We start from the raw sequence: 57671 nt of genomic DNA, 5'->3' as shown, positions 1-57671 counted from the left end.
AAGAAGACATGGTAATTGGCGTAGAATTATCGTACAGGTGAAGAGTGCATGGGCGACGAGCGCTGGTTCGTTCCAGAGTGCACCGATCTTCTCTGGATCGACGCCGCGCACGGCCTGTGCGCCGCGACGTGGCGCAGCCAGCGCCGCTCCTGTCACCGATCGTAGCGCGACGTGGTCCGCGTGTTACCGATCGTAGCGCGACGTGGTCCGCGTGTTACCGATCGTTGCGTGACGCCGCCGAGCGAGGCCACCGGCGCGCTCTGCCAGGGGTGAAATGTGGTTTCTCTCGACCCCTCGTGTGGTACCCGGATCGGGGAGATCAGCAGACGGCGCGTGCGCTGCGCAGCGGCCATTTCGACGCGTGGCGGCGCGCCAGCTCCAGCCTGCACCCGATCGCCCGGATGCGGCCTGTCGCGCACGATGGCAACGCGTTGAACGCAAGCATCGTGACAACGGCGATCGCGACCACGAGGAAGCTGATCGAAACGCCTTTCACCGGGAATGTACATGCCGTCGCGCTGCGCGGTGTTTCTGACGGAAAGACACGCAGCACGACCTGTCCGACCATGACCATGCCGAGCCCCTTAGACTCAGCGAGGCCCACCATGTCCTTTCGACCGAAGTACTCCAAGCTCACCGCAGCCGCCCTCCTCCCCCTGCTCGTCGCGTGCGGCTCGAGCGATGACACGGGCGACACCGGCGCCGGCGATCCGACCGGCGGCGCTTCGTCGGCCGGCAGCACGTCGCCGACGGGCGGCGCCGGTGGGGGTGGGACCGGTGGCGCAGGCACGGGGACGGGCGGTTCGAGCGCCAGCGGCTCGGGCCCGGGGACTGGGGGCGGTCCGGTCGTCGGTGATGGCTACCCCGAGCACACCGGCGCCGACTGTGAGGTAACTGCCGGTGAACTGAAGAAGAATGACAATCTGCCCAACCCCTTCGTCATGAACGACGGAACCGCCATCACCACCAAGGCAGCATGGAAGTGCCGGCGAGCGGAGATCAAGACGGAGATTGAGAAGTACGAGATTGGCCCCAAGCCTGAGCCCCCGATGGTTGAGGCCAGCGTGTCCGGCGACACGCTGAACGTAGTCGTCACGACAGCTGCAGGCTCGATCACGCTCACCTCCGCCATCGGAGGGTCGGGCAGCTGCGTCGCCATCGGGATGAACGGGAACGCGGGCCTGATCAGCGGCTGCACCCAGATCCCCTTCATGCACGATCAAGTGGTGGGCTACGACGGGGGCGGCGGCTCGCACGATCAAAACAACCCCTTCTACAAAGTGTACCCCGAGCTGTGGGGCAAAATCGGGAAGTACAACGCCTGGTCATGGGGTATCAGCCGCCTCATCGACGGTATCGAGCAGGTGAAGGATGAGCTGAATGTCGACCCGACCAAGATCGGCCTGCAGGGCTGCTCCTACGCCGGGAAAATGGCCCTGTTCGGCGGTGCGTTCGATGAACGGGTGGCGCTCACCGTTGCCCAGGAGTCGGGAGGGGGTGGCATCACCTCCTGGAGGACGTCTCAAAACTTCACGACCCGTACGGGGACGAACATCGAGAAGATCGACAACACCAACGGCTCCTGGTTCCTGGGCAGCATGAAGCAGCTCGACCCCTACAGCTTGCCCCACGACCACCATGAGCTCATCGCCATGATTGCCCCCCGCGCCATCATCGCCCTGGGCAACCAGGACTTTGAATGGTTGGGTGATGAATCCGGATGGAAATCGATCAACGCCGCCAAGGAGGTCTGGAAGGCCATGGGAGCGCCAGAGAACATCGGCTTCGATTTCACGAGCAACCACGGCCACTGCGTGGCCCCGGAAGCTCAACAGGATAGCGTCAAGGCATTCGTGGACAGGTTCCTCAAAGGAATGGACGCACAGACCGAGATCGTCATCCAGCCGCAAGAGGGCAACTTCGATCTGGACTTCACCGACGTGATCGACTGGGAGACCCCCACCCTGCAGTAAGGCGAGTCCTCTGCTGGCTCGTCGATCGGGAGACCGAGCTCGATTGGCGCCCAAGGCAGACGCGTCGGCTTTGGCTACCGACGCCGCGAAAAACCCGAGACCGCAAGGACTCGGGTTTCTCTTATTCGCGGCGAAAGCTCGCCTCGTGCGGTGGCCAGGCGACCGCTTCGGCGGGAGCGGTCACTCGAGGCGCGGCGCCGTCCATTTCATCCACCGGGTCAGGTCGGCCCTCGCCCCGTCGCTCTTGACCACGTTGGTCTCGCCGGAGCCGCCTCCGACGAGGAACTTCTTCACGTAGGCCTCGAGGAGCGCCCTCTGCGCGGCGGGGAACTGGCAGTGTTCATGGCCGCCGAGCTGCCAGTAAGCCATCTTGTCGGGCACGCCGAGCCCCTCCCAGATCGCGTGGGCGATGGACCCAGCCGTGAAGGTGCTGTCGATGCCGAGCCAGTCGATCCTGTTGTCGAGGACGAGCAACGCGCGCGGAGCGACGAGGCCCATGACCATGTGATGATCGAAGGGGAGGTTATTCACCCTGCTGCCGAAGGTCGAGCCGAAATTCTGGCGGAACCACGGCTGCTCATTGGCCGCGTTGGACAGGGTCTGCACGTTCTGCCCAGAGTTGGCGGCTGCCTGCGAGACGCGCCAGCTCGCCGAGCCTCCGGCGCCCGACTCCTGAGGGATCGTCAGCACGATGCGCTCGTCGAACGCGCCTGCAGTGAGGGCGCCCTTTCCATCCCGCGAGCAACCCGTCACGGCGATGCGCCTCGGGTCGATGTTGGCTGACGGGGTCTTCTCCAGCGCGTCGATGATCCGGCTGATACCCCAGGCCCACGCTATCATCGAGCTGGCCGAGTGGCTCCTGCCGTAGAGGTCGTAGAACTTGCCCGTCCCACGCGAGCCGCCCCCGCTCTGGGCGCCGATCTCGTTGTTGTTGTAGATGGCCGTCGCGACGCCGTTGGCGCTGAACACGCTGGAGTCGAGGGTGATCGCGCCGAAGCCGGAGAGGCTGATGAGCAGCGGAATCGGACCGGAAGGCGCCCCGGAAGGCCGGTTGATGTCGAGGCCGAAGGAGGTGCTCTTCGACCCCTCGCTGACGTTGACCGTCAGCTTCTTCCCCGAGAACGAACCCGTGACCTTGTCCTTGGACACCACGGGCTTCGCGCCGGACTCGTACTCCTCGACCTGCGCCTTGATCTCGGCGCGTCGACATGCCCAGTCCGATTTCCTCGCGATGCGCGAGCCGCTCGTCATCAGGAACGGATCCTGATGCGCCTCGTGAGCCGGGAGAGACGACGCGGCAGGCAAGGCCGGCCTGGGGCAGCTCGCGCCGCTGTCCTCGACGGGGCCGGAGCCGCCCGTCCCGCCGCCGCCGGAACCGCCGCCGCCGCCGGAACCACCGGAGCCGCCGCTGCCGCCGCCGCCGCCCGCCCCGCCGCTGCCGCCCGTCCCCGAGCTGCTGCTCGACGATGAGCTGCTGCTCGACGATGAGCTGCTGCTCGACGAGGTCGAGCTGCTGCTGCTGCTCGATGAGGTCGAAGCGCCCGTGCCGGCCGTGCCACCGCTGCCGGTGACCGATGCGATCGAAGGCCGCCCGGTGCCGGTCCCGCAGAACCCCCACGTCGTCGAGCCGCCCGGAGCCAGCGCGCCGTTATGGCTCACGTTCCTGGCGGTGAACCGCCCGTTCGAGTCCGTTACGGTCACGTTCCACGGGGTGCCCTTCGACGAGCCATTGAGCGCGACGTCCACGCTCCAGCCGGTGGTCCCCGGGGTGCGGTTCTTGTTCGTTACCGTCACGTCCGCGCAGTAGCCGTTTCCCCAGTCCGACCGAAGGATGAGAGCCGCCGACATCGAGTTGTCGGCGCTGTCCAAGGCGGAGTCTAGATGGTCGAGATCCTCGTCCTCGAGAGGCTCAACGCTGCATCCGAGCACACTGAATGCGAGTGAAGCGGACATGTAGCCAAGCAAGCGAGTGATACGCATTAAGGTTCTCCATGATCGGACCGGTCGGGTCGCAGGCTTCTGCTCAAGGCAGAGTTGTGAACCAGCGTGACGCCCGCGATCTGCCCCGATCCATTGGTTAGAGTTCAAGATGAACGGCCAGCGTGCTCCCGATCACGGTTGCTCCCGCGGGCCTGTGCCGACGACATGCCTGGCCTACACGATGTGGGTCGGAGAGATGCTCACCTGCGGATACCCCGCGCGAGGAGGCCGAGCATCTTAGAAAGCAAGAGCAGCTCGGACGCGCAGCCGCCAAAAGCAAGTTATCCCGACAGGAGCCCCGCTCGGAGTCGGCCCCTGAACGTCCGGCGACCGACAGCGGCGCCCGGCCGGGAACGGTCCGGGGCGCCAAGGGGGATTGGAACATTCATACAAATTCGTGGCGAAAGTCAAGACTCTTTTCTTTGTCGAGGTGGTTTTGCAGCAGCTCGCGTGTAGTTCGCGTGCAGCTGGCCGTGCAGCGTACAGTCACGTTGCGCGCGCTGGCTCGGACATAGAAACTTAAGCGGTTCGTTCACTCTCCTGGAAAAGCGACGCTCTACCGATAATCGACACCGCCGGCCGATCGGGGTCACCCTGCCTTGCGGTAAAACTCCACGAAGAACCGGACTGGTCCGTGGAGGTCGACGTGGTGCAGCACCTCTGGCACGACGATCCCCGGGGACTCCGGATCCAGCAGCATCTCGCGACCGCCGAGCCCGTCGATGCGATAGCGGAGCTGCCCCGAGACGACGTGGATCACGCCCCACACACCGGGCTTTGTCGTGTGGTTCTTTCTCAGGCCGCCCGGGATCGTGCCCTCGTCGAACTCGGCCGTGCGACTGTACGCGACCATTCCGTCGGGCATCTCCAGCCGATCGCAACGCACGCAGTCGAGCTCGGTCCCGAGCATGGACGCACGGCCCTCGGGCGTGAGCACCCAGGGGCGCACCATGAAGGGCGGGGTGTGCCGGACGTGCTGGCCGTGACCGCAGCTCAGCTCGGCCACCCAGTCGTTCGCGTCGTCCCGATGGTAGCCCGTGATCGCTCGGTGCATGGCGTCGAGCTACCCGATCCGAGGACGGGTGTCACGCCGGCTTCCGCCGGCCTGTTGGGCGCTCCGCCGAGAGCCACCGGCGATGGCTCGGAGATCGCAAGATTCTCCAAGAACGGCGCGCGGCGCGGTGTCTAGGATGAGCGTCGACCAGAGAAGGTCGCCCCAACGTGAGGTTTTCCCATGGCCGAGATCGTTCTCCACCACTATCCCCAGTCGCTCTTCGCCGAGAAGATCCGCAGGATCCTGGCATACAAGAAGATCGCGTGGCGCTCGGTCGAACAGCCGATGATGGCGCCGAAGCCGGAGCTGACGCCGCTCACCGGCGGTTACCGGCGGATCCCGGTCCTGCAGATCGGCGCGGACGTCTACTGCGACACGGCGTGCATCGCGCGGCGCCTGGAGCAGCTACGGCCGGAGCCCGCCTGCATCCCGCCCGGGGAGGCCGGGCTGGCCGGGCTGCTCGAGGACTGGGCGGACCACCGGTTGATGCAGCAGATCGTGCCGCCGGTGATCGTCGACCTGTTTCCTTTCCTGCCGCCCGGCATCCTCGCGGATCGCGCGGCGATGTCGCCGGCGTTGAGCAAAGACGCGATCTTCGGGGCGGCGCCGCACGCCCTGAGCCAGGCGCTGCTGTCGCTCGATCGCCTGGACGGCCAGCTCCGCGACCGGCCTTTCCTGCTGGGCGACGCGTTCTCGATCGCGGACGCGGCGTGCTTCCACCCGCTGTGGTTCATGAAACAGAGCGCGAGGCTGTTCGCGGAGGTCGAGGCGCGGCCGGCGCTCGCGGCGTGGCTCGCGCGCATCGAGGCCTTCGGCCCGGGCGACGCTCGACCGATGAGCGCCGCCGAGGCGCTCGCGATCGCCCGGGCGTCCGAGCCGGCCGACGTCGCAGGCGGGGAGATCGCGGCAGGAGAGGGCCTCCGGCCGGGAGATGCGGTGGCGATCGCGGCCGACGATTACGGTCCAGAGGAGAGCCGGGGCGTCGTCGTGCGGCTCTCGGCCTCCGAGATCACCGTCCGGCGCCACGATCCGGCCGTGGGGGAGATCGCGTTGCACTTCCCGCGCGCGGGGTATCGCATCACGAAGCAGTGAGCCGCGCCGTCCGAAAATCAAGCCCCTCGCGGCCTCCGTCCCATCATACAGCCACGCTGCATACCTGGTTGATCAAGCGCCCTCTGTGATCCGCCCTCGCAGAAAAACGACGCTGTGTCGGGATTTGTCCGCGCAGCGAAGGCGTATCCTTCACGCCACGATCGTGCGGGCGTCGGCTCGGCGCACGAGGGGCTCGAGTTCAGGGCACCCGCGTGGAAGACTGCGGCCGCTTCACGCGTCCCGAGCGATCGGGGGGCGGCCGAAAGGAGCGGGTCATGCGTCCTCGTGCTTCGTGGCTTGGGTCGACGATCTCCATCGCGAGCAGCCTCGCCGTGCTGGCGAGCTGCTCTGCGTCCGGCGAGCGCACCACGGGCACCCCCGGCGGCGGTGGCTCGGGCGCCGGGGACAACACCGGCACCGGCGGCGAGCTCGGCGGCGGCGGCGGCGGCATCGGTATCGGCGACAACGGCGGCACGTTCCGTTGTGGTGACGGGATCCTGACCTCGGACGAAGCCTGCGACGACAGCAACCGCGCGGGAGGCGACGGTTGCCCCGGAGATTGCCTCTCGGTCGAGCTGGGCTGGTCCTGCCCCAGGCCCGGCGCTGCCTGCACCCGCGCCGCCCGCTGCGGGGACGGTGCCGTGGTGTTTCCGGAGCTCTGCGACGACGCCAATACCGAGCCGGGCGACGGCTGCTCGCCGACCTGCAAGGTGGAGGTGGGCTACAAATGCGACGGCAGCCCGAGCGCCTGCACCGAGACGACCTGCGGCGATACCGCCCAGGAGGGGGCCGAGAGCTGCGAAGACGGCAACACGTTGCCCTTCGATGGCTGCTCCTCGACGTGCCAGGCCGAGCCCGATTGCGCCGCGGGCTCCTGCGCCTCCCGCTGCGGAGACGGCCTCGTGCTCGCGGAGGACTGCGACGACGGCAACAACATCGACGGTGACGGGTGCTCGGGGGCCTGCGCGACAGAGCCCGGGTATCGCTGCGCCGTGCCCCAGCCTTCGGGATCCATGGCTGTCCCGGTGGTGTTCCGCGACTTCCGGGCGGCCCACCCCGACTTCGAGCCGAAGGGTCCCGGCCGCAGCGTGCCGGTCTTCGGCATGGTCGCGAACCGGCTCGACGCCGAGAAGAAGCCTGGGTACATGGCGGTCGCGAACAGCCTGGTCACGAGCGCGCAGAGCTTCGCCGACTGGTACCACGACGTGCCCGGCACCAACAGCACAACGGTCGCCACCCTCACGCTGTGGGACACCGGGGATGGCCGCTTCGTGAACCGCTGGGGCGCGGAAGGCGAGCCGTGGACCCTGCTGTCCCCGGAGAGCGCGCACTATTGCGGCAACGTCGGTAACGAGGAGGACGGGGAGCCCTGTACCTCGACGACCGAGAACACCGCGGCCTGCGGCGATCTCGATAGCCCCGAGTTCCACAGCTGCGAGGCGCGCGGCGGGGTCTACTGGGCGAGGTACGTGGACGCCACCTACGACGGGAACCCGCTGTTCTTTCCGGTCGACGGCGATCGATTCACCCCGGCGGCCGAGCGCGTCCCTGCCGATATCTTCCCGAGCTACGGGGACGGGAGCTGGTTGAAAGAGGACGGCACCCCGGACCACAACTTCCATTTCACGAGCGAGATCCGCTACTGGTTCCAGTACACGGCGGGCGAGGAGTACGTGCTCGACTTCACCGGCGACGACGACGTGTGGGTGTTCATCAACGATCGCCTCGCGGTCGACGTGGGCGGCATCCACAGCGCCGTCACCGGGCACCTCGTCATCGGCGCCAATGGGGCAGGCAGGGTGACCTACGCCGGAGGAGAGGACGACAACATCCCGGCGCGGACCGTCGACCTCGGCCTGGTGGACGGCGGCGTCTATCAGATCGCCGTGTTCCACGCCGAGCGCCAGACCGCGGCGTCGACGTTCAAGCTCACGCTGCAGGGCTTCGCGACGGCGCGCAGCGAGTGCACCGCGATCTGCGGCGATGGCGTCGTCGGCCTGGGGGAGCAGTGCGACGACGGCGTGAACGACGGCGGCTACGGCGAGTGCGGACCGAGCTGCCAGCTCGGCGAGTTCTGCGGCGATGGCACCGTGCAGGATGTCGAGGAGTGCGACGACGGCAACAACCTCGACGGCGACGCCTGCGGCAGCGGCTGCCGCAACCTCGTCCCCCGCTGAGCCGGCGGAGGCGCGCCCCTCGCCATGCCCGCTCAAGACGAGGCCCCCAAGCCGCGTCCTGCTTGCGTTCTGGAGAACTCCCTATGTTGCGTCCCTGGTCCTGTCTCGCACTCTCATCCCTTCTCGCTCTCTCTTGTTCATTCGCCTCGTTCGCCTGTTCGAGCGAGCAGGGCGCCGATGATCCGGCCGCGCCCGCAGGAGGCGGCTCGCTCGCCGCGTCCGGCGGGCCATCGAGCGGCACGACGGGGAGCGGCGGCACGGCGTCGCACGGCGGCTCGGGAGGCGCAGGCACCGGCGGAAGCGTCGGCGTGTCTGGCGGCACCGGCGGGAGCTCGGGGACCGGCGGCAGCGGCGGCTCAGGCGCCGGTGGTTCAGGCGCCGGTGGTTCAGGCGCCGGTGGTTCAGACGGCGGCAGCGGTGCCTCCGACTGCAACAGCGTGACGGGTGGGGCGCTCATCGAGGTGAACCGGGATGGATCGGGGGATTTCACCTCGGTTCAGGCCGCGATCAACAGCGTCGCCAGGTCGAACACGACGCCCACCATCCTTCGCATCGCCCCCGGGACCTACTCCGAGAAGCTCGTCGTCGACCGTCCCCACGTGACGCTCTGCGGCCAGACAGGTCAGGCGGAGACGACCGTGCTCACCTACGGCGATAGCGCGAACACCTCGAATGGCGCAGGGGGCACGCTGGGCACCTCGGGGAGCTTCAGCGTCAATATCTCGGCGAGCGACGTCTCGGCCGAGAACCTCACCTTCGCCAACAGCACGGGCCCAGGCGTGCAGGCCGTGGCTCTCCTCGTCTCCGGCAGTCGCGTGCAGCTCCGTCACTGCCGGGCCATCGGGTACCAGGACACGCTCTATGTGAAGAGCGGATCGCAGTACTTCAGGGATTGCTACATCGAGGGCACCGTCGACTTCATCTTCGGAGGCGCCACGGCCGTGTTCGAGGACTGTACGGTCCATAACGTCGCGAGCGGGACGGCGATCACAGCGCCGAGCACGGACGCATCGATTCCTTTCGGAATCGTGTTCCTCGGAGGAAAGGCCACGGCGGTCGGATCGATCCGGTCCGGTTCGATCGCCCTCGGTCGCAACTGGAGACCCTACGGGGCGGCCACCTACCTCGGGACCGAGCTCGGCGCGCACATCTCGCCCGTCGGCTGGGTCCGCATGAGCGAAAACACGCTCGCGACAGCGCGCTTCGCCGAGTACATGACCACGGGACCTGGCGCGAAGCCGAGCGAGCGGGCCCGCGAGTCCAAGCAGCTCAGCGCGGCCGAGGCTGCAAGCTATACGGTCGAGAACATGCTCGCGCCCTGGAAACCCACGTTTGCGGACTGAGCGCGCCTCTCGTCAGCCCTTGTCGCTCGAGACCCACGACGTCGGCCTTTGAGTCGCCGGGAGCGCCACGAGGCAGGGGATGAGCCCCCGGTCCGAGCCTCCCCCGCTGAGCCGGCGAAGGCGCGCGCGCCTCCCCGCGAGCTCGCGGCAAGGCCGGCGTGCGGGCGGGCTCGGTCGCCTCGAGGACCCTCGTTCGCCGACAGCGTGGGCAGCTATCCCACGCAGCGCGGACGGCTCCGTTGCGCTACGACTGCGGGATGTTCGGTCCCGGGCATCCTCAGAACCGTCCTCCGCCGCCGCCTTACTATCCTCCCCATCCGCCGCCTTACTACCCTCCTCCGCCACCCCCTCCGCGGCGTCCGAAGCCGGGCGTGTCGCCGCTCGTGATCGTGCTCGCCGTCGTGGGCGGGTTGTTCGCGCTCGGCGTGGGCGCCCTCGTCGTGATCGGCGGCGCGGTGTACCTGGTGGCGAGCGCGGAGCCGGAGCAAGCGGTCGGCGAGCCCGCGCTCTCCGACGTGTCGACCACGGGCGGCGTCTCGCCGGTGCTACCCGTGCCGCCCGCGCCGACGAGCACCCCGCTCCGCCCGGACCTCGAAGCCGATGAGGCGGCGGGCGCTGACCCGTCCAGCGGCGACCCCGCCCCGGGCGATGTCGCGGCGCCCTCCGGCGACGACGGGACGGGCGAAGCGCCGACGCCCTCGCTGGCCGCGGGGCGGGCGCCCACCGCTCCGAGCGAGGGCTCCTCGAACGGAGGCCCCAGCAGCGGTGGCGCGACGGGCGGGGCGTCCTGGTGGTGCACGGCGAGCGCCTCCGTGCGCGTCTGCGGCTTTGCGGGCGCCTGCAACTATCAGATGGTGTTCGGCAACGGCGGAGGGAAGGACCGCTTCCTCGCCTCGCAGCAAGCCAAGCGGTCGTGCGAGGCGAGCGCGCGCGCGAAGGGCGCCTCGGCCATCTGCGTCGTGCAGTGCAGCCCGCGCTGAGCGGCGCGGAGCTGCGCGTCGCTCGTTTACGGCTCAGAGCTCGGTGAACAGGCCCCAGAACGCAGCGGGCGCGAGCGCGTCCTGGCGATCGTGGCCCTGTCCGCTGGTCTCGCACCAGATCACCGGGTACCCCTCGTCGCAGCCCTGATAGCGCACGCACGGCGCCGGCTCTTCGGCCACCGGTTCGAGCTCGGCGTCGCAGTGATTGGCCTCGAGCAGGCGATCGCGCTCGACCACGCTGCCGCTGATGTCGTTGTCCATATCGTTCATGTCGTGCACGAAGATGCGCGCGACCTGTCCGACGCAGTCGCGGGGGTTCACCGCGCCGCCCGCCACCGACCCGGCGGCGCGCAGCCTGTCGCCGCGGCGGCACTCGAGCGTGTTGATGAGCCACGCGCCGCTGCTGTAACCGGCCGCGAAGACGCGCGACGCGTCGGCGCAGTGATCCTGGAGCACGGCGTCCAGCATCCGATCGAAGAAAGCGACGTCGGGGCCGTTCGCGGACGTGTCCCAGCAGGTGTTGCTCGACACGCCGACGCCGCGCACCAGGATGGCGTCGTCCCCTGTCTGGCGCTGCATCGGCACATTGTTGTCGCCCGAGCTGCAGCCATGAAAGAGAAACACCACCGGGTAGGCTCGCGTCGGGTCGTAGTTCGCGGGCAGCCATACCCACCACTTGCGATCGACCGACTCGATGTTCAGGTCGGGCTGCGCGACCCACTGATCGAGCGCCTGCGAGGCGTCCTCGCCGCAGCCGGCGCTCGGCGTCGGGCTCGCGCCGCCGGATCCACCGCCGCCGCCGCTGCTGCTGCCTGTCGAGCTCGCCTGTGCGCTCCCGCTGCCGGACGTGTTGCCGCTGCCTGTGCTGCTCGACGACGCACCGGAAGCCGCGCCGCCTGCGCCGCCGCCGCCCCCGTCCTGGGAGATCGCGCCGCCCGCGCCTCCGCCGCCCGCGCCGGGGCTGTCGCTGCTGCACGCGACCACGAGAGAGAGCGAGGCGATCAGGGCTGGCAGGGGGCGCTGGTTCATGGCGGGCTCACTATCTGCCAGCGGTCCCGTGCTGTCATCTGCGATCGCGTCCTGCACGCGAGTTGCGTCGTTCCCCGGATTCGCGGCGTCGGGCGGCGCTGTGCTCTAGCGTCCCGCGGGCGGCGCGGCGCGGCGGAACGCGCGCATGTGGAAGCGGCGTTGCTCGTCGGGATAGATGTGCTCCTGCCCGACAGGGCACGCGCGGCGCGACAGGCACCCTCCGTTCATGCACGCCCCGGCAGGCTGGGCGTCGAGGTGGCCCAGGCAGGCGGCGACATCGTAGCTGCGGGGCGAGAACGCGGAGACGGGGCAGGCGCCCAGACAGGGCTTGTCGGCGCAGGACGCGCAGGGGCTCGGCCGGTCCTCGCGCGGCGGGGGCGACAGCCGCTCGGCGAAGACGAGGGCGGCGCGGTACCCGTGCCAGAGGCCGAACCGCGGGTGGATGAGGATGCCGAGGGGCGACGGGTACACCGGCTCGGCCCGCTGCGCCCAGCGCTGGAAAGGCCAGTACGGAGGGCCGGTGAAGGGAAACAGCGCGGCCGCGCCGAGCTCCGCGGCGAGCGCGGAGACCACCGCGAAGGTCCAGTCGTCGAGCGCGAGATCGGGGGCCTGCTCGCGAGCGCGGGAGAAGGCGCGCCACATGGACGGGCCGGCATTGCCGAGCAGGACGAGCGTCCCCGCGGCGAGGCCTCCGGCCGCGGGGACGCCGTCGGCGTCGAGGGGGTGGAAGCCGCCGCGCAGCGGGATACCCGCGCGGTCGCAGCGCGCCGAGAGATCTGGCCAGCCGATGGGCACCGGGGCCCGCTTAGGGCGCCCGGAGCGGCGCGGCAAGCGAGCTCTGGCCCCGGCGCCCGCGCGAAGGCTTCCGTCGCGGGCACGAAGGCTTCTGTCGCGGGCACGGCTGCTTCCGGAGAGGGCACGAAGTCAGGGCGCGCCCTCCTCCCCGGATAAGGCGTTCTGTTCTAGAGTGGCGCCGTGGCGCGGAGGCTCGATTGCCAGCTCGGGACGAAGACGCCGTCCCCCAACGCCCGCGCGGCGCGCGCGTCCAGCCGCGCCGCGCGGGCGCCCGCGAGCACGCCATGAGCCCTCCGCGCCCGCTGGTCACGCTCCACTTCGCCCAGACGCTCGACGGCCGCATCGCGACCCCCAACAAGCGCGTCGAGATCAGCACGCCCGCGGGGCTCGAGCACGCCCACCGGGCGCGCGCGGAGCACGACGCGGTGCTCGTCGGGATCCGCACCGTCGTGATTGACGATCCCCTGCTGACGGTGCGCCTGTGCGAGGGCCCGCAGCCGATGCGCGTCGTGCTGGCGAGCGCCCTCGGCGTGCCGGAGGGGGCGCGCCTGCTGCGGTCGTCCAGCCGAGGGCAGCCGGCCGGCGGGCGCGTGCTCGTCATCGGCGCGGCAGGCCGCGCGCTGGACGCTGCGCGCGCGCGGCTCGAGGAGCGCGGCGCGGAGGTGGTCGTCGTGCCCGCGGACGACCACGACCGCGTCTCGCTGCCGCACGCCCTCGCCGAGCTCCACGCGCGCGGCGTGCGGCGGCTGCTCGTCGAGGGGGGCGGCGCCGTGCTCACCTCGTTCCTGCGCGCGCGGCTCGCCGACCGCGCGGAGGTCGAGATCGCGCCGCGCCTGCTCGGCGATACGGCCATCCCCGCGGTCGGCGCCCTGGGAGAGGCGTCGCTCGTCTCGGCGATCGACCTGCGGGAGACGGCGCTTGAGCTCCTGGGGAGCAACCTGCTCCTGCGAGGGAAAGTTGCCTATCCCGACTGACGATCCGGCGCCGCCGGAGAGGCCGGCGCCGCCGGAGAGGCCCGCGCCGCTCACGGCGCCCGCGCCGCCCGCCCGGGAGCTCTGGTTCGTCCGGCCCGGCCTCGTCGAGGTGCGCCGGGGCGCCCCGGCGCGCGAGCCCCGGGCCGGCGAGGTCGTGGCGCGAGCGGTCGCCTCGGGCGTCAGCCAGGGGACCGAGCTCCTGCTCTTCCGGGGAGAGGGGCCGACGCCGTTCGATCCCTCGCTCGACGCGCCGGGCGCGCCGACCTACCCGCGCCGTTACGGCTATGCGTGGGTGGGCGAGGTCGTCGCCCGCGGCGAGGGCGCGGCGCTCGGGCTGGGCGACCGCGTCTTCGCGCTCGCGCCGCACGGCGATCTGCACCTGCTCGGGCCGGGCGCGGCGCGCGCGCTGCCCCGCTCGATCCCGGGCGAGCGCGCGGTGCTGGCCGCGAACCTCGAGACGGCGATCACGTGCGTGTGGGACGCGGGGGTGGGCCTCGGGGACGCCGTGGTGGTGCTCGGGGGCGGCGTCGTCGGGCTGCTCGTCGTGGCGCTCGCGCGGCGCGCCGGGGCAACGGTGCGGCTGATCGAGCCGAGCGAGCGGCGGCGCCTCGCCGGCCTCGCGCTCGGCGCTGCCGCGGCGATCCGGCCGGAGGACGACCGGCCGTGCGGCGACGCGGACGTCGTGATCGCCGCGACGGGCGATCCGGGCGAGCTCGACCGCGCGATCGCGCACGCGGCGCGTGAGGCGACGGTGACGGTCGCGTCGTTCTACGGGGCGCGGACGAGCCCGGTCGCGCTCGGCGCCGAGTTCCACCGCCGGCGGCTGCGCCTGCGCGCGAGCCAGGTCTCGACGATCCCGCCCGAGCGCGCGCCCCGCTGGGATCACGCGCGGCGCTTCGCGCTGGTGCGCGCCCTCCTGGAGGACGCCGCCCTCGACGCGCTGCTGGACCCGCCCGTCCCGTTCGACGCCGCGCCGTCGGTGTACGCCGAGCTCGCCGCCGCGCCCGGGGCGAGGCTGCAGACGGTCTTCCAGTACGGCGCGCGATCGGGTACGCGAGAGGCAACCTAGAGGTCTGCCATGTTCCTCCTCGGCGTCAGCGATCACGTGATGATCGCGCACAGCTTCTCCGATCCGTTCTTCGGTCCGGCGACCCGGATGCACGGCGCGACGTACGCCATCGAGGTCGAGATCCGCGCGACGGCGCTCGGCCCGCACCACGTGGTCATGGACATCGGCGCGCTGCACGCGTCGCTGCGCCGGGCGCTCGACACGATCGACTACAAGAACCTCGACGAGCACCAGGCCTTCCCCGGGCGCACCTCGACGACCGAGCGCGTGGCCGAGCACGTGGCCGGCCTCCTCGCTGCGGACATCGCGAAGCTGCCCGCCGACGAGGCGCCGCACCCGGGCGCGACGCTGCGGGTGCTCGTCCGCGAGTCGCCGTCGGCGTACGCGGGCTTCGAGCGCGACCTGTAGCGCCCGCCGCCGGGCGAGCGCCGCGGGGGCGCGCAGCGAGGGCAGGCGTCGGGCGAGCGACGCCGCGCGGCCAGGGCAGGCGTCGGGCGAGCGACGCCGCGCGGCGCGTTGCTGCGCGGCGCGAGGGGGGTATATCAGGTCGAGCTGCTCTCCGGACCCATGCGCATCGCCTGGATCGTCTACGGCGCCCTCGACCAGACCACGGGCGGGTACATCTACGATCGGCTCGTCGTCGAGCGGCTCCGGTCGCGGGGCGACGTCGTGGAGGTCGTGTCCCTCGACCCGGCGCCGCGGTCGCGCGCGCTGGCCGGGCTCGCGCTCGCGCTGCGCCTCGCCCGGATCGACCCGGCCGTCGTGGTCGGCGACGAGCTCTGCTTCCCGGAGCTCGGGCCGGCGTTCGCGGCGCTGCCGCGGCGGATCGCGCGCGTGCTCCTCGTGCACCACCTGAGCGCGTGGGAGCTCCCGCCCGGCGCGCGGCGCGCGGCGCTCTCGCTCGCCGAGGGGGCGGTGATCCGGCTCTCCGACGCGCACCTCGCGACGAGCGCGACGACCGCGGCGCGGCTCCGGCGCGAGCACGGGCTCGACCGGGTCGACGTGGCGATGCCGGGCGCGGACCGGCTCCCCTTGCGCCCCCGCGCCGCGCGCGACGGCGGCCCGCTGCGGCTCACCTTCGTGGGGAGCTTCATCCCGCGCAAGGGGCTGCTGGAGCTGCTCGCGGCGTTCGAGCGGGTCGGGAGCGCGCGCGCCACGCTGCGCCTCATCGGCGATGCGGCGCGCGATCCGGCCTATGCCGAGCGGGTGCGCCGGGCGATCGCCGGCTCCGCGTACCTGCGGGCGCGCGTGGCGGTGCCCGGCGCGCTCGACGACGAGGCGCTCGCGGCCGCGCTCGCCGAGACGGACGCGCTGGTCCTGCCCTCGTTGCTGGAGGGCTACGGCATGGTGCTCACCGAGGCGGTCCGCGCCGGCGTCCCGGTGCTCGCCGCCCGCGCCGGCGCGATCGCCGAGGTCGTGCAGGACGGCGCCGAGGCGCTGCTCTGGGACGACGGCGAGGGGCTCGTGCGGGCGCTCTCCCGCTTCATCGAGGACGGGGCGTTGCGGGCGAGCATGGGCCGCGCGGCGCTGCTCCGGGCTGCGGCGCTGCCCACCTGGGACGGCGCCGCGGTCGCGGTGCGCGCGGTGCTCGCGCGGGTGGCGCGGGTGCCCAACGCCCGCTGAGCCGTCATTCCGCGACGCCGACGGGATCGCGCAGGAAGCACCGCTTGGCGCGGACGAAGGCGTCGAACCGGGCCTCCTGCAGGCCGTCCGCGTCGGCGGTCGGGTCCTTCACGATGCACGCCGCCACGGAGAGCTCCCCTTCGTAAGGGTCCTTTTCGCGCGTCGTCTTGTGGCTCAGCTGGCAAACACCGTTGAGCGCGTCGTCGCCCAGGTTGGCGGACACGTTCCAGGCGTCCTGGCTCATGTCGTGGGATGCGCGGAGGGTGATTCCCCAGAACCCCTTCTTCTCGCGGATGGGACTGTTGAGGATCATCACCTCGAACTCATCGCCTTTCACCCCACAATCGGTGTACCAGCTGCGCTGATTGTCCTCGTCGAACGCGACCGCGGTCTCGCCGTTGTTGCCCGTATCAAGGAAGAACTGCTTCGCCCCGAGGGTGAGCACGGCTCTCCCCGCGACCAGCGGCGGCTCGAAGTCGCTGCCGCACCCGAGCGGCGCGAGCAACAACGCGGTGGCGAGCAGTGTTCTGAGCATGGGTGTCCTCAGTCGTGAGGATCATGCGTGGCCGATCCACAAGTCAATCATCAAATCGACCAATTCACGCGTTCGATCGCGGTAATTTATGTGAGCCCATGGGAATGATGAGGGTCGGGAGTGTGAAAATCCGTCTTCCCGTCGACCCTCATCCCTTTTCGTGAGCCTTTTGAACGATAATCAACTCAAGTGCGGCAATTTTGTCCTGTTCGCGGGAATGGACTCACCTGTGTGCTTCGTTGCATCGGCTCGAATTGCCCTGACCTGTTGCGGTACTCTCGTGCTCTCGTTTTGCGCGCTTGCGCGCTTGCACACTTGCGCGCTTGCACGATCGATTCCTGGTCAGACGTCTGGCTGTCCGTGGCGTCGGCCGGCCGCTCGAGGTGGTTGCGTGACTCAACCGCAGCAGCCGGGACAATCTCGTTTTCTGTAGTCCCCCGGCGAGCTGACCCAAGTCCTGGAGGGCCGCTGGAGAGGTGAGCCCCCCGCGCGTCCCGCGTCCCCCGCGAGCAGCGCCGCCGCCTCCTCCCGGAGCCGCCGCGTGAGCCCCGCGTCATCGTCCCCCCCGCCCACCACCACCGCCGCCGCCTCCCGCGCCTCGCCGAGCCGCACCCGCACGTCGACGTCGTCGAAGCCCGGCAGCGCCACCTGGAGGAGCGGCGCCAGCGTGCTGATCCCGCGGCGCTCGGCCCACCGTGTGACGGCCAGCCGCTTCGCCCGCGGCGAGTGCACCCCCGAGACGACCGCCACCGCGACGCGCCCCCCCGCCGCCGCCGCCGCGCGCAGCAGCGTGCCGGCGCTCGGGTGCCACGCCCCGAGCAGCGCCTCGCCCGCGCCCGCGAACGCCGGATCCGCCTCGATGCGACCCGCCGGGAAGTGCAGCAGCGCACCCCCGCCGCGCAGGTGCCGCAGCGCGCGGCGCACCCCGGCCGTCCGCGCCGCGAGCTCGCGCCGGCCGCCGCCCGCGTCGATCGGCACGAAGAGCAGCCGCTGGCTCACGTGGGGCAGCGCCCGCAGAAACGGCCGCTCGGCCGCGACGATCATGAGATCCCCCCGGCCGAGCGCCGCCATCAGCGCGAGCGCGTCGTAGGCCCCGGGGTGATTCGAGACCACCAGCAGCGCCCTCCGCGACGGCGGCGCCGCGTCGGCCGCCCACCGCGCGCCGAAGCCGGAGAGCGCCTCCCGCGCCGCCACGTGGAGCCCCGCCTCGCCGGTGCGCCGATCGAACCGCGCCAGCACCCGCCCGAGCGGCAACGACGGCACCGCGAAGGCCGCGCACCCCGCGCGGCGCACCCACGCCGGCGCCCCGCCGAGGCCGAGCGCCGCCACCATCTCCTCGCCGGACAGCCTCGCGAGCTCTCTCTCCAGCGGCTCCGCCATGTCCGCGTCTCTACCTGCGCCGACGCCGCCACGCCAGCGCCGCGCTCCCCTCCCGGCCGACCGCGAGGCGCCGCGAGCCGCACCGCCACGAACGCCTCGACCCGCGCCCGCCGGCGCCGGTGTCGGACGGCGACGCACGCGCCTGCCTCGAGGGGGCCAGCGCTACAAGCGCGCGTCCTTCATGGCCTGTCGGGTTTGCGCCGGGGCGCGCCGGCTCTGTATGAAGAGAGCATGAATGCCACGCTCCCTGCCATGGATGACTCCATCCGCCGCGGCGCCGAGCCCGCGCGCCCGCGGCGCACGCTCGCGGACCTCCCGGGGCCGAGGGGGCTGCCCGTGATCGGCAATCTGCTCGCGATCCACCCCGACCGCTGGCACCTCGAGTTCGAGCGATGGTGGCGCGTCCATGGAGACCTGTTCGTCGTGCGGTTGGGCCGCCGGTCGATCCTCGTCGTGGCCGACGGCGAGCTCGTGCGCGACGTGCTCCAGCGCCGCCCCGCGGTGTTCCGGCGGGTGCGCACCATCGAGGACGTGTCACGCGAGGCGGACATGGTCGGGCTGTTCTCGGCGGACGGGGACGCGTGGCGGAAGCAGCGGCAGCTCATCCACCCGACGTTCCACGCGCGGCACGTCGAGAGCTTCTTCCCGAGCATCTGCGAGATCACGGGCAGGCTGCGCGACCTCTGGGCGCAGGCGGCCGACGAGCGCGCCGCGCGCGACGTCCTCGGCGATCTCATGCGCTACTCGGTCGACGTCACCTCGTCGGTCGCCTTCGGCCGCGATCTCGACACGCTCGCCCGCGGGCCGGACGCGCTCCAGGAGCACCTCCAGCGCGTCTTTCTCGGCCTGAACCGGCGGATCCTCGCGCCGCTGCCCTACTGGCGCTACCTGGGCCTCCCCGCCGACCGCGCCTACGACCGCGCCCTGGTCGCGGTGAAGCGGTTCATCCTCGAGCTCGTGACCGCCGCGCGGCGCGAGATGGAGGACGGCACGGACCGGCCCGCCCGCCCGCGGACCCTCCTGGAGCTCATGATCGCGGCGCGCGACGGCGAGGACCCGAAGGCGCGCCTCTCGGACGCCGAGGTCTACGCGAACGTGCTCACGATGCTGCTCGCGGGCGAGGACACCACGGCGAGCACCCTCGCGTGGATCCTCTATTACCTGGGCTCGCGCCCCGACGTGCAGGCGCGCGCCCGCGAGGAGGCGGATCGCGTCCTCGGCGGCGCCCTGATCCCGACGCTCGAGCAGAGCAAGCGCCTGGAGTACACGAGCGCCGTCACGCACGAGACGCTGCGCCTGCGCTCCGCGGCGCCGCTGCTCTACCTCGAGGCGAACCACGACACCGCGGTGGGCGACGTGGCGGTGCCCGCCGGCGCGGGCGTCATGGCGCTCACGCGCGCGGCGGGGCGTAAGCCCGAGTATTTCGGCGATCCGGAGTCGTTTCGCCCCGAGCGCTGGCTCGCGGGCGCGCCCGCGACGCTGCCGCACGAGCCGAGGATGGCGCTCGCCTTCGGCGGCGGGCCGCGCATCTGCCCGGGTCGCTCGATGGCGCTCCTGGAGTGCGCGGTGACGGTCGGCATGGTGCTCCGGAGCTTCACGGTGCACCTCGCGGATCACACCGCGCCGGTGCGGGAGCGGATGGCGTTCGCGATGCAGCCGGAGGGGCTGCGCATCCGGTTCATCAGGCGCGCGGGCGCGTGAGGGCGCAGGCGCCCGCGATCCGGCTCACCGCACCTTGGCGAGGGCCGCGTCGTAGTCGGGCTCCTGCGCGATCTCCGGGACGAGCTCCGCGTGGACGACCTTGTTCTGCTCGTCGAGCACGAGGACCGAGCGCGCGAGCAGGCCGGCGAGCGGCCCGTCCACCAGCTTGACCCCGTACTTCTCGCCGAAATCGCCCCGGAAGGTCGAGAGGCCCTCCGCGTTCTTGATGCCTTCGGCCGCGCAGAAGCGGCCGTGCGCGAACGGCAGGTCCGCCGAGATGTTGAGCACCGTCACGCCCGGGAGCTTCTCGGCGCGCTCGTGGAACGTGCGCACGGACTTCGCGCAGACCCCCGTGTCGACGCTCGGGAAGATGTTGAGGATCTTTTTGCCGGAATAGGACGAGAGCTTTCCTTCCGAGAGGTCGCTCTTCACGAGCGTGAAATCGGGGGCAATCGCGCCGACGGACGGCAGCTCGCCGGCGGTGTGGACGGGGCTTCCCTTGAACTTGGTCTGGGCCATGGTCGCATCCTCCTCTGTGCAGCTGTGCGGCAGCGGCGGTCGTAGGCGCGCGGAGGGCGGATGCCAAGCAGATCCACCCAGGCCGCCGGCTTCGAGGCGCCGGTCGACCTGCCGCGTGGGCGATGCGCTGTCGGACGGTCTTGCCGGCGCGAGCTGCCGCTCGCATCCGCCGGCGCGAGCTGTCGGTCGCGCCGGCGCGAGCCGTCGCTCGCGCCGGACGCTCAGCCGAGGGGCGAGCGGCTGACCAGGGGGAACGGCTCGACCTCGGCGTCGTCGGGGTTCATCGAATCCCTGCTGTACCCCATCTCCTCTTCGGCCGTGGTGACGATGAAGGGGCCCCCGAGCTCCTCGGAATCCATCGTGTCTTCGTACTCCTCGGAGGGGTCGCCCCTGCCCGATGTCGCGGAGGCGAGGTACTGCTCGGCGATCTGCTCGGCGAACTCGTCCACCCCCTGCGTGGGGCCGTCCCCCGGGTCGGGGATGAACGCGTCGCGATCGTCCGAGCGACTCGCGCTGTTGCGCGCTGCCTCCACGATATCCTGGCCGTGGCTCCTGCGGGTGGCCCGCTGGGAGCCGTCTTGCTTGGTCTGCATGATGGATAATCTCCTCGCTCGGCGGCACTCCCACGCGCTTTCCGCTGCGCCGCCCGTCCGGTGTTCTGAGATGGAGAGATGCACCGCGTGTACCAAGGCTGGAACGCCATCCTGATCACGCTTTGGCGAGGAAATCGGATCGGTGTTCACGCGCCGTGACGCGCGCGCTGTACCGGACGTGCCGCGGGTGTAGCGGGGTGCCACAGCCGATGAGAGGCGCCGGTGACACGACGCCCGGTGCCGTACCGCGGTGGCACGGCGCGTCGAGCTGCTGCGGGGTGCTGGAGAAAAGGCTGATCTCGTGGCCAGGCTGCTCTTTGCAGAGCAGAGAGCGACGAGCCGCGGCGCGGCTGGGGGCGCAGGGGAGGATCGATGTCCCTGCGCCTCGTCGCCCTGCTCTTACCAGTCGAGCTCTTCGCTGATGGCGTCGGAGAGCTGCTGGGCCATCTGCTGGTTCTTCTTCGCGCTCGGGTGCCAGTCGCAGCCGAGCCCGTCCGTCTCCTTGGCGTGCGGGGGGAACTCGAGGAAGCGCACCCGATCGTCGCCGCTTTCGGTCCGGTCCTCCACCACCTGGCCGATGTAGTCGCGCGCCCTGCTGAGCGCCTCGGCGCCCTCCGGGTAATCGTCGCTGAGCATGGGGCCGATGGTGCAGAAGATGAACGCCTCCGGATAGTTCTCCCGGACCGTCTCGACGAGGCCTGCATAGGCGTTCGTGAACGGCGCGCGGAACTGGGCGTCGCCCGGGACGTTGATGCTGAAGTCGTTCGTGCCCAGGTTGATCACGACGACCTGCGGCGCCCAGGACGAGAAGTCCCATGCGGGCTCCGGCTCGTCGGCGATCGCCCGGCCGTAGATCTCGGGCATGGTGTCGGCCGCTTCATCGTCGTAGTTCCGGTAAACGCCTCTGCCGGACCAGGCGACGATCGTTGTGTCGGCCCCGAGCATCCGGCCCGTCAGGGCGCTGTAGGCGAGGTAGTTGTTCTCGGTGTCGCTCGTGAAGGGGCAGGTCTCGTCCGCGCCGTCGATGCCGTAACCGGCGGAGATCGAGTCGCCGATCACCTCGATCCGGCGCTCGGGCGCGGGCGGGACCGGCAGGAGCGCCTCGCCCTGCTCCGGGACGAACTCGACGAACTGCGTCACCCCGACAAGCGGCTCGGTCCGGCGGTGGAGCAGGAGATCGTGCTCGCCGTCGGGCAGCCCTTCGGCGACCGTGTAGAGCTCTTCGTCTTCGTTGACCTTGAGGACGCCCTTCGACTCGCCGTCGATCACCACCTGGAAGAAGTTGGATTGGGCCGCGGTCGACGCGTCGTTGAAGCGGACGCTGATTGACGTCCCCGAGAACCGCGTGGCGATCGCGCTGCCAGCCCAGGAGAAGCGGGGGCCTTCGGGTTTCGTCGTGTCGAAGCGCCCGATGAAGCGGATGGTGTCCCCGGAGGGGTTTCCCCCGCCGGTCCCGGTCGTGCTCGACGTCGTCGCGCCTGCGCCTGCGCCGCCCTCGCCTGCGCCGCCCTCGCCGGTGCCGCCGTCGCCGCCTGCGCCCGAGGCGCTGGTCGAGGTCGATGCGGCTGCGCCTGCGCCTGCGCCCGTCGTCCCGTTCGGATCGTCGTCCCCGCACCCGGCCAGCGCCGACAAGGCGATGCAGGAGGCGAAAGCGAGCTTCGGGAGGCTTGAGTAAGCTGCTGTCTTCATGCGGCGGAGGATGCTGCAAGTCCGTGGCGCACACAACACCAATCTTTCCCTGCGAACCGGGTCAGACTCCGCGATGCGGGCGTGGAGACGCCGAGATCGGTTGATGTCCTCCGCGCCGCCGGAGCGCAGGCTCGCCCGGCGGGGGAGTCGATTGCGCGCCCCGCGCGGCGGGCGTTCGGAGGAGGGGGAGTGTCTATCGCGGCGGCGCGCCGCGGAGGCGCTCAGTTCCAGGTCCGGTTCTGGCGCTCGTGCTCGGATCGACCGCTGTCCTCGGCGGAGGAGCGGCCCTGGCCTTGCGAGGCGCGCACGTCGTCGCGCTCGTGGATGCGGGTCGAGTACCCCTGCGGGAGCTCGTCGCCCATGAAGCGGCCGAACCCGGGCCGGCGCTCCGGGCGGTTGTACGGTTCGCCCTGGCCGCGGCGCTCCTGGCCGCGGCCGTGGCCTTCGCGCTCGTCGCTGCGGCCCTGGTAGCCGCGGTCCCCGTCGCGATCGCGGCGACCGTCGCCGCTGAGCCCGCCGCGCTCTGCCTCCCAGCCCCGGCCGCCGGAGCGCTGGTGCTCGTCGCGGCCGCGCTCGCCGCCGCTGAGCCCGCGCTCGTCGCCCCAGCCGTGATGGCCGGGGTTCTGGCGCTCGTTGCCGCCTCGATACCCGCGGTCCTGGCCATCGCCGCGCCCGTAGCCGTCGCCGCGGCTCTGGCCCCCGCGACCCTGGTAGTCGTCGCGGCCTTGATAGCCGCGGCTCTGGTAGTCGTCGCGGCCCTGATAGCCGCGGCTCTGGTAGTCGTCGCGACCCTGGTAGCCGCGGCTCTGGTAGTCGTCGCGACCCTGGTAGCCGCGGCTCTGGTAGTCGCCGTGGCCCTGGTAGCCGCGGCTCTGGTAGTCGTCGCGGCCCTGGTAGCCGCGGCTCTGGCCCTCGTGGCCGCGGCCCTGGTATTCCTCCTCTCGCCCGTAGCCGCGGTGCTGGTTCTCCTCGCGGCCGTAATCGTCGCGCCCTCGCTGAGCCGATCCGAACCCTCTGCGCTCGTCCTCCGCGCCCCGTCCGCTGAAGTGATCGCCGCGCCCGCCGCTCCGCTCCCACGACGGGCTGTCCTTTCCGTACGCGCGGTTCTCCTCCTGCGCCCGGTAGCCGCGTCCGCCGAAGCCTCCTTGCTCCTGTCCGCGCCCGCCGAACCCGCCGCGGTCCTCCGGTCCGCGCTGGCCGCCTGCCTGCCACGGACCCCTGCCTTCGCCGCGCCCTGGCTGTCCGTACTGCGGCTGTCCGTACCGCGGCTCCTGGCCCAGCTCGCCCTGCCGGCTGCCACCGCTCTGGTTCGCGTAGTTGCCTCGGCTGTACGAGCCTCGCTCGAACGCGTCGCGCTCCTCCTCGTGGCCGCGGAGGCCGCGTGGATCGTCGCTCTCTGGAAAGCGCCCCTGATCTTCCCGGCGACGCCAGTCATCGCGCATCCCCTCGTCACGAAAGCCCCGGTCATCGTAGCGATCTCGTGCCATGTCGCTCTCCCTATGGGTGCTGGTGTACAACTCTCGAGGCTCACCCAGGCGGACACCCCGTGAGCCGCGGGTCCATTTGCACAGCAACCGACGTGCCCGGAGGAGCGGGGGAGGAGCGCCGGCCCCCCGAGAGATGGCCTCACCGGGCTCGATACGGCGCTGTCGAGCGCCGATGCGCCAATGCGCCACACGCTGGGGCAAGCTGTCACGCACGCGCGGCCGGGCCCGTCCAGGACGAGCTCGCCACGCTGGCGTGACAGCCAGGTTCGGCTTCGATGGATCGATGCGGGGCGCCGCGGACAGCGGCGCTCACCCGGTGCTCAGTACCGCGTCTCGCAGGGGTGCTGATCGGCGAACGCCTTCACGGCGGTCTTGTGGGACGACCAGGGGAAGTTCCCATCGGTGATCGACCAGGAGAGCGCGCCCGCATAGCCGATGTTGTAGAGGTCGCTCACGAACTTGTCGTAGCCCACGTCCATGTCGGCCATGTTGATGGGGAACTCGCCCATGACGACCGGCTTGTCCGTGAGCCCGTACTCGGAGAGGGGCTTGTTGTACGGGAAGTAGTCGTTGACCCAGCCGTACATGTGGACCTGGTAGAAGTCGACGTCCGACTTCGTCCACGCCTGACCCCACTTGATCGCGGCGCTGCCGACGCTCACGGGCGCGCCGGTCTCGCCCCTCAGCACGGCGGCCGATTCCTTGGCGAGCGCCTCCATCTGCTGGTGCGTGACGAGGTCGAACTTGCTGGAGTCCCCCTCGAACGGCGGGTCGCCGCCGTGGAGGCTCGGCCCGGTCATCGCCCACTCGGGCTCGTTGATGACGTCCCAGGCCAGCATGCGGCTGCGGTGTGGGCTCGACGCGACCGTCTGGGCGATGGGCCGGACGACGTTCTCGATGAGCCGGGCGCGCCGGCCCGCGTCCGCGACGATGGGCCCCATGCTCCAGACCGACAGGCCGTCCGGCGGGTTGTGCGACGTCTTGTGGAAGCCGTCGAAGGAGAACAGCGTGAACATCACGTTGATCTGCGCCTGGTCCGCGAGCTCGAGCGCCGCCAGGATGTCCTGCTTCGAGGTGCCGCCGAGCCCGGTCGGATTGCCCTGCCCGTCGAAGGCGATCTGGTCCCCGTAGAAGCGGGGGTAGATCCACCAGCGGACCACGTCGACGCCGCTTTCGCGCATGTCCTGGAGATCGGCGAGCACCTGGCTCCGCTTGCCCGAGATGCCCGCCTGGCTCCACCGGGACTGACCGCCGAAGTCGGCGCCGAAGTCGCGCCAGGCGTAGTTGACGCCGTACATGAAGCGGAGGCGGCAGGCGATCTCGACCCCTGCATCGAACGGACAGGCGTCCTCGTCGGTGCAGGCGCTGGGCTCTCCGCCGCTGCTGGTGCTGCTGCCCACGGGGTCGCCGCTGCCCGTGCTCGCGGGCCCGCCCGTGGGCGAGCCGGCGCCCGTGCCGGTGGGCGAGCCGGCGCCCGTGCCTGTCGGCCCGGTCGTGCCCCAGGAGCCGCTGCCGGTAGGGCCGCTGTCCGCTGGGTCGCCGCCCGCGCCGCCCTCGCCGCCGTAGCCCGTTCCGTCGCCACAGCCCAGTCCAGCCGTGGTGAGCTGGAGAACCCCAACAAGAGAAAGCCAGTTGCGCATGGGCCGATTATCGCCAGAAACGCGCGGGCGAGCCAGCCCGATCTCTTAATCGGTTCAGTGACTCGGCGCGCAACGTTCTGCCATGGCTACAAGATGATTGTCACAGCGGTCCTGGCGAGATCATCGTCTCTCCTGCAAGGCAGCCAGGGTATTTCGCCTTACCGGGAGGGCCCACGCGGCCTGGGGTGAATCCCCATGTACGCGGCGGCGCTCTTCGCCGAGGGGTCGTCCGGATAGCGTTCGACGAGGTCTTCCGCGAGGCTGCGGGCCTGGCCGGTCCGGTCCGTGCGCACGAGCGCCCGCACGCGGAGCAGGCCGCGCTCGGCGACGCGGGGGCTGTCGCCGAAGTCGCGCGACGCGGCGTCGTCGAGCCGGAGCACCTCCTCGGGGTCGCTCGTCAACGCGGCGCGCATACGCTCGATGACACGGGCCTCTGGGTCCGTGTCCGGCGGTGGCTCCGACTCTTCTGCTGCGGCGCTCACGGTGGCAGCGACGGCGGGCGGCGCGGGAACGACGGATGACTCATCGCGTCGCTCCGGCCTCGTGTCTGCAGTGGACTCGGCGCTCGACGGCCGCGCCTTCAGGGCGGGGGGCTCGTCGCGGTCCAGGAAGAGGAACGCCGCCGCGGCGAGCGCGGCGAGGGGGAGGCCGATGAGCAGCGCACGGCGAGTGCCGGACGGGCGGGGTGCGTCCACGGCGGCCACCGTAGCGCGGAGGGGCGGTCGGCGGTAGCGATCGGAGTGAGGAGAAGGGCTTGCACAGCACGAGGCGTCGCGCCCGCTCGCCGTGCAGCGCGTTGCTTCACGCTGGCGTCGCGGCACTGCGCTTGCTGAGCACGCGGGTGAGAGGAGGTTCCCATGGCGGAACAGCAGCGCCAGCAGGCGGGTCAGAGCGTGCCGGTCTCCAGGTCGCAGCAAGGCAAGCAGAGCAGCCGCGCGACGGGCCGGCGGGCACTTCAGGGGGCAGGCGGTCAATCCACCGGAATGCAGCGGCAGCGAGCGGGCGGGCAGATAGGTCGTTACGGCGGCGGGCGGCAGGCTCAGCCCCTTCGCGAGGGTGCCCCTCGGGACGCACGGCGCCCCGAGGGCGCGCCTTCCTGGAGAATGCGATGATGACCGACTTCATTGTTCGAAACTGGTGGGCGCCCGTCCTCCGCGGCGTGTTCGCGGTGCTCTTCGGCGCGTTCACGCTCGCCGTGCCGCGGATCAGCCTGAAGGCGCTCATTCTGGTCTTCGGCGTCTATGCCGTCGCCGAGGGCGTGACGAGCATCATCGGCGCCGTCCGGGGTGGTGACGAGCGGCGGCGCTGGTGGGTGCTGCTCCTCGAGGGAATCGTGGGCGTCGGCATCGGGCTCATCGCGCTGCTCTTGCCGGGTATCACCGCCGTCGCGCTCGTCTTCTGGATCGGCGCGTGGGCGATCCTCCGGGGCGCGCTCGAGATAGGCCTGGCCATCCGGCTCCGCGATCACATCGAGGGCGAGTGGCTGCTCGGCCTCGCGGGGGTGCTCTCCATCGCGCTCGGGGTGCTCATGTTCGCGTCGCCCGGCGTCGGCGCGCTCGTGATGATCGTGTGGATCGGGGCGTATGCGCTCGTGTTCGGCGTGTTCCTGATCGCGCTGGGGATCCGGCTTCGCGGGCTCGACGCCGCCAGGTTGCGCCAGGGCCCTGGTCCGATCCACGGGACCTGAGGGGGAGGGAACCGCCCTCATCGAGCGTGCTCGCCGGCCGGTCGACCTCGATGTCGCCCTCCAGGTCGAACGCCCTCCCGGTCGCACCAGGTCAGCTCGTAGAGCCTTCGTGACCGCTCAGAAATCCACCACGGCGTCGTAGGCCGGCTTCGGGTCGTGGTTGACGTCGAAGAGCAGGGGGAAGTCCTTGCGCCCCGAGCTGAACTCGGACAGCCAGGTGTTGTCGTCCGCTATGCCCCAGAAGGTGACGCCCGTGATCACGCTCTTGTACTCCCGGAACAGCTCGAAGAACTCCCGATAGCGCGCGGCCTGCTTGGCCTTCAGGTCGTCGGTGAAGGTCGCGGTCGTGTAGAACGTGCTCTGGTTGTACGTCATGCCGGGGATGTACAACGAGAGATCGAGCTCCGTGACCTGCACCTCCAGGCCGAGCGACGAATAGAGCTTGATCGCCTCTTCCAGGTTGGCCACGTGCTGGTAATATGCCTGGTTCGTGGCCACCGTGGAGGGCTCGATGTTGAAGTGAGCTTGCAGCCCGACGCCGTGGACTGGCACGCCCTGAGCGAGCAAGCCCTTGAGCATGTTGTAGATGCCCTGCTGCTTGGCGGGGATGTAGTTGTAGAAGTCGTTGTAGAACAGCTTGGCGTCCGGGTCGGCGGCGTGCGCGGACTTGAAGGCCTCCGCGATATAGCTCTCGCCGATGATCTCGTGCCAGCGGCTCTTCTGGCCATCCGCCAGGTTGCCCGTGCGGTACGTACCGTCCTCCATCATGGCCTCGTTCACGACGTCCCACGCGTAGACCTTGCCCCGGAAGTGACGCATCACGTTGCTGATGTGGCTGTTCATGCGTGCCAGCAAGGTCTGCTTCGAGACGGTGCCGCCTGAGCCGTTCGAGAACAACCAAGCGGGGTTCTGGCTGTGCCAGACCAGGGCGTGTCCGCGGATCTTCATCCCGTTCGCGACCGCGAAATTCACGATGCCATCCGCCGGGCCGTAGGAGAAGCTGCCTTCGGTCCTCTGCAGCGACTCGAACTTCATTTCGTTCTCGGCGGTGATGCTGTTGAAGTGCGTCTTCAGCAGCGCGGCGTGCGTCATGTACGACTGCGAATCCACCGCTGCCCCGATCGGGAAGTAGCTCGCGTACTTCTCCGCCAGGTTCTTGGGGTCGTCCTCCGCGCCCCCCGTGCCTCCGGAAGCAGCGTCGGGCGTGCCACCGCTTCCACCCTCGTTCATCTGACCACCGCTGCTGGTACCGGCCGGCGCCCCACCGCTGCCTCCAGCGTCGCTTCCGCCCGCGCCACCCACGGAGCTCGCCGAGGTTCCTCCCGTTTGAACGGTGCTCGCGGTGGCGCCGGTGGCGCCGGTGCCGCCGGTGGCGTCGTCCGGGGCGGCATCGTCCGGACCCGACGTTGACGAGTCGCAAGACAGGAGCAAGCAGGTGAGCAGCCCAATCGAAATCAAACTCTTGTGCATCGGTGCCATCCCTCGAGCGCGCACCCTACCGAACTCGGGGTCGCCAGGCGAGTGCGGCCTTCCTCGTTATCCGTCGAGCAGCTCGTGCAGTCAGCGCACGAGCCCGCCAGGTACAGTGAACCTGTACTCGCTCGGCGCCCGCGTGCGCGTCGATGCGCAAGGTGGACCGCAATTTCCGCTGCTGCGGCGCTCGTTCGTCTTCGAGAAGCCCGCGCTGCTCCTCGACGAGGTGCTCCCGGTCACGTGGGCGCTCCACGTTGGCCCGAGCGTTTCGTTTTGATGATCAGACGGCCGCGATCCGGAGATTGCACGAAGTGTGAGCCGTGGTGAAGCGCTGACCCTGACGGAGCTCCCCGCCGCCGCGCTGACCGAGAGCCGGGCGGCGGCGGGGCGAATCGCCGCGCTCGTGGCGCAGCACTCGAAGTTCGTGTGGCGCTCGCTGGTGCGGCTCGGCGTGCCGCGCGCCGACGCGGAGGACGCGGTGCAGCAGGTCTTCCTCGTGGCGACCCGGAAGCTCGCGGTCATCGAGACCGGCCGTGAGTCCGCGTTCCTGTTCTGCACGGCGCAGCGGATCGCCTGGCACGCGCGGAGGACGCAGCGGCGGCGCCGGGAGGTCCTCGAGGACAAGCCCCACGATCGCGTGGATCCGGCGCCGGATCCCGAGGAGATGGTGGATCGCGGTCGCGCCCGCGCCGCGCTCGACGCCATCCTCGAGAGCATGCCCCTCGATCTGCGCGCCGTCTTCGTGCTGTTCGAGCTGGAGCAGATGACGATGGCGGCCATCGCCGTGATGCTCGAGCTCCCACCGGGCACGGTCGCCTCCCGCCTCCGCCGCGCGCGCGAGCACTTCCAGGCCGCCGTGAGGCGGCTCGAGGCGCGGGGCCATTCCCGAGATGAGTGCGATGAGTGATCCCGAGCGCCTCCTGGACCAGAAGGAGAGACCGCTGCAAACGACGCTCCTCCGCGCGGCGCTCGACGAGAGCCCGCCGAGCGGCCTGACCCGGCGCACGCTCATCGCGCTCGGCGTCACACCCACCGGTCGATCAGGCCGGCTTCAGGGCGAAGCCTCGAACAGGCACCGCGTGATCGGGATGGCGACGTCCGCCCACACGTACAGGTAGTATCTCGTGCCCGGGACGAGCTCCTCGGGGCTCCCGTCGGCGGGATAGCCCTGCTTCGTATCCGGTGGGACCTCGCCGTAGAGGATACCGCTCTTCACAGGCTCGCCGCTCGAGGGCACGTCGAGCCGCCAGATCGTCCCCTCGGGCAGGTCGAGGTTGGGCGGGGCGCCCGGGTTCTCGGCGTCCGCCGATAAGACATAGACGTAGCGGGCGTCGCCGCCGGTCCAGGTGATCTTGCCTGCGGCGTCCACGCCTTCCCCCGCCGCGCACGCGCTCGGCGTATAAAGGCTCTGCTGGTAGAGGGGCCCGCCGAACGGGGTCTGGTCCGCGAAATCCTCCTTCGTGAATCCGCGGCGCTGGAGCTCGCCCTCGAAGAACGCGACCATGCGCGCCGGATCGGTGGTGGGCAGGCCGGCGACGTCGCGGGAGAAGCCGTTGTTCTTGTCCGCCGGATAGGCGCCGAGCGCATCCGAGGAGACCCAGCCGGCGACCAGCGCGAGGCCCGCCGGATAGAAGCTGTCGGTCCAGACCGGCCCGGCCTCGATGTACCAGTTCGACGGCCCCGCGGCCGGCGCGGCCTCCTCCGAGTGACAGCACACGCACCCGCACGCCTCGGTCTGCTCCGTGACCCAGGCGAACTCGCCGAGCCATTGCGGGTCGGAGAGGCGTGGATCATCGCTCGGCGTCTTGTACTCCGAGGGAGGAGCGGGCCAGTACGGGCGCTGCGTGAGGACCGGCTCGCACGACGCGTAGTCGGTGAACAGGCGGCCGGGCTCGGTGCAGCCCGAGATCGCGCCGAACGTGCAGACCTTGCCGTCGCTCTGCCCGGCCGGCTCGCCGGCCATCGGGTCGACGCAGGCCTGCTCGGGCCATTGAAAGACGGCGCCGCCCGTGCCCACGCCGCCGGGCTCATCGGTCGCTGCCTCGGGTGCCCCCGATGTGGGCTTTCCCTCGGTCTCTTGACAGGCCCCCAGCCCTCCGAGGGCCGAGACGAGGAGCGCTGCGCCCAGCATCACGTGCGGTGAATGGAGGAGCTCTTGCTTCACGGTCGAATCTCCTGAACGTGGCCTTCGAACGAAGGGCGATTGTGGTTTAGATCACTATTCCGCGCGGCGCGCACTCAGATGTGTATCGTTTGTTCATGAATGTGCAATGATTGTCTAATCTTTTGCGAGGAACAAAGTGTTCTAGATCACATTACGGAGGTCGAAGGCGCGGCTCAGGGTGCTGGCAAGCTCGGCAATCACGGCGGTCCGAGGTGACGGACCGGCCGGCGTGAGCTCTCCACCCTTGACGCTCTCCATCCCCGACGCTCGACAGACCCTCCGCCGAGGCGCAGCGGCCCGCCGGCCCGACAGCCCCTCACCGGAACGCGCCGATACCGAACGAGAGACAGGGCTCTCCGTCGCGCACCGAGATCGCCGCGAGCTGCTTCTCGGGAGGGTACATGTACCCGAACAGCATGCACATCTCGTTGTCGCCGAGGCCGAAGGTGAGATCGTGGTCTGACGTGTTCCGGAACCTGCACGCGTACCGGAGGGAGTCGCCCTCCTCGAGCGCGATCGCCGGCCGGTAGACCTCGATGTCGCCCTCCAGGTCGAACGCCCCGCCCTCGTAGATGCGCGCCTCACCGCCGTCCTCGCGGACGACATCCACGTCGAAGGCCTCGGCGTAACGGTGCGTGTGGGGCATGAGGGAGACGATGTTTCCGCCGAACGTCGAGCACGCGGCGCCGACGGTCCGGGTGGCGCGCGGCGGGACGAGGAAGTCGTTGACGCTCATGACGAACGGCACGAGCTCTTCCGTGCGCTCCGACAGAGGCATGGTGAAGAAGTCGTAGGCGATCTCGACGAGCGCGGGCTCGGCCGACGCGTTGAGCAGGTGGACGCTCGTCGCGATCTCGCGGGACGTGTCGAGGGTGAAGCCCATCCCCTCCGGGAAGACGAGCGTCTCGTCGCCGACGACCTGGGTGGAGCTCGCGAAGAGGACGTCCGGGATGACCGCCGGCAGCGCGCCAAAGGGGTCGTCGGCGCCAGGATGGCAGTCCGGGTACGGGTTCGGCCCGAGCGATGGATTGACCGGCTTGGCGATGACGTTGCTGTGGTGCAGCCCGGCCGTCGTGTAGACGCGCGCCGCGTGGACGGTCTCGTTCACGAGGGCAGGGAAGGGCCATGAGAGGCAGAAGGTCGCCTCCTCGCCGGGCGCGAGGGTCCGCGGCGGCGCGATGATCCTGAAGCCGCTGCGCGGCGGCTCCGGCAGCGTGAGCCGGGTGGGCGGCTCGCCGAAGGCGACGACGTTGTCCCGGTCGATGCGCTCTTCAGGCTCGTAGCGGGCAGCAGGGTGGACACACCGCCCGCGAAAGAGCGCCTCGCCGGGAGCGCACGCCGCGGGCGGCGAGGGCTCGATCCCGGCGCAGGCCGGGAGGAGCAGAATCCAGAGGAGATTGTTCGAACGTGCTCTGTCCCTCGGGACGGAGCGGAGCTGGGGAGTTCGCATCACGGATCACCTGCGACCGGCGGCGCCTCACCGGAAGCCTCGAGTGTGGATCTCCCCTGCCGGAGGACAGGGACAGCACGCGGCCAGGGCGGATCCCGCGGCCCCCGTGACGCTCCCGGCACAACCGAGGACAGCGCGCGCCGGTGCTGCCCAGTCGCCGCGACCGCCGTCCCGCCGGGCGGCGTCAGCGCGACGGCCTCTCCGCCGGCGCGGCGGCCGCTCTGCCGGGGCCGGGCGACCCCAGCGCCTCCCGCCGGTCTGGAACGCCGGGTTGTCGCCACGGCGCCGCGGGGCCGCCCACGTGAACACCCTGTTCACCCGGCTCGACGCTGTGCGCAACAAGGGCGTGACGTGGGCGTCGCGGATCGTCTAGCATCCGCCCGCGAGGGGCATCACGCCCCACGATCCCCTGCATCGCCCGACGACCACGCAGCGTGGTCCCAGCTCGTGGAGAGACCGCATTGAGCGAGCAAGCAATCGAGCCCGCCCTCCCCGTCACCGCTTTCGAGAGGCGCTTCAAGCACCCGCCGGGGCTCGTGATCCTCTTCTTCGCGGAGATGTGGGAGCGCTTTTCCTATTACGGCATGCGCGGCCTCCTCAAGCTGTATATGGCGAACTACCTGTTCGTCACGGCGCGCGAGGCGTACCAGGGGTGCCGACAGCACGCGCCGCCGTGCGAGCTCGTCCATGGCGATCCGGCCTCGGTGTTCGGCTGGGAGTTCATCCGGGGCCTGCTCCCGAGCGCGCCAGGCGAGCAGGCGTCCGTGCTCTACGGGCTGTATACGGGCCTCGTCTACCTCACGCCGTTCTTCGGCGGCATCCTCGCCGACCGGGTGTGGGGCCAGCGCAAGACGGTGGTGATCGGCGGCGTCCTGATGGCCGTCGGACACTTCGTGATGGCGCTGGAGAACTCGTTCTTCCTCGCGCTGCTCCTGCTCATCCTCGGTAACGGCGCGTTCAAGCCCAACATCTCGACCCAGGTCGGCAGCCTGTACCCGAAGGGGGATCCTCGCCGCGACGGCGCCTTCACCATCTTCTACATGGGCATCAACCTCGGCGCCTTCATCAGCAACCTGGCGTGCGGCACGCTGGCCGCCGTCTACGGCTGGCACTACGGCTTCGCCGCCGCGGGCGTCGGGATGTGCCTTGGGCTCGTCGTCTACCTGATGGGGCAGAAGTACCTCGCCAAGGACAACCTGATGAAGGCGGCCGAGGGCACCGGCGAGGAGAAGCAGCCGCTCACGAGCGACGAGTGGAAGCGCGTCGGCGCGCTCGTGGCGCTCTGCGCCCTCAACATCGTCTTCTGGGCGGTCTACGAGCAGCAGGGCAACACGATGCAGAGCTGGGCTGACGAGAAGACGATATGGCCCAGCGTCCTCGGCTTCCAGCTCCCCTCGACGTGGTTCCAGTCGTGGAACCCGCTCTGCATCATCCTGTTCGCCCCGCTCCTCGACATCTTCTGGCGCTGGCAGGCGAGGCGGGGCACCGAGCCGACCAGCGTGTCCAAGATGGCGATCGGCTGCACCCTCCTCGGGGTGTCGTTCATCGTGATGATCCTCGGCGCGCAGGCCGTCGGCGACGGCAAGGGCAGCCTGTTCTGGCCGCTCTTCTGCACGCTGCTCCTCACCATCGGCGAGCTTTACCTGTCGCCCATCGGCCTGTCGCTCGTGACCAAGGTCTCGCCGGTGCGGATCGTCTCGATGATGATGGGCATGTGGTTCGTCTCGAGCTTCTTCGGCAACACGCTGAGCGGCTTCCTCGGCATCTTCTATGAGCGCTGGTCGAAGGACATGTTCTTCCTGATGCTCACCGTCCTCGGCATCGGCGCCGGCGCCGCGATGTTCGCGTTCAACAAGCCGCTCCGCCGGGTCATCGGCAATCAGTGAACCGGGCGGATCCCGGCGCGGCGGCGCCCCCGAGACGGGGGGCGCCGCCCGCGTCAGGGCGCCCGGGCCCCGCCGGGGTCGACGATCCGCTCGTCGAGCACCGCGAGCCGCCCCCCCGCGGGCAGCGCGCTCCCGATGGCGGCCACGGCGCGGCGGACGCTCTCCAGCGTGCTGCACGAGGCGACGTCGACGAAGAGCCGCCCCGACTCGGGCCAGGAGTGCAGCGCCACGTGCGACTCGCTGACGACCGCGCACGCGGTGATGCCCTGCGGCGAGAACGGGACGACCACCATCTCGAGCAGGGTGAACGACCCGGCGGCCACGGCCGCCTCCAGCACCCCGCGGAGCTCGGTCGGGCTGTTCAGGAAGTCGAAGGGACAGCCTTCAAAGTGAGCGAGGGCGACGTACAACCGCATCGGTGGGCAGGGCGCGCAGCGGCGGCGCCGCGCTGGCTGGGCAGAATAGCCGAGGCCGGGCGGCGCGGGACCGGAATCGGAGCGGCCCGAGCCGCGGAGCGCGCCGGCGAGCTCACGCCGCGGGCGCTCCGGCCGGCGCTGGCGCCCGGGAGGCGCCGGCCCGCGCCGCGGCCTCGACGCAGACACGGACCTCCTCCAGCAGCTCCTGGAGGCCGAGCTGGCCCTTCTGGAACACCCGCTCCGTGCCCATCCGGAGCCGCGCGCGATCCTCGTCCGTGAGCTCCTTGGCGGTGAGCACGATGAGCGGCATCCGGCGCCAGTGCTCGTGGAGGCGCAGCCGCTCGATCAGCTCGAACCCGTCCATCTCCGGCATCATCAGATCGACGATGGCCGCGTCCGGAGCCTCCGTGTCGGTGGCCAGGAGATCGAGCGCGAGCCGCCCGTTCGCCGCCGACAGCGCGTCGCAGCCCGACCGGCGCAGCATCCCCTCGAGCACCTCCCGGCTCGGCGCGTCGTCCTCGACCACCAGGACGCGCGGGCTGCGCCCGCTCCGGAGCGCGCAGCGCGCGAGGGCGCGCTCCAGGGCCTCGCGCTCCACCGGCTTCGTGATGTAGTCCGCGGCGCCGAGCGAATACCCGATGCCCCGCTCCTCGACGATCGAGATGACGATCACGGGGATCGACGCGAGCGCCGGGGTCGACTTGAGCGCCGAGAGCACCCGCCAGCCGTCCATCTCGGGCATCAGGAGATCGAGCGTGATCACATCGGGAAACAGCGTGCCGGCGAGGCGCAGCCCCTCTTTCCCGCCCGGCGCGAGCGCCACGTGGTGGCCGAGCGCCTCGATGTGCCGCTTGAGCAGGTCGCGCACCGTGACGTCGTCATCCACCACGAGGACGAGCCGCTGCACGTCCCCTTGACCCGGTGTCCACGCCTCGACGCCGGCGCGGCCGTGGCCGTCCAGCGCGCCGTTCCGCGCAGCGGCCTCGTCGGCTGCCGCCGCGAGCGGCAGCCGCACGCTGAACGTGGAGCCTTTGCCGGGCTCGCTCGTCACGTCGATGGCGCCGCCCATGAGCTCGACAAGCCGCTTCGTGAGCATGAGGCCCAGCCCGGTGCCGCCGTACCTGCGCGACGTCGACGAGTCGGCCTGGACGAACGGCTGGAACAGCCGCTTCAGCTGCTCCTCCGTCATCCCGATGCCCTCGTCCTCGATCTGCAGGTGCAGCGTCGGCCGGCCGGACCCGCCCTCGACCGCGACCCGCACCCGCACGGCGCCGTCGGCGGTGAACTTCGCCGCGTTGCTGAGCAGATTGTAGAGGATCTGCCGCGTCCTCCGCGGGTCGGCGTGCAGGGTGATCGCGCCGTCGGGGCGGTGGATCGAGAGCGTGTTCCGGTGCTGCGCGACCAGCGGGCGCACGGTCGAGGTCACCTCGTCGAGCAGGGTTTGGACGTCGAAGGACTCGGGGTGGAGCTCCATCCGGCTCGCCTCGATCTTCGACATGTCGAGGACGTCGTTGATGAGGCCGAGGAGGTGGGTGCCGGCCTGATGGATCTTCTTCAGGTCCGACACGAACGCGTGGTTGCCGAGGTCGGTCGCGTCCTCCTGGAGCATCTCGCTGTAGCCGAGGATCGCGTTGAGCGGCGTCCGCAGCTCGTGGCTCATGTTGGCGACGAACTGGCTCTTCGCCAGGTTCGCGCGCTCGGCCGCCCTCGCCATGGCCTCGGCGTGCGTCTTGGCCTCGGAGAGCTGCCGGTTCACGACCTCGGCCCTCTCCATCGCCTGGGACAGCGCCCGCTCCGTCTCCTTGTGCAGGGCGATCTCCTGCTGCAGCTGCTCGTTCTGCCGATCCAGCTCCTCCTCGACGAGCTCCCGGCTCTCCCAGGAGAGGACGAGCCACCACGCGCCGACGCCGATGAGGACCACGACCGCCGAATAGAGCTTGATGAACGCGGCGAGGACCTCCGGCCGCGCCTCGGGGGTCAGAGCAGCGCTCCAGTAGAACAGCCAGAAGAGCGCCCCGACGACGCCGGCCATGGCGAGGAACACGAGCGCGAAGCGCAGGAGCCGCGACGAGAGCCGCGCCGACAGCCGCTCCGCCACGAAGGCGCGGAGCGCCGTCGCCCGGCGCGCGTCGACCCCGGCCCGCGGCGTCTTGCAGACGTCGTGGCAGCGCGCGTCCAGCGTGCAGCAGAGCGAGCAGATCGCCCCCTCGTACACGGGGCAGTACGCCATGTCCTGCGGCTCATAGCCGTGCTCGCAGACGCAGCACTGCGCGATACCCTGGTCCTTGTCGTTCGAGAAATGGGTGTTATGGCGGGCGATGTAATACTTGCCCTTGGTGAGCCAGGCGATGGCGGGGGACAGCGCGAACGCGAGGCCGAGCGCGATGAACGAGGAGTACGCCGCGGCGACGGGGCCGAACACCCCGGCGAAGCAGAGCATGGACGCCGCGGCGCCCACGCCCATCGCGCCGACCCCCACCGGGTTCACGTTGTAGAGGTGCGCCCGCTTGAACTCGATGTACCGCGGGCTCAGCCCAAGGGGCTTGTTGACGACGAGGTCGGCCACGATCGCGCCGATCCACGCGATCGCGACGCTGGAGTAGATCGCGAGCACCTTCTCGAGGGTCTGAAAGACCCCGAACATCATGAGGAGGAGCGCGATCGCGACGTTGAACACGAGCCACACGACGCGGCCGGGGTGGCGGTGCGTGAGCCGCGAGAAGAAGTTCGACCACGCGAGCGACCCGGCATAGGCGTTGGTCACGTTGATCTTGAGCTGCGAGACGACGACGAACGCCATCGCCACGAGGAGGACCACGCTCCGGTTCGAGAAGACGTGCTCGTAGCCGGCCAGGTACATCACCACCGGCCGGAGCGCCGCGTCCATGCTCGAGCCCTGCCTCACCGCGAGCGACGCGAGGAAGGCGCCGGCCAGCTGCTTGGCGCCGCCGAGGAGGATCCACCCCGGGCCCGCGAGGATCAGCGCGATCCACCACAGGCGGCGGTTCGATCTCGTCCTGTCCGGCATGAACCGCAGGTAGTCGACCTGCTCGCCGATCTGCACGATGAGGGAGAAGCTCACGTTGGCCGCGAGGCCGAAGAGGAGCGGGTCGAACGCGTTGCCGCTCGGCGACCTGCCGGCAAAGCTGGTCCAGCCGGACAGCGCCTCCGGGTCCTTCTGGAGCACGAAGACGAACGGCAGCGCCATGAGCACGAGCCACAGCGGCTGGGTCCAGAGCTGGAACTTGTTGATCAGGGTCACGCCATAGAGCACGAGCGGGATGATCACCGCCGAGCACACGAGGTACCCGGGCACGAGCGGCAGCCCGAAGTAGAGCTCGAGGGCCTGCGCCATGATGGCGGCCTCGAGGGCGAAGAAGATGAACGTGAACGACGCGTAGATGATCGACGTGATCGTCGAGCCGATGTAACCGAACCCGGCGCCTCGCGTCAGGAGGTCCATGTCGAGGTTGTAGGTCGCCGAGTAGTAGGTGATCGGCAGGCCCGTGAGGAAGATGACGGCGCTGCAGACAAGGATCGCCCAGAGCGAGTTCGTGAATCCGTAACTGACGATCAGCGAGCCGCCGATGGCCTCCAGCGCCAGGAACGAGATGCCGCCGAGCGCCGTGTTGGCGAGGAGCGCCGGGGACCACTTCCGGAACGACCTCGGCGCGTAGCGGAGGGAGTAGTCCTCCATGGTCTCGTTGGCGACCCAGCTGTTGTATTCGCGCCTCTCCCTGACGATGTTGTGGATGACCTGCATGGCCTGCCGCTCCGCGCCGCCGCGGCACGCCGCGGCCAGGCGCACTTGTGTTCACGGACCCTCGCCCCGCGACGCGCCCCGGCCGGAGCGGTCCCCCTCGCTCAGCCCCCGCCCTGCTCGTTCGCGGCGCCCCGCGCCGCGCGCTGCGCCTCGTCCGCGCGCGCCCGGTGCTCCCGGAGCAGCGTGACATACGCCTCCTCGCACTGCCTGAGCCGCTTGAGCTCGAGACAGGCGCGGATGCGCGCCTGGAGCAGGACCATGTTGAACGGCTTGGTCACGTAGTCCTCGGCGCCGCACTCGATGCCGCGCGCCACGTCGCCGAGCTTGTCGGACGCGGAGAGCAGGACCACCGGCGCGAAGCCGAGGCGCCCCTCGCCCCTCAGCTTCTCCAGGACCTCGAGGCCGTTCAGGTCCGGCATGACGAGATCGAGCAGGATCAAGTCATAGTCGTTCTCGCGGATGAGCTGCAGCGCCGTGCGCCCCCCGGGCGCCTGGTCCACCTCGTACCCCCGCCGCTCGAGGCACGAGGTCAGCATGTCGCGGTTCATGGAGTTGTCGTCCACGATGAGCAGGCGCCCTCCGATGCCCCCGGCCCTGGTCTGGGGGAGCAGCGCAGGAGGGGGAGGCTCGTCCTGGCCGAGCGGCAGCCCGAGCCACGGGGCCTTCGGGAGGCCGCTCTGCGAGTACCCCGCGATGAGGTTGCGCAGCATCACCCCCGCCGCCTGGATCCTGCAGAGGATGGGGATCAACGCGAAGCGCTCCTCGCGCTCGAACCGCGAGAGCAGCTCCGCGCAGAGAGGCTCGATCTTGCTCGTGTGCGGCTCGGTGGCGGCGTTGAGCTCGCGCAGGCTGCAGAGCAGCGCCTGCGAGTCGCGGCTGCCGAGGGCCTCCTCCGAGATGCGCTCGTCGACCTGGGTGAGCACGAAGGCCCCGATGCCCCGGAGCCCGTTGAGCGCGTCGAACGTGCTCGTCGGCGCGTCGAGGGGCAGGCACTCCAGGAGGTGGTCGCCGTAGCCCACGATCGCGGTGAGCGACGTGTGGAGCTCGTGGCGGAGGTGCGCGACGAGCGATCTCCAGAGCTCCTGTCGGCCAGGCCTGTCGCTCACCGCGGCGCCGCGCCCGGCGAGGGGATCGGCCGGGCGCTTCACGGCGACTCCCGGCCGAGCAGCGTCTGGATCTTCGCGTCGAGGCGCTCGATCTCGACGGGCTTGATGTCGTAGTCGTCGCCTCCCGCCTCGATGGCCTGCTCTCTGTCGCTGGTCATCGCGTGGGCGGTGAGGACGATGATGGGAATGTCCCTGGTGCGCGTGTCTCCCTTGAGCCGACGGGTGGCCTCGAGGCCGTCGATGTTGGGCAAGCCGACGTCCATGAGGATCAGCTGCGGCCGCCTGGCCCGCGCCATCTCCACCCCCGACTCGCCGTCCACGGCGGTCACCACGGCGTATCCACGGCGAAGCAGGCGTCGCGATAACATGTCACGGTTCATCTCGTTGTCTTCGACGAGGAGAATGGTGGTCATGAGGTGGCCCCCTTGAAAGCAAGATCCCGCATCGCCCCGCCCGATGACGAACGCGGCCGCCGTCACGCCGACGCGCGCCAGGAGGTGGCGCCCCGCGCTGCCCGCGAGCGCCGCGTCGGCAGACCGCTATTCCGCCTTCAAGAGCTCCCGAGCGGTCGTGTCCCCCGTCAGCGCCGCCTTCGTCGAGTCGATGTCTCGTACGTTACGGTATCGGTTTTTGAGGGTCCATAGAAATCGTTGTTTGCTCCGTCACGAATGTGCTTCTCCGAGAGCGGGTGTCGTGTCCTCGGTTGGCGCCTCTCCCGGACGGGGAGCTACGTTGTGTCCAGCACGTGTCGAGCGGTGACGGGGAGAGCGGCGCGGCCGCGAGATGGCCTGTCGCAGGTGGGAGGAGTCGATTCAGGACGTACGCTGCCGGCGCGCGCCGGTCCCCGGGCGCTCAGCGCCGCGCGATCTCGACGATCTCGCGCACGCGCTGGCCGCCGATGTCGAAGCGCCCCTCGAGCCCCGCGAACACGAAGCTGTTCACGCGGCTGCCCCGGATCTCGCGGGCGGCGCTCGCGCCCCCGGCGCGCTCCAGGAGGAACATGTCGAGCCCGCCGCCGATGGATGGGCCGAGCGCGACGCTGTCCGACATGCGGACGTCGATCACCGCGCCGAGGCGCGCGAGCTCGACGCCGTGGGTGAGCGTGTCGCGCTGCCGGCCCGGCGCCGCGGACCAGAGGGCCCGGTAGCCGCTGCCCAGCGAGATCACCGGGTCGATGCGCTCGAACGGCGCGAGGTGAAACCGCGCCTCCACGCCCGCCGTGAGGCCGCGGACGTCGGTCTCGCGCCGGTCCGGGCCCATGGCCATGTACTGCTCGTAGCTCGACGTCAGGCCGAGGCCGAGCTTCGGCGTCGCGCGGTAGCCGAGCTTCACGGCCACGCCGGCGCCGGGGCCCGACACGTCGCGAAGGCGCCGCTCGCTCGCGATGTGGCCGAACCCCTGCGTGTATCCGGCGCCGACCCCGAGCTCGAGCGCGTTGCTCGGCGCCCTGAGCGGCGAGCTCAGGTAGCTCGGCGGGATCTCGCCCCCGAAATCCTGCGCCGAGGCGGCGCGCGCGCAGAGCACGCCGAGCGCGCCCGCGACGACCACGAACCCCGTGTTTGCCTTCATTGCGGATCCTCCTCGTTCGCGGCGCCACGAGGCGGCGGAGCCGATCCGCGATCCGCGCTCCATGCTGCGCGACCTGCGCCGCGCGACCCGCCCGGGGACGCCGCTCGCCGGGGCGCGAGCATCGCGTGTGCCACGGGGCGGCGCGCACCGCCTTCTCGGTCGCGGACGGGCGGCGCGGCGGCGCGAGAGGCCGCCCCGCCGCTCACCCCACGACGCCGCCACAGGGCCGCGGGCGTACCAGCTCGCCCTCGCGCGGCTCTTCAGCCGCCGGAGCCCCTTGTCGTTCGCAGGCCCGCCCCGAAGCCGCGGCGCTGCGGCGCCTACCTGTCCCGCAGGCTCGCCGCTTCGCTCAGCTCCTGCCCCCGACGAACGCCTCGTCCATCAGCATCTTCTGCTCGAGGAGGTGGCTCGCGCGCGAGCCGGTCGCGGGGCTCGCGCTCGGCGATCGGCTCACGCACGAGAGCGGCAGCCGGTCGCCGATGCGCTGCCGGAGCACCGCGAGGATGTAATACCAGGCCCCGTAGTTGCGCGGCTCCTCCTGCACCCACACGAGCGGCGTGCCGTCCTTGTAGGGCGCGAGCGCGTTCACGATCTCCTCGTTGAGCGGGAACAGCTGCTCCAGCCGCAGGATCGCCACGTCCTTGAGCCCGCGCGTCTCCCGCGCGAGCGCGAGGTCGTAGTAGACCTTGCCCGAGCAGAGCAGGACCCGCTTCACGTCGGCGGGATCGACCCCGCTCGTGTCGGGCAGCACGCGGTGGAACTTGCCCTCGGCGAGGTCCTTGATCGTCGACACCGGCCGGTGCGGGCCCTTCGACGTCGCCGGGACGCGCAGCAGGCTCTTCGGCGTCGCGATGATGAGCGGCTTGCGCCACGGCCGGTGCACCTGCCGCCGCAGCACGTGGAACAGCTGCGCCGGCGTCGTCAGGTTGCACACCTGGATGTTGTCCTCGGCGCTGTTCTGCAGGCAGCGCTCGATGCGCGCGCTCGAGTGCTCCGGCCCCTGGCCCTCGTAGCCGTGCGGCAGGTAGAGCACGATGCCGCTCAGGCGGTGCCACTTGTCCTCGCTCGACGTGAGGAACTGATCGACGATGACCTGCGCGCCGTTGAGGAAGTCGCCGAACTGCGCCTCCCAGATGACGAGCCCGTCCGGGTAGTCGAGGCTGTAGCCGAAGTCGAAGCCGAGCACCCCCGCCTCGCTGAGCGGGCTGTTGAACGCCTCGAAGCGGCCCGGCGCCTCGGCCACGTGCGACAGCGGCGCGTAGCGCGTGCTCGTCTCCACGTCGCGCAGCACCGCGTGCCGGTGGCTGAAGGTGCCGCGCTGCACGTCCTGCCCGGAGAGCCGCACCGGCGTCTTCTCGGCGAGCAGCGTCGCGTAGGCGAGCATCTCGCCCGTGCCCCAGTCGAACGGCTCGCCGGCGACGAGCCGATCGTGCCGCAGCTTGAGCGTCGGCAGCACCTTCGGGTGCGCCTTGAAGCCCTGGGGCAGCTCGAGGAGCCGCTCCGACAGCGCGATGAGCTTCTCGGCCGGCACGTTCGTCGGCACGTCCGGCGTCGCGTGATCGGCGCCGCCGCGGTAGTGCGACCACACGCCGCCCATCGAGTAGAGCACCGGCGCGAAGCCCTTCTGCTTCACCTCGTCGAGCGCGGCGGCGAGCGCCTCGCGGCGCCGCACGACGATCTCCTCGGCCTTCTCCTCGGTGATCTGCCCGAGCTCCATGAGGCGCCGGACGTAGACCTGCCGCACGGTCGGCTTCTTGTCGATCGCGGCGTACATCCGCGGCTGCGTGTAGCGCGGCTCGTCGCCCTCGTTGTGGCCGTACCGCCGGTAGCAGTACATGTCGATGACCACGTCCGAGCCGAAGCGCGCGCGGTAGTCGATCGCGAGCTGCGCGACGTGGGCGACCGCCTCCGGGTCCTCGCCGTTCACGTGGAACACCGGGACCTTGAGCATCCGGGTGATGTCGGACGCGTAGCGGGTCGAGCGCCCCTCCATCGGATCGGTCGTGAAGCCGACCTGGTTGTTCACGATGACGTGGACCGTGCCGGCGGTCGTGTAGCCGGGGAGGTTCATCATGTTGAGCGTCTCGGCGACGACGCCCTGCCCGATGAACGCCGCGTCGCCGTGGATGAGCAGCGGCATCACGCGGCGGCGCGCGTCGGGGGCGCCGTCGGCGAGCCGCCGGTCCTGCTTCGCGCGGACGCGCCCCTGCACGACGGGGTTCACGAACTCGAGGTGGCTCGGGTTGAACGTGAGCGTGAGGTGGACGTTGCGCCCGTTCTCGAGCGCCCGGTCGGTCGAGTAGCCGAGGTGGTACTTGACGTCGCCGCTGCCGAGGTGGCGCTCCGCCTCCTTGTCCTCGAAGGCCGCGAAGATCTCGCGCAGGCTCTTGTCCATGATGTTCGCGAGGACGTTGAGCCGGCCGCGGTGCGCCATGCCGACCACGATCTCGTCGACCTCGTGCGACCCCGCGCGCTCGATGATGAGGTCGAGCAGCGGGATGAGGCTCTCGGCGCCCTCCAGCGAGAAGCGCTTCGTCCCCGCCTCGTAGGACTTGTGGATGAACTGCTCGAAGATCTCGGCGTCGGAGAGCTTCGTCAGGATCCGGAGCTGCTTCTGGCGGTCGAGCGTCAGGCGGTTGCGCGTCGACTCCATCTGCTGCTGGAGCCACTGGCGCGCCTCGGGCTCCTCGATGAACGTGAACTCGACGCCGATCGAGCGGCAGTACGTCTCCTCGAGCCGGCGGATGATCTCGCGCAGCGTGAGGACGGGCGGCACGCCGGCGAGGTCGGTCGTCGGGAAGGCCAGGTCGAGGTCCTCGACGCGGAGCCCGAAGTTCGTCAGGTCGAGCTCGGGCGGCGTGGCGGGCGGCAGGCCGAGCGGGTCGACGTGCGCGAAGAGGTGGCCGCGCACGCGGTAGGCGTTCACGAGGGCGTACACGCGCGCCTTGAGCGCGGCCTCCGCGAGCACCTTCAGATCGCGCGACGTCTCGAGCGAGGTCGGGTGCTCGCTGAGCGTCTGCGCGAACGCGGCCTCCAGCGTCTTCGCGGCCTCGCCGTTCGTCTTGCCGTGCCCGTTCCCGGGCGCCGTCGACGGCCGCAGCACGTGAGGCTGGATGGATGGCAGCGCGGCGGGAGCGGGCAGCCTGATGGGCGCCGCCCCGCCGTTCTTGCTCTCGAAGAACGAGCGCCAGCCAGGGTCTACCGACTCGGGGTTCTCGAGGTACTGAGCATAGAGCTCCTCGACGAGCCCTGCATTGATTCCGAAATCAAGCTGCATCGTGTTCGTCGTGCAAATAACGCGGGTCGGGGCGGCACGCTAGAGTCGTTTTCCGATGGCTCCGGCGCATGGGGCGGATCATCGCTCGGACAAGGGGTCCGAGCGCCTGGAGAAACGGTAGGGAGAAGCGGTAGAAGGGGGCCCATGGATCAAGACCGCGCAACCCCGGGTCGAGGACCGGCGCCCGCCGTCCTCCCCTTCGATCGCTTCCGGGCCCACCTCTTCCACGACCCCGGCCTCGGTCTCTGGCTGGACGTGAGCCGGATTCACTTCGAGAAAGATTTTCTCTCCACGATGGAACCGCGCATTCAGGCGGCGCTCGCCGAGATGGCGGCGCTCGAGGGCGGGAGCATCGCGAACCCCGACGAGGACCGCCGGGTTGGCCATTACTGGCTGCGCGCGCCGGAGCTCGCGCCCGAGGCCGCGCTGCGCGCCGCGATCGAGGCGACGAACGCGCGGATCCTGAGCTTCGCGGCGGACGTGCACGCGGCGCGCGTGCGGCCGGAGCGGGCGGCCCGCTTCCGCAAGGTGCTCGTCGTCGGGATCGGCGGCTCGGCGCTCGGGCCGCAGTTCGTCGCGTCGGCGCTGGGGACGCCGGCCGACCGGATGCAGCCGTACTTCTTCGACAACACGGATCCTGACGGGATCGATCGCACGCTGGACGCGATCGGGGACGACCTCGGCGCGACGCTCGCGGTGATCGTCTCGAAGTCGGGCGGGACGAAGGAGACGCGCAACGGGATGCTCGAGCTCGAGGCGGCGTACCGGCGGCTCGGCCTCTCGCTCGGCGCGCACGCGATCGCGGTGACGGGGGAGGGGAGCGAGCTCGACAGGTTCGCGACGAAGCACGGCTTTCTGGCCCGCTTCCCGATGTGGGACTGGGTCGGCGGGCGGACGAGCGAGCTCTCGGCGGTCGGCCTGCTGCCGGCGGCGCTGCAGGGGCTGTCGATCGTGGAGATGCTGCAGGGGGCGCGCGAGATGGATGAGGTCACGCGCTCGAAGGAGGTGCTCCGGAACCCGGCGGCGCTGCTCGCGCTCGCCTGGTACTCGGCGACGGGCGGCGTGGGCCGGAAGGACATGGTGCTGCTCCCGTACAAGGACAGGCTCGAGCTCTTCTCCCGCTATCTCCAGCAGCTCGTGATGGAGTCGCTGGGCAAGCGGCTCGATCGCCAGGGCAAGGAGGTCTGCCAGGGGATCGCCGTCTACGGCAACAAGGGCTCGACCGATCAGCACGCGTACGTGCAGCAGCTGCGTGACGGGCTCGACAATTTCTTCGTCACGTTCATCGAGGTGCTCCGCGATCGCGCGCCCTCGCGCGGCGCGATCGAGGTCGACCCCGGCGTCACGACGGGCGACTACCTCTCCGGCTTCCTCCAGGGGACGCGCAAGGCGCTCAGCGAGAGCGGGCGGGAGTCGATCTCGATCACGATCGAGGCGGTCGACGCGCGCGCCGTCGGCATGCTGATCGCGCTCTACGAGCGCGCGGTCGGGCTGTATGCGTCGCTCGTGGGCATCAACGCGTACCACCAGCCCGGCGTCGAGGCCGGGAAGAAGGCCGCGCAGGTGGTGCTGGATCTGCAGGCCAAGGTGCTCGCGGCGCTGGCCGCCGGCGCGGGGCGCGCGCTGCCGATCGAGGAGATCGCGCGCGCGGCGGGCACCGACGACGTCGAGACGGTCTTCTGGATCCTGCGCCACCTCGCGGCGAACCCGGACCGCGGCGTCGTTCGGGAGGTGCCGCAGGGGGGCTCGCCGTTCGACGCGACGTACCGGCTGGCGCGGTGAGGGGGCATCCGCCCCGGGGGGGCGCTGCCTTGCGCAGGGCGGGCCCCGGCGGTGCGTGAGGGACGCAAGGAGGCGCCGGGAGCCGAGACGCGCTCCTGGCGCTCGCGCCTCAGAACTGGACGCGCAGGGTCCCGCCGGTCGGGCCGACGAGGAGCTCGGGGGTGTGGAGCGACACCTTGCGCGGGATGTCGCTGCGGACCCAGACCTGCTGGTTGGAGACGAGGCCCGCGACGAGCAGCGCGAAGCCCGTCACCTGGGTGAGCCCGTCGAGGAGCACGAGGGAGCCGGCGACCCGGCCGTCGTCGCTGGAGAAGTCGATGTCCTCGCCCGTGGCGAGCGTGATGAACGGGCCGCCCACCGGCACGAGCAGCGGCGCGTAGCTGCCGGCCCCGCTCTCTCCCTCGGCGAGGATGCTCCCGGCCGTCAGCGCGGAGAGCGCCCACGCGGTGCCGAGGACGATGGTCCCCGCGATCACCAGCCGGCGGCTCATCTGCGTCTCGAGGCGGTAGCCCTCCGGCGGCGGCTCGCGTTCCTTGAAGGGCAGCGTCCGCGGCATGCCGAGGATGACGGGCGGTGCAGTTGGCGCGTAGCCCGGCGGCGGCGGGTAGCCTGGAGGCGCGTAGCCAGGGGGCGCGTAGCCAGGAGGCGCGTAGCCAGGGGGCGCGTAGCCTGGAGGCGGGTAGCCAGGCGGCGCGTAGCCAGGCGGCGGCGGGTAGCCTGCGGGCGGCTGCGCGTCCTGCACGGGCGGTGCGACGCCCTCCGCGGCGGCCGGCGTAGCGAGCGCGAGCACGCCGAGCAGCGAGGCCATCGAGAGGACGGTGCGGATCGCGATCACGTGCGTCTCCCTTCGGGGTGAGAGCTCCCGGCGCAGGATCGCCGGCTCAGAATCGCCATCGGAGCTCCGCGGACGACGGGCCTATCGAGATCGCAGGCCACATGGACGCAGCGTGCTCGGGGCCGCGCGGGCTCACCGAGAACTGGCGCTCCAGATAGACCTCCTCGTGGGCGAAGCCGGCGGCATACAGGAGCAGCCCGCTCACCTGGAGCACGCTGTCCATCGTGAGCCAGAAGAGGCCCGCGCCCTCGACGTCCATGGTCGCCGTGCCGATCATCGGGCCGACGAACGGGATGAACAGCGGCCCGAACTCGTCGAAATCCTCCTCCGCGAGGGTCGCGATGCCCGCGACCGTGAACGAGATCGCGTACGGGACGCCGAACGTCAGGAGCCCCGCCCCGAGGAGCGTGCGGTCCGGCCTGGTCCTGAGCGCGTAGCCGCGCGGGATCGGGTCCCCCTCTTCGTACTGGATGGTCCGCGGGTTCGCCCACGGCGGGAGCGACGGCGGCGGCAAGTAGTAGCCCTGCGGAACGGGCACCAGCGCGCCGCCCGCAGGCGTGGGAGGAGCGCCCGCAGGCGTGGGAGGAGCGCCCGCAGGCGTGGGAGGAGCGCCCGCGGGCGTGGGAGGAGCGCTCGCGGGCGTGGGAGGAGCGCCCGCGGGCGTGGGAGGAGCGCTCGCGGACGTGCTGCCGAGCGCGGGCCCCGGCGGCGCGGCCGGCACCTGCGCGGCCGCCGGTGCGGCCAGCCCGATCAGCGCGGCGAGCAGCGCAGCGGCCTGCGCGCAGCGGGCGCGCGGCGCTGCGAGGCGGCGACGCGGCACGATACTCCCTTCCGTTTGCCCGATCGGCATGCTGGCTCCCGTCGCGCTCGCGCGGCGACTCCAAGGAACTGCGGGTGGCTTCGGTGCAGCGAGGCCAGGATACGCGGACTGCTCGCGAACTCAACGAGGCGCGCACGATGTCCGCGCGTCGCGGCGGGGTGCGCCCGAGGGCGCACCGCGCAGCGCGAGCGCAGCCGCCTCCTCGGCGAGGTCCGCGCCGTCGAGCCGGACGTCGGGCTCGAACCCGCGCAGCTCGGCGAAGTCGCCGAGCGGGTCGCGGAAAGCGCGGGTGCCGAACGAGAGGGTGACGCCCGAGCGCGGGAGCCGGAAGAACGCGATCTCGCCGACGCTCATGCCGCCGCGGGTGTTCTGCCCGGCCACGAGGACGCCCGGGATCTGTCGGACCAGCGCGAGCAGCATCTCGCACGCCGACGCGCAGCCGCGGTCGACCAGGAAGACGGCGCGCCCCTCGAGCGGCCCCGCCGCCCGCCCGCGGATCTGCGCGCCGCGGGTCGTGAGGTCGGCGCGCGGCGCCGTGGCGCCGCGGTCCACGGCGCGCGCCCGCAGGGTCCCGGCGAGGCGCTCGAGCGCGGCGAGGTGATCGACGAAGCGCGGTCGCGCCTCGTCCGGGACGTCGCCGCGAGCGAGCCGCCGGCGGACGCTGTTGGCGCGCCCCTCGGCCGCCGCGACGGAGAGGACCTCGCGCTCGTCGAGCGCGCAGAGCGGCGCGTCGGTGAGCGCGAGCGCGAAGCGCTCGGCGAAGAGGTAGTTGCCGCCGGCGTTGCCGCGCAGATCCACGACGAAGGCGGGCGCTCGCCGCAGCTCGGCCGCGAGCGCAGGGAGCGCCGCCAGCGCCGGGGCGGCGGCGCTGCTGAAGGTGCGGATGGCGAGCACCGGGACGCCATCGCGGCTCCGCGTGAGCTCGACGGGCGGGCCGTGGCCGAGGCGGCGCGGCGAGTCGAGCCGCCGCGGAGGGGCATCGCGCCGCCACGGAGGGGCCGCGAGGGGCGCGGTCTCGGCGGCGGCCGCGCGCTCGAGGCGCGGCGCGGGCGGCGGGGTCGCGGGCGGCGGGGTCGCGGGCGGCGGGGTCGAGGGCGGCGGGGTCGAGGCCAGCCAGAGCGGCGCGCGGCCGCCGTGGCCGAACGCGAGGTGGCCGTCGGGCGCCGCGAACACGTCGCGGAGGAGCCGCGCGAGCTCGCCGGGGCGCCACGCCGCGCGGCTGCGGAGCGCGCCCTGGGCCCGGGCGATCGCGAGCGGCGAGGGCGACGGCGAGCGCCCGTCGAGGCCCGCGTAGGCGTGCTCGAAGGCGTAGCGCGCGTCGTCGAGATCGCGGAGCGCCTCGGCCGCGGACACGGTCCGCGGCTCGCCGTCGAGATCACCGTCGGCGATGCGCAGGCTCCGGAGCGGCGCCGGCTCCGTCGCGGGGGAGAGCGCCGGCGCCGGGGCGCAGGAGAGCGCGGCGCAGGAGAGCGCCGCGCACGCGAGCAAGGCGCAGGAGAGCGCCGCGGTCGCGGTCGCGGCGCGGCGCGGCCGGCGGAGCGAGCTGCTGGCGGGCATCGCGCGCGAGGTTGCGACGGCGCGCCTCGCCGGCGCAACCGGAGCCGCTCGGGCTCGTGAAGCAGGTCACGGCATCCGAGCGAGATCCAGGGCTCCGGCGCGACGGCGAGGCGCCCCCGAGGTCGAGCCAGGCGCCTGCGGCCCCTGGCTCTGGATCCGGAGACCGATCTCGTGCTCGCGAAGATCTCCGGCTGCGAGGAGCCGGGCCGCTGCTCCGCCGGCGGATGCAGGAGCAGCACGGCGGCGCGCGGCGCGACGCCCGTCAGGGCGCGTCGGAGAGCCGCGCGACGAACCCGTGAGGCTCCGCGTCGGCGTGGCTGCCGAGCCGCTCGTCGAGCCCGAGCTCGAGGGGTCCGGTCAGGTTCCCCGCGACGTAGACGGGACCGCCGCGCGCCCCGCCCGCCGCGACGACGCGCAGGTCGGCGGCGCCGTCCCCTTCGAGCGTCGACGCCGAGACGACGTTGCCCGCGCCGTCGAGCCTGATCAGAAACCCTGCCTGCTTCCCCGGCCGGACCGCGAGCTTCCCGGCGGCGCCCAGGTCGATCTCGCCGGTGAACAGCCCCGTGACGTAGATCGCGCCGGCGTCGTCCACCGCCACGCCGGCCGCCGTCTGGATCGCCGCCGCGTCGCCGAACCCGCGGCTCCACACTGTCCCGTGCTCCGAGACGCGCGCCACGAAGGCGTTGTCCGTGCCGCCCGCCTCGGGCATTCGCGGGCAAGGGTCCTCGAAATCGAGCGCTCCGGCATAGCTGCCGGCGATCACGACGTCGCCGTCCGGGAGCCCTGCAGCGCCGTGCGCCGCGACGCGCTGAGCGCCCTCGAGGCGCAGCATCGTGACCTTCTGCGGAGCGCCGTCGCTCGACGCGTAGCGCGCGACGAAGATCCCGCGGCCCTCCGCCGCGCGGGGCGTATCTTCGCCGAACGCGACGGAGCCGCGCGTCGTGTCGTAGTCGCCCACCACCGCCACCGACCCCGCCCCCGACGTCGCGCCGGCGACGAGCGCCCTGACGGTCACGCCCGCTCGCGTCCCGAGGTTGCGGTCCCATTTGCACGCACCCCGCGCCGGCTCGAAGGCGGCGACCAGCACGGACTCCTCCGTCACGGTGCGCTTGAAATTGCACGGGCCGAAGCTCCTGCCCTTGTCCACTGACTCGACGGCGAAGACGACCGCATCGGAGGTCACCGCGAGGCCCCGCGCGGCGGTGCCGCGATCGGAGTCGATGCTCCACGCCCAGGCGCACCGACCCGCCGCATCGAGCGCTGCCACGAAGCTGGGCCGGGTGGTCGTGGCGCCCCCGTGCGGGCCGACGTGACACCGCGCATCGGTGAGGTCGACGCCCTGCGCCGACTCCCCGGCGACGACCGTGACGCCCGCCCCGATGGCCAGGTGCGTGCCCCAGACGCCCGGCGCCGACAGGCCATACCCGCTCTGGCGCACCCCGGTGGAGCTCCACCGCGCCACGGTGAACGAGGCTGTCTCGTTGACGAGGGCCGTCACCGCATCGTCCAGGGCCGCGATGTCCCCCACGTCCACGCCGATCGTGTCGCCCCAGAGGCCCGACGGCGCCGCGATGGCTCCCGGCCTCGCGCCGTTGCAGGCGAGGTCCCCCCCTCCGCTGTCGGCGCCGCCGCCCCCTCCAGCACCCCCGCTGACCGCGGAGGAGCCGCCCGCGGAGGAGGAGGGCGCGCCGTCATCGATCTCGCCTGGATCGGCCTCACCGACCTCGAGGCCGATGAGGGCGTTGCAACCTCCCGCGCCCGCGGCGAACAGCCCAGCGCAGAACACAGCCCGGACCCTCGTGAGAGCGCGCTTCATTGCGTCGACCTCTATTGCACGGCGCAGTCGTGGCCGCCATGAGGCGAGCGCAGACTCAATGACCGGTCCTCTCGAACACGCAGTGTGCCTGAGTCCGGGCCGGCAGAGCGTCATGCGGCCCCGGACGGGGCGTCTCTGCTGCTCACGACGTCTTCTGGAAACACAATGTTGCGCGCGGATCAACAGAGCCGCCCTTGAAGTCGACCGCAGGGATCCCCTTACGCCTCATGGCCGCTGAGGCCGTACGGGACGCGAGCGCGGCGCCGGCGCTTCCAGCTGTGCTCGCCGCGATCGCGGATCAGCGCATGCCCGAGAGCCTCGCGACGAACCCGTGCGATTCCGGATCGCCGTCGCTGCCGAGCGGTTTATCGAGCCCGGGGAGGTCGAGGGTCCCCGTCACGGCGCCTGCGACATAGAGAGGCTCGCCGGATGTCCCGCTCGCCGCGACGACCCGCAGGGCGACGGAGCCGTCTCCCTCGAACCGGGCCGCCGAGATGAGGTTGCCTTGGGCATCCAGCCTCATCAGGAATCCCGCCCGCTTCCGGGAGGTCGTGAGCATCCCGGCGCTCCCCAGCGCGATCGCGCCCGTGAACTCGCCCGTGACATAGATCGAGCCACCCTCGTCCACCGCCACGCCGGCGGCGACCTGGCTCTCCGTCGCGTCGCCGAACCCGCGGCTCCACACGACGCCATCGTCCGAGACGCGCGCGATGAAGAAGTTCTCCGTCTCCCCCGCGTCGGGCAGCGCCGGGCAGCGATCGCCGAAGCTGATGCGCCCGCGGTACGTGCCGGCGATCACGACGTCGCCGCCCGGGAGCAGCGCGGCCCCGTGCTGCGCCACCTGCTGATCGCCGTCGAGGTTCAGCGGCTTCACGTCCTGCAGGGCGCCGTTGCTCGACACGTAGCGTGCGATGAAGACATCGCGGCGCTGCGAGGCGAAGGGGGTGTCTCCGCCGAACGAGACGTCTCCGCTGAGCGAGTCGTAGTCGCCCACGACGGTCAAGAGCCTCGACCCTGACCTCGTGTCGGCGGCGATCGCCTTGACGGTCACGGCCGCTCGCGGTCCGAGGCGGCGCTGCCACCTGCACGCGCCGTCCGCCGGGTAGAGCGCGGCGAGCAGCGCCGAATCCGCCGGGATGTCCCCGGGCGCGCACGGCCCGAAGCTCCTGCCGGCGTCCGACACGTCGACGGCGAAGACGACCGCCTCGGAGGTCGCCGCGAGGCCGCGCGCGGTGGTGCCGTGCTCGGCGTCGACGCTCCACACCCACCCGCACTTGCCCTCTGGACCGAGCGCTGCCACGAAGCTCGTCGTGAAGGCGGTCCCGAGCAGAGCAGGGCCGACGCGGCATGCGCTGAGGTTCCCGGTGGGCAGGTTGACGGCCCCCTCGGACTCCCCGGTCACATAGGTGAAGTCACTGCCGGCAGCCAGGTGCAAACCCCACACGCCCTTCGCCGCCAGCCCGTACCGGCTGTCGCGCGCCCCGCCGGCGCTCCACTTCGCGACCGTGAACTGATACGCCGCATCGTCGAGGACATCCGTGACGACGGCCGTCAACGCGCCGCCCGATGCGGCGAGGTCGCCCACGTCGAAGCCGAGGGTCTCGCCCCACTCGGCCGCCGGCTCGATGATGGCGCCCCCGGCGTCGCTGCACACCGGGCTCCCGCCGCCGCTGCCCCCGCCGCCGCTGCCCCCGCCGCCGCTGCCCCCGTCGCCCGAGCCCCCGCCGCCCGACTCTCCGGCGCCGGAGCCACCCGCACCGGAGCCACCCGCGCCCATGCCGCCCGTTCCCATGCCGCCCGTGCCCGAGCCGCCCGTGCCCGAGACCTCCGAGGAGGAGGTCGCGCCCGGGGCCGCGCCCGCGCCGGCCTGCGATGAATCCAGCTCGCCGACCTCGAGCCCGATGAGCGCGTTGCAGCCGCCCGCCACGGCGGCGAACAGGCCGGCGCAGGACACGACGGATCGGATCGTACGAGGTTCGCGTTTCATCGGATCGGCTCTCCGCTGCGTGGCATCCCCGAGGCCGCCATCGCGCCGGCGCGGGTCAATGGCAGGCCCTGAGGTATGTATCGTAGGTGATGACGGACTGGCAGGTGAGGTTGCAGGACCCGAACGGGCCCCGTCCCCCGCACGGGACGTCCGACAGAAACACGTTGCTCGCCACGCCACACACGAGGAGGCCGGTGCATTTGACCGCGCCGAACTCCGGCTCTGCCGCGCCGCTGCAGTCGTAGTCGAAGCCGCCCCCCGGCCTGATCGGCGTGTCGTAGAACACGCTGGGCTGGCCGGGGTGGACCGAGGGGTTGTCGTCGTTGCAGTCGTCGCCGCCCTCGCACGCGGTCGAACGATAGCCGTCTTCGTCGGCGTCGCAGTTGACGCTGCCGCCCCCCCCGGAGCCGGAGGCGGCCGAGCTGGAGCTCGCGCTGGAGCTCGCCGCGCCGCCGCCGGAGCCGGAGACGGCCGAGGTGGAGCTCGCGCTGGAGGTCGCCGCGCCGCCGCCCGCGCCGCCGCCGCCGCCGTCACCGCCCGCGCCGCCGGAGCCGGAGCCTGCCGCGCCGCCGCCGTCCCCGCCCGCGCCGGAGGTCACCGCGCCTCCGCCGGAGCCCGCCGCGTCCGAGGACGAGGACGAGGCGGCGGTGCTCGCCGACGACGTGGTGGCGCCGGCTCCGCCAGCGCTCGCGGCGCTCGTGTCGTCGGTGAACGTGGCGTCGGGGAAATCACACCCCGCGGCGGCGCTCAGAGCGGCGGCGGCGGCGGTGGGGAGAGCCAGGTGGAAACATCGGTAAAGCGAGCGCATGCATGAATGGAAGCTGCCGATCCCACCGGCGTCAACCGGCGGCTGGATTATGCGCCGCGCCGCGCCGCACCGTGGCAGGCTCTGCGGTGTCGTGTGGAAATGTCGTGGACTGTTCGCCGGGCGCGCGCTCGAGGCCGCGCGCGGCGGTCACGGCATGCCCTTCAACCGAGCGATGAACCCTTCTCCCGGCGCCTGGATGGGATGGTCGTTGATGGGCACGAGAGGGGACGTGTCCGTCAGCTCACCCGCGATGGTGAGCGGATCGCCGAGCGTCGCGCCCGGCGCGACCGACCAGACAGCCACGGTGCCGGCCCCCGCGAGCGTGGTGGCCGAGAGGACGTTGCCGCCCGGACTGAGCACGATCAGATAGCTCGACAGGTGATCCGCCTCGGCCGCGAGCCTCTCGCCGGGCCCCAGAGGGATCTCGCCCTCGAGCGTCCCCGCCACGTAGATCGAGCCGTCGCTGTCCACTTCGAGGCTGACGGCCATCTGATCTGCCGCGGCGTCGCCGAATCCACGGCTCCAGACCACTCCACCCTTCGAGACGCGCGCGACGAAGGTGTTCTCCGTATTCCCCGCCTCCGGCAGGAGCGGGCAGTCGTCCTGGAAGCTGAAGGACGGCCCGGTGTACGTCCCGGAGATCACGACGTCGCCGCCCGGGAGCAGCGCGGCTCCGTGTCGCGCCGCCGACTGGCTTCCAGGGGCCCTGAGCGGGATGACCTCCGTCACCTCGCCGTCCTCGAGCTGGACGCGCGCCACGAACAGGTCGCGATCCGGCGTGGCGGGGAGCTCTTTCGTCTGGATCTTGATCGCCCCCTCCGGCGCATCGTAGTCGCCGACGACGAGCACCTCCCCGGTCTCCGGGGCGGCGACGAGCTCTTCGACGCGCACGGTCGCGGTGGTCTCGAACGCGAGATTCCAGATGCACATGCCGTCCGGGTCAAGCCCCACGAGCTCCGTGGACCCGCGCTCGTCGCCGGTCCCGAGGATGCAATCGCCGGTGCTCGCGCGCGCCGCTCCCGACACCGAGACAGCGAACACGACCCGCTTGGGCGTCGCCGCCAGAGCGATGGGGGAGGTGTTGAGCGCGGCATCGACGCTCCAGATCCATTTGCATTTGCCCAGCTCGTCGAGCGCCGCCAGAAAGCTCGGTTTACGCCCGGTATCGGCGTGCGCGCCGACCGAGCACCCGCCATCGGGCGTGAGCAAGGTGAACGGCGCATCCGACGACCCGGTCACGTAGGCGACGTCCGAGAGGACGAGGAGGTGCTCGGGCCAGACGCTGCCGGGCAGGTCGCCGGTCCGCATCCCGTACGCGCCGTCGAGGGTCCCGGAGGGGTCCCATCTCGCCACCGAGAACCCGACCTTGTCGGACGCGGTGGCGACCCCTCGGCTTTCCTTGACGATCGCCGTCACCGCGCCGTCCAGCGCCGCGATGCCGGCGACCGACAGGCCCGACAGCCGTCCCCACGCGCTCGACGGCGCGCGGACAGCCCCCTCGCGGACATGGCTGCAGAGCGCCTCCTCCCCGCCGCCGCCACCCCCGCCGCCGCCGCCACCCCCGCCGCCGCTGCCACCCTCGCCGCCGCCACCCCCGCCATGGCCGCCGCCGCCCGCGCCGCCCGCGGACACGCTCGCCGACGTCGCGCCCGCGCTGCCGGACGATGAGTCCAGCTCGCCGACCTCGAGCCCGATGATCGCGTTGCAGCCCCCTGCGGCCGCGACGACGAGCAGCCCGGCGCAGAACAGGGGTCGAGTGCTCATGAGATCGCGCGTCATCTTCCCGCCTCCCGTGGCGCGGCGCGTGCGGCCGCCGTCAAAAGATCACCTTCGCCACGGCGCCTCCCGGCACCACGCCCACCATCGCCCTGGGGGCCGACGACGCCTGCGCCGGGGAAGGCGCCGTGAAGATGAGCACCGCGCCGGCGCCCAGCGCCGCCGCCCCGACGAGGAACGCGACCGTCGAGATCGTCCCTGCGGTCGCGCCCTGCTCCTGCAGCCGGATCCCCTGTTCCCCGCAGACGTTGGCCTCGTTGCAGTAGGCCTCGGCGTCGCCCTTCTTCCCGAGCGCGCGCAGCCCGAACGCGGCGCCGAGGCCGATCCCGACCGCGCCGACGCCGGCGCCGATCCAGCCGGCCGTTCGCCAGGTCGAGCTCCCCGTTCCTTGCGAGCCCTCCTTCGGGGGGAGCGCGGGCCCTGCGCTCGCGCCGCCGGCCGCGGGCTCCTCCGGCGCAACGACCAGCTCGGCCTGCGCGCCCTCGGCGAGCTGCGCCGTGAACGTCTTCTGCTTCCGGCCCGGCGCCGTCGCCGTCACCTGGACCTCGCCCGGGTCCACGGGCAACGGCGCGCCCAGCGAGCCCGCGCCGACCGGGATGCCCGAGCGCCGCACGGCGGTGTCCACCGGCGCGCCGGGCGCGAGCCGGATGGTGAGCCTCGGCACGCGGCCCTCCAGGGCGGCGGCGCGCGCCTGCGCGATGGGGCGCCGGTCGTCGTTCGCCGGCAGGTCGCGCGCGAGCTGCCGGAAGATCGACCATGCGGTCGCGATCTTGCCGCGCTTCTCCTCGCAGTCGCCGAGGTTGAGCAGCGCCCCGGGCGCCGGATCGAGCTCGTAGCTCTCCCGGAACTTCGGGCACGCGGTCTCGTAGTCCTTCGCCTGGAGCGCCGCCCTGCCGGCGTCGAACAGCGCCTCTGCCGCCGCGGGATCGCGCGCCTGCGCCGAGGCGTCGGGGCAGGCGAGGAGCGCGGCCCCTCCCAGGGCGAGCACCTCGGCCGGGAATCGTCTACGCGAGCTCAATCTACCCATCCGTGCGACCTCAACGTCTCCGGTTGTACGGGTCCTCTGCCGGCGTCGGCGCGGGCGTCGACGCGGGCGCCGGCGTCGGCGCGGGCGGCGTCTTCACCGGCGCGGTCGCGGGCGGTCGCGCCTTGCCCCCCGCGGCGGGCCTCGAGGTGGCCGCGGTCGCGCTCGACGGCGTCCCGGTCGCGGACGCGCTCGGCGTGGGCGCGGGCGGCGGCGTGGGCACGGGCGCGGACGGCGCGATCGCCGGGACCGCATCGCCGGACGGAGCGGGCTGCGCGCCCGCACCGGGCGAGCCCGCGCCGCCGGGTGGCTCCGGCTCTGCCCCGGCGTTCTCGGCTGGGCGCGGCTCGGCCTCCACCGCGGACCCGCTGGACGGGTGCTCTGCGTCCCCGCCCGGGCTCCCCCGCTGCGACCACACGAGCGCGACGAGGGCACCCACGGCCAGCGCGCCGGCGCCGGCCAGGATCGCGCCCAGGACCGCCGAGCGCGGCGCCGGGCGCTCCGTGCCGACCGAGCGCTCCACGACCGGCGAGACCGTGCCGGCGCTGGCCGTGCCGCCGCCGGCCGAGCCGGCGCTGACCGCGCCGCCGCTCCCCGGGCTCGCCGCGGTGAACTCCGTGCCGCGCGGCCCGCTCCCCGGGCCTCGCGCCTGCACGGTCGGGCGCCCGGGATCCGAGAACATGGGCGCGCGCCCCGGATCCGGGTGCGCGGACCTGCGCCCCGGATCCGGGTGCGCGGACCTGCGCGCCGGATCCGCGTGCGAGCCCGGGGCCGGGTCGAACGCCGCGCCCCCGCGCGCCTGGCGGAGCGCGCGCTGCATCGCAAGGGCGTTCGGCCAGCGC

The 57671-nt window shown here is 71.5% G+C and carries 46 protein-coding genes (1 of these 46 only partly in view); 15 read left to right on the top strand and 31 right to left on the bottom strand.

Annotated features, from left to right (window positions below; translation table 11 throughout):
* Positions 1-319 precede the first annotated feature (319 nt).
* Positions 320-574, bottom strand: coding sequence for a hypothetical protein (locus WME75_RS30115; protein WP_437478271.1), 255 nt, complete (start codon positions 572-574; stop codon positions 320-322).
* A 31-nt stretch (positions 575-605) separates the two neighbouring features.
* Here WME75_RS30115 and WME75_RS30110 point away from each other — a divergent pair, with 31 nt between their 5' ends.
* Positions 606-1973, top strand: a complete 1368-nt coding sequence (locus tag WME75_RS30110; RefSeq protein ID WP_437478269.1) for an alpha/beta hydrolase family protein — start codon at positions 606-608, stop codon at positions 1971-1973.
* 180 nt (positions 1974-2153) lie between these two features.
* On the opposite strand, the gene WME75_RS30105 is transcribed toward WME75_RS30110, so the two are convergent.
* On the bottom strand, positions 2154-3821 hold the full coding sequence (locus tag WME75_RS30105) for a glucuronyl esterase domain-containing protein (protein WP_437494956.1): 1668 nt from the start codon (positions 3819-3821) through the stop codon (positions 2154-2156).
* A 721-nt stretch (positions 3822-4542) separates the two neighbouring features.
* Positions 4543-5007, bottom strand: a complete 465-nt coding sequence (locus tag WME75_RS30100) for a DUF3565 domain-containing protein (RefSeq protein ID WP_437478267.1) — start codon at positions 5005-5007, stop codon at positions 4543-4545.
* A 180-nt stretch (positions 5008-5187) separates the two neighbouring features.
* Here WME75_RS30100 and WME75_RS30095 point away from each other — a divergent pair, with 180 nt between their 5' ends.
* The 4 genes from WME75_RS30095 to WME75_RS30080 all read left to right on the top strand — a co-directional run bounded on the left by WME75_RS30095 (position 5188) and on the right by WME75_RS30080 (position 10599).
* Positions 5188-6099: a glutathione S-transferase family protein gene (locus tag WME75_RS30095; protein ID WP_437478264.1), complete on the top strand. Its 912-nt coding sequence runs from the start codon at positions 5188-5190 to the stop codon at positions 6097-6099.
* Between the two features lie 275 nt (positions 6100-6374).
* A complete protein-coding gene (locus tag WME75_RS30090; protein WP_437478262.1) occupies positions 6375-8276 on the top strand; it encodes a DUF4215 domain-containing protein in 1902 nt (633 codons plus the stop codon).
* A 308-nt stretch (positions 8277-8584) separates the two neighbouring features.
* Positions 8585-9619: a pectinesterase family protein gene (locus tag WME75_RS30085; protein WP_437478260.1), complete on the top strand. Its 1035-nt coding sequence runs from the start codon at positions 8585-8587 to the stop codon at positions 9617-9619.
* Between the two features lie 371 nt (positions 9620-9990).
* A complete protein-coding gene (locus tag WME75_RS30080; protein WP_437478258.1) occupies positions 9991-10599 on the top strand; it encodes a hypothetical protein in 609 nt (202 codons plus the stop codon).
* A gap of 33 nt (positions 10600-10632) precedes the next feature.
* On the opposite strand, the gene WME75_RS30075 is transcribed toward WME75_RS30080, so the two are convergent.
* Together WME75_RS30075 and WME75_RS30070 are read right to left on the bottom strand one after the other, a co-directional pair.
* The gene (locus WME75_RS30075) at positions 10633-11628 is read right to left on the bottom strand and encodes an alpha/beta hydrolase family esterase (protein WP_437478256.1); all 996 of its coding nucleotides are present in this window, start codon (positions 11626-11628) and stop codon (positions 10633-10635) included.
* 105 nt (positions 11629-11733) lie between these two features.
* Positions 11734-12423, bottom strand: coding sequence for a hypothetical protein (locus WME75_RS30070; RefSeq protein ID WP_437478253.1), 690 nt, complete (start codon positions 12421-12423; stop codon positions 11734-11736).
* Between the two features lie 284 nt (positions 12424-12707).
* Between WME75_RS30070 and WME75_RS30065 the strand changes: the two genes are divergently transcribed.
* The 4 genes from WME75_RS30065 (at position 12708) to WME75_RS30050 (ending at position 16089) form a co-directional block, all read left to right on the top strand.
* Positions 12708-13397, top strand: a complete 690-nt coding sequence (locus tag WME75_RS30065; protein ID WP_437478250.1) for a RibD family protein — start codon at positions 12708-12710, stop codon at positions 13395-13397.
* The gene (locus WME75_RS30060; protein ID WP_437478247.1) at positions 13381-14466 is read left to right on the top strand and encodes a zinc-dependent alcohol dehydrogenase; all 1086 of its coding nucleotides are present in this window, start codon (positions 13381-13383) and stop codon (positions 14464-14466) included. Before WME75_RS30065 ends, WME75_RS30060 begins: the two co-directional genes overlap by 17 nt.
* A 9-nt stretch (positions 14467-14475) precedes the next feature.
* Positions 14476-14874 (top strand): 6-pyruvoyl trahydropterin synthase family protein, encoded by a 399-nt coding sequence (locus tag WME75_RS30055; protein WP_437478244.1) that lies wholly within the window; start codon positions 14476-14478, stop codon positions 14872-14874.
* 159 nt (positions 14875-15033) lie between these two features.
* Positions 15034-16089, top strand: coding sequence for a glycosyltransferase family 4 protein (locus WME75_RS30050; protein WP_437478242.1), 1056 nt, complete (start codon positions 15034-15036; stop codon positions 16087-16089).
* 4 nt (positions 16090-16093) lie between these two features.
* On the opposite strand, the gene WME75_RS30045 is transcribed toward WME75_RS30050, so the two are convergent.
* Positions 16094-16624 carry a hypothetical protein gene (locus tag WME75_RS30045; RefSeq protein WP_437478240.1) on the bottom strand — a complete coding sequence of 177 codons (531 nt, stop codon included), beginning with the start codon at positions 16622-16624 and terminating at the stop codon, positions 16094-16096.
* A gap of 396 nt (positions 16625-17020) precedes the next feature.
* Complete coding sequence (locus WME75_RS30040) at positions 17021-18004, bottom strand: 1-acyl-sn-glycerol-3-phosphate acyltransferase (protein WP_437478239.1); 984 nt, start codon at positions 18002-18004, stop codon at positions 17021-17023.
* Positions 18005-18235: 231 nt separating this feature from the next.
* On the opposite strand from WME75_RS30040, the gene WME75_RS30035 reads away from it, so the two are divergent.
* A complete protein-coding gene (locus WME75_RS30035; RefSeq protein ID WP_437478236.1) occupies positions 18236-19705 on the top strand; it encodes a cytochrome P450 in 1470 nt (489 codons plus the stop codon).
* A 24-nt stretch (positions 19706-19729) separates the two neighbouring features.
* On the opposite strand, the gene tpx is transcribed toward WME75_RS30035, so the two are convergent.
* From tpx to WME75_RS30005, 6 genes are all read right to left on the bottom strand, one after another.
* On the bottom strand, positions 19730-20224 hold the full coding sequence (gene tpx / locus WME75_RS30030) for a thiol peroxidase (protein WP_437478235.1): 495 nt from the start codon (positions 20222-20224) through the stop codon (positions 19730-19732).
* 221 nt (positions 20225-20445) lie between these two features.
* The gene (locus WME75_RS30025; RefSeq protein WP_437478232.1) at positions 20446-20817 is read right to left on the bottom strand and encodes a hypothetical protein; all 372 of its coding nucleotides are present in this window, start codon (positions 20815-20817) and stop codon (positions 20446-20448) included.
* A 399-nt stretch (positions 20818-21216) separates the two neighbouring features.
* Positions 21217-22506 carry an SGNH/GDSL hydrolase family protein gene (locus tag WME75_RS30020; protein ID WP_437478229.1) on the bottom strand — a complete coding sequence of 430 codons (1290 nt, stop codon included), beginning with the start codon at positions 22504-22506 and terminating at the stop codon, positions 21217-21219.
* Between the two features lie 221 nt (positions 22507-22727).
* Complete coding sequence (locus WME75_RS30015; RefSeq protein ID WP_437478227.1) at positions 22728-23993, bottom strand: hypothetical protein; 1266 nt, start codon at positions 23991-23993, stop codon at positions 22728-22730.
* A 320-nt stretch (positions 23994-24313) separates the two neighbouring features.
* Positions 24314-25633, bottom strand: a complete 1320-nt coding sequence (locus WME75_RS30010; RefSeq protein ID WP_437478225.1) for an endo-1,4-beta-glucanase — start codon at positions 25631-25633, stop codon at positions 24314-24316.
* Positions 25634-25791: 158 nt separating this feature from the next.
* The gene (locus WME75_RS30005; RefSeq protein WP_437478222.1) at positions 25792-26328 is read right to left on the bottom strand and encodes a tetratricopeptide repeat protein; all 537 of its coding nucleotides are present in this window, start codon (positions 26326-26328) and stop codon (positions 25792-25794) included.
* Positions 26329-26741: 413 nt separating this feature from the next.
* On the opposite strand from WME75_RS30005, the gene WME75_RS30000 reads away from it, so the two are divergent.
* Positions 26742-27320: an HdeD family acid-resistance protein gene (locus WME75_RS30000; protein ID WP_437478219.1), complete on the top strand. Its 579-nt coding sequence runs from the start codon at positions 26742-26744 to the stop codon at positions 27318-27320.
* Positions 27321-27437: 117 nt separating this feature from the next.
* Here WME75_RS30000 and WME75_RS29995 read toward each other — a convergent pair whose 3' ends face one another.
* Positions 27438-28550, bottom strand: coding sequence for an endo-1,4-beta-xylanase (locus WME75_RS29995; RefSeq protein WP_437478216.1), 1113 nt, complete (start codon positions 28548-28550; stop codon positions 27438-27440).
* Between the two features lie 355 nt (positions 28551-28905).
* Here WME75_RS29995 and WME75_RS29990 point away from each other — a divergent pair, with 355 nt between their 5' ends.
* Positions 28906-29070, top strand: a complete 165-nt coding sequence (locus WME75_RS29990) for a hypothetical protein (protein WP_437478213.1) — start codon at positions 28906-28908, stop codon at positions 29068-29070.
* Between the two features lie 36 nt (positions 29071-29106).
* The gene (locus WME75_RS29985; protein ID WP_437478210.1) at positions 29107-29700 is read left to right on the top strand and encodes an RNA polymerase sigma factor; all 594 of its coding nucleotides are present in this window, start codon (positions 29107-29109) and stop codon (positions 29698-29700) included.
* A gap of 144 nt (positions 29701-29844) precedes the next feature.
* Here WME75_RS29985 and WME75_RS29980 read toward each other — a convergent pair whose 3' ends face one another.
* Both WME75_RS29980 and WME75_RS29975 read right to left on the bottom strand, forming a co-directional pair.
* Positions 29845-30957, bottom strand: a complete 1113-nt coding sequence (locus tag WME75_RS29980) for a proteinase inhibitor (RefSeq protein WP_437478207.1) — start codon at positions 30955-30957, stop codon at positions 29845-29847.
* Positions 30958-31273: 316 nt separating this feature from the next.
* A complete protein-coding gene (locus tag WME75_RS29975; RefSeq protein ID WP_437478204.1) occupies positions 31274-32407 on the bottom strand; it encodes a hypothetical protein in 1134 nt (377 codons plus the stop codon).
* Positions 32408-32868: 461 nt separating this feature from the next.
* On the opposite strand from WME75_RS29975, the gene WME75_RS29970 reads away from it, so the two are divergent.
* A complete protein-coding gene (locus WME75_RS29970) occupies positions 32869-34293 on the top strand; it encodes a peptide MFS transporter (protein ID WP_437478201.1) in 1425 nt (474 codons plus the stop codon).
* 53 nt (positions 34294-34346) lie between these two features.
* Here the strand turns inward: WME75_RS29970 and WME75_RS29965 are convergent, their stop codons facing one another.
* The 6 genes from WME75_RS29965 to WME75_RS29940 all read right to left on the bottom strand — a co-directional run bounded on the left by WME75_RS29965 (position 34347) and on the right by WME75_RS29940 (position 44424).
* The gene (locus WME75_RS29965) at positions 34347-34709 is read right to left on the bottom strand and encodes an S-adenosylmethionine decarboxylase family protein (RefSeq protein ID WP_437478199.1); all 363 of its coding nucleotides are present in this window, start codon (positions 34707-34709) and stop codon (positions 34347-34349) included.
* Between the two features lie 112 nt (positions 34710-34821).
* Positions 34822-38517: a response regulator gene (locus WME75_RS29960; protein ID WP_437478197.1), complete on the bottom strand. Its 3696-nt coding sequence runs from the start codon at positions 38515-38517 to the stop codon at positions 34822-34824.
* Between the two features lie 56 nt (positions 38518-38573).
* A complete protein-coding gene (locus tag WME75_RS29955) occupies positions 38574-39620 on the bottom strand; it encodes a response regulator transcription factor (RefSeq protein WP_437478194.1) in 1047 nt (348 codons plus the stop codon).
* Positions 39617-39991 (bottom strand): response regulator, encoded by a 375-nt coding sequence (locus tag WME75_RS29950; protein WP_437478192.1) that lies wholly within the window; start codon positions 39989-39991, stop codon positions 39617-39619. The genes WME75_RS29955 and WME75_RS29950 overlap by 4 nt, the downstream gene beginning before the upstream one ends.
* 439 nt (positions 39992-40430) lie before the next feature.
* On the bottom strand, positions 40431-41147 hold the full coding sequence (locus WME75_RS29945; RefSeq protein ID WP_437478190.1) for a hypothetical protein: 717 nt from the start codon (positions 41145-41147) through the stop codon (positions 40431-40433).
* A 349-nt stretch (positions 41148-41496) separates the two neighbouring features.
* Positions 41497-44424 carry a 2-oxoglutarate dehydrogenase E1 component gene (locus WME75_RS29940; protein ID WP_437478187.1) on the bottom strand — a complete coding sequence of 976 codons (2928 nt, stop codon included), beginning with the start codon at positions 44422-44424 and terminating at the stop codon, positions 41497-41499.
* A 144-nt stretch (positions 44425-44568) separates the two neighbouring features.
* Between WME75_RS29940 and WME75_RS29935 the strand changes: the two genes are divergently transcribed.
* Positions 44569-46206 carry a glucose-6-phosphate isomerase gene (locus WME75_RS29935; protein ID WP_437478186.1) on the top strand — a complete coding sequence of 546 codons (1638 nt, stop codon included), beginning with the start codon at positions 44569-44571 and terminating at the stop codon, positions 46204-46206.
* A 109-nt stretch (positions 46207-46315) separates the two neighbouring features.
* On the opposite strand, the gene WME75_RS29930 is transcribed toward WME75_RS29935, so the two are convergent.
* From WME75_RS29930 to WME75_RS29890, 9 genes are all read right to left on the bottom strand, one after another.
* Positions 46316-47041, bottom strand: a complete 726-nt coding sequence (locus tag WME75_RS29930) for a hypothetical protein (protein ID WP_437478183.1) — start codon at positions 47039-47041, stop codon at positions 46316-46318.
* A gap of 46 nt (positions 47042-47087) precedes the next feature.
* Entirely contained in the window at positions 47088-47861 is a 774-nt protein-coding gene (locus tag WME75_RS29925) for a hypothetical protein (protein ID WP_437478180.1), read from the bottom strand.
* Between the two features lie 120 nt (positions 47862-47981).
* Positions 47982-49418: a S41 family peptidase gene (locus tag WME75_RS29920; RefSeq protein WP_437478177.1), complete on the bottom strand. Its 1437-nt coding sequence runs from the start codon at positions 49416-49418 to the stop codon at positions 47982-47984.
* A gap of 262 nt (positions 49419-49680) precedes the next feature.
* Positions 49681-51234, bottom strand: a complete 1554-nt coding sequence (locus WME75_RS29915; protein ID WP_437478174.1) for a hypothetical protein — start codon at positions 51232-51234, stop codon at positions 49681-49683.
* A gap of 298 nt (positions 51235-51532) precedes the next feature.
* Positions 51533-53221, bottom strand: a complete 1689-nt coding sequence (locus tag WME75_RS29910) for a hypothetical protein (RefSeq protein WP_437478171.1) — start codon at positions 53219-53221, stop codon at positions 51533-51535.
* 55 nt (positions 53222-53276) lie between these two features.
* Positions 53277-54029, bottom strand: a complete 753-nt coding sequence (locus WME75_RS29905; RefSeq protein ID WP_437478169.1) for a hypothetical protein — start codon at positions 54027-54029, stop codon at positions 53277-53279.
* Positions 54030-54176: 147 nt separating this feature from the next.
* Positions 54177-55793 (bottom strand): hypothetical protein, encoded by a 1617-nt coding sequence (locus WME75_RS29900; RefSeq protein WP_437478166.1) that lies wholly within the window; start codon positions 55791-55793, stop codon positions 54177-54179.
* A gap of 52 nt (positions 55794-55845) precedes the next feature.
* Positions 55846-56832, bottom strand: coding sequence for a tetratricopeptide repeat protein (locus WME75_RS29895; protein ID WP_437478163.1), 987 nt, complete (start codon positions 56830-56832; stop codon positions 55846-55848).
* Positions 56833-56842: 10 nt separating this feature from the next.
* Positions 56843-57671 carry the 3' portion of a protein kinase domain-containing protein gene (locus WME75_RS29890; RefSeq protein ID WP_437478160.1) on the bottom strand. 827 nt of this gene lie beyond the right edge of the window, so 829 of the gene's 1656 nt are visible here — the last part of the coding sequence; its start codon lies beyond the right edge, outside the window; its stop codon occupies positions 56843-56845.

This window comes from Sorangium sp. So ce1014 (assembly GCF_051521505.1).
In the GTDB taxonomy this organism is placed as follows: Bacteria; Myxococcota_A; Polyangia; order Polyangiales; family Polyangiaceae; genus Sorangium.
This window is presented reverse-complemented; position numbering and strand designations above follow the sequence as displayed.

Excerpts from the sequence above, each read along its gene's own strand:
- WME75_RS30095 (WP_437478264.1), top strand. The coding sequence starts at position 5,188 with ATGGCCGAGATCGTTCTCCACCACTATCCCCAGTCGCTCTTCGCCGAG.
- WME75_RS30100 (WP_437478267.1), bottom strand. The coding sequence starts at position 5,007 with ATGCACCGAGCGATCACGGGCTACCATCGGGACGACGCGAACGACTGG.
- WME75_RS30075 (WP_437478256.1), bottom strand. The coding sequence starts at position 11,628 with ATGAACCAGCGCCCCCTGCCAGCCCTGATCGCCTCGCTCTCTCTCGTG.
- WME75_RS30010 (WP_437478225.1), bottom strand. The coding sequence starts at position 25,633 with ATGCGCAACTGGCTTTCTCTTGTTGGGGTTCTCCAGCTCACCACGGCT.
- WME75_RS29995 (WP_437478216.1), bottom strand. The coding sequence starts at position 28,550 with ATGAACGAGGGTGGAAGCGGTGGCACGCCCGACGCTGCTTCCGGAGGC.
- WME75_RS30090 (WP_437478262.1), top strand. The coding sequence starts at position 6,375 with ATGCGTCCTCGTGCTTCGTGGCTTGGGTCGACGATCTCCATCGCGAGC.
- WME75_RS29965 (WP_437478199.1), bottom strand. The coding sequence starts at position 34,709 with ATGCGGTTGTACGTCGCCCTCGCTCACTTTGAAGGCTGTCCCTTCGAC.
- WME75_RS30105 (WP_437494956.1), bottom strand. The coding sequence starts at position 3,821 with ATGTCGGCGGCTCTCATCCTTCGGTCGGACTGGGGAAACGGCTACTGC.
- WME75_RS30065 (WP_437478250.1), top strand. The coding sequence starts at position 12,708 with ATGAGCCCTCCGCGCCCGCTGGTCACGCTCCACTTCGCCCAGACGCTC.
- WME75_RS30050 (WP_437478242.1), top strand. The coding sequence starts at position 15,034 with ATGCGCATCGCCTGGATCGTCTACGGCGCCCTCGACCAGACCACGGGC.
- WME75_RS30110 (WP_437478269.1), top strand. The coding sequence starts at position 606 with ATGTCCTTTCGACCGAAGTACTCCAAGCTCACCGCAGCCGCCCTCCTC.
- tpx (WP_437478235.1), bottom strand. The coding sequence starts at position 20,224 with ATGGCCCAGACCAAGTTCAAGGGAAGCCCCGTCCACACCGCCGGCGAG.
- WME75_RS29950 (WP_437478192.1), bottom strand. The coding sequence starts at position 39,991 with ATGACCACCATTCTCCTCGTCGAAGACAACGAGATGAACCGTGACATG.
- WME75_RS29940 (WP_437478187.1), bottom strand. The coding sequence starts at position 44,424 with ATGCAGCTTGATTTCGGAATCAATGCAGGGCTCGTCGAGGAGCTCTAT.
- WME75_RS30000 (WP_437478219.1), top strand. The coding sequence starts at position 26,742 with ATGATGACCGACTTCATTGTTCGAAACTGGTGGGCGCCCGTCCTCCGC.
- WME75_RS30035 (WP_437478236.1), top strand. The coding sequence starts at position 18,236 with ATGAATGCCACGCTCCCTGCCATGGATGACTCCATCCGCCGCGGCGCC.
- WME75_RS30045 (WP_437478240.1), bottom strand. The coding sequence starts at position 16,624 with ATGCTCAGAACACTGCTCGCCACCGCGTTGTTGCTCGCGCCGCTCGGG.
- WME75_RS29910 (WP_437478171.1), bottom strand. The coding sequence starts at position 53,221 with ATGAAACGCGAACCTCGTACGATCCGATCCGTCGTGTCCTGCGCCGGC.
- WME75_RS30040 (WP_437478239.1), bottom strand. The coding sequence starts at position 18,004 with ATGGCGGAGCCGCTGGAGAGAGAGCTCGCGAGGCTGTCCGGCGAGGAG.
- WME75_RS29895 (WP_437478163.1), bottom strand. The coding sequence starts at position 56,832 with ATGGGTAGATTGAGCTCGCGTAGACGATTCCCGGCCGAGGTGCTCGCC.
- WME75_RS29975 (WP_437478204.1), bottom strand. The coding sequence starts at position 32,407 with ATGCGAACTCCCCAGCTCCGCTCCGTCCCGAGGGACAGAGCACGTTCG.
- WME75_RS29900 (WP_437478166.1), bottom strand. The coding sequence starts at position 55,793 with ATGAGCACTCGACCCCTGTTCTGCGCCGGGCTGCTCGTCGTCGCGGCC.
- WME75_RS30025 (WP_437478232.1), bottom strand. The coding sequence starts at position 20,817 with ATGCAGACCAAGCAAGACGGCTCCCAGCGGGCCACCCGCAGGAGCCAC.
- WME75_RS29915 (WP_437478174.1), bottom strand. The coding sequence starts at position 51,234 with ATGAAGCGCGCTCTCACGAGGGTCCGGGCTGTGTTCTGCGCTGGGCTG.
- WME75_RS29920 (WP_437478177.1), bottom strand. The coding sequence starts at position 49,418 with ATGCCCGCCAGCAGCTCGCTCCGCCGGCCGCGCCGCGCCGCGACCGCG.
- WME75_RS30115 (WP_437478271.1), bottom strand. The coding sequence starts at position 574 with ATGGTCATGGTCGGACAGGTCGTGCTGCGTGTCTTTCCGTCAGAAACA.
- WME75_RS30015 (WP_437478227.1), bottom strand. The coding sequence starts at position 23,993 with ATGGCACGAGATCGCTACGATGACCGGGGCTTTCGTGACGAGGGGATG.
- WME75_RS30020 (WP_437478229.1), bottom strand. The coding sequence starts at position 22,506 with ATGAAGACAGCAGCTTACTCAAGCCTCCCGAAGCTCGCTTTCGCCTCC.
- WME75_RS29935 (WP_437478186.1), top strand. The coding sequence starts at position 44,569 with ATGGATCAAGACCGCGCAACCCCGGGTCGAGGACCGGCGCCCGCCGTC.
- WME75_RS30055 (WP_437478244.1), top strand. The coding sequence starts at position 14,476 with ATGTTCCTCCTCGGCGTCAGCGATCACGTGATGATCGCGCACAGCTTC.
- WME75_RS29945 (WP_437478190.1), bottom strand. The coding sequence starts at position 41,147 with ATGAAGGCAAACACGGGGTTCGTGGTCGTCGCGGGCGCGCTCGGCGTG.
- WME75_RS29905 (WP_437478169.1), bottom strand. The coding sequence starts at position 54,029 with ATGCGCTCGCTTTACCGATGTTTCCACCTGGCTCTCCCCACCGCCGCC.